This is a genomic window from Paralcaligenes ureilyticus, assembly GCF_004346225.1.
Taxonomy (GTDB): Bacteria; Pseudomonadota; Gammaproteobacteria; order Burkholderiales; family Burkholderiaceae_B; genus Paralcaligenes; species Paralcaligenes ureilyticus.
Genome location: NZ_SMAJ01000011.1, coordinates 1 through 57,671, shown reverse-complemented (window position 1 = coordinate 57,671; position 57,671 = coordinate 1). Strand labels below are relative to the sequence as shown.

General features: G+C 56.6%; 52 protein-coding genes and 1 riboswitch (1 of these 53 running past the window's edge). Of the genes, 33 read left to right on the top strand and 19 right to left on the bottom strand.

What is annotated here, in order from left to right; all coding sequences use genetic code 11:
* A protein-coding gene (locus EDC26_RS13825; RefSeq protein ID WP_132583604.1) for an NAD-dependent epimerase/dehydratase family protein crosses the window boundary here: on the bottom strand, positions 1-171 show its 5' end (the start). 642 nt of this gene lie to the left of the window's left edge; only the first 171 of its 813 coding nucleotides appear in the window; it begins with the start codon at positions 169-171; its stop codon lies beyond the left edge, outside the window.
* A 303-nt stretch (positions 172-474) separates the two neighbouring features.
* Here EDC26_RS13825 and EDC26_RS13820 point away from each other — a divergent pair, with 303 nt between their 5' ends.
* Both EDC26_RS13820 and EDC26_RS13815 read left to right on the top strand, forming a co-directional pair.
* The gene (locus tag EDC26_RS13820; protein WP_132583602.1) at positions 475-750 is read left to right on the top strand and encodes a type II toxin-antitoxin system Phd/YefM family antitoxin; all 276 of its coding nucleotides are present in this window, start codon (positions 475-477) and stop codon (positions 748-750) included.
* Positions 750-1,091, top strand: a complete 342-nt coding sequence (locus EDC26_RS13815; RefSeq protein WP_132583600.1) for a type II toxin-antitoxin system RelE/ParE family toxin — start codon at positions 750-752, stop codon at positions 1,089-1,091. The genes EDC26_RS13820 and EDC26_RS13815 overlap by 1 nt, the downstream gene beginning before the upstream one ends.
* 26 nt (positions 1,092-1,117) lie before the next feature.
* On the opposite strand, the gene EDC26_RS13810 is transcribed toward EDC26_RS13815, so the two are convergent.
* On the bottom strand, positions 1,118-1,741 hold the full coding sequence (locus EDC26_RS13810; protein ID WP_243700919.1) for a trimeric intracellular cation channel family protein: 624 nt from the start codon (positions 1,739-1,741) through the stop codon (positions 1,118-1,120).
* On the bottom strand, positions 1,738-3,006 hold the full coding sequence (locus tag EDC26_RS13805) for a M20 family metallopeptidase (protein WP_132583596.1): 1,269 nt from the start codon (positions 3,004-3,006) through the stop codon (positions 1,738-1,740). Before EDC26_RS13805 ends, EDC26_RS13810 begins: the two co-directional genes overlap by 4 nt.
* 259 nt (positions 3,007-3,265) lie before the next feature.
* Here EDC26_RS13805 and EDC26_RS13800 point away from each other — a divergent pair, with 259 nt between their 5' ends.
* Positions 3,266-3,982, top strand: coding sequence for a haloacid dehalogenase type II (locus EDC26_RS13800; RefSeq protein ID WP_132583594.1), 717 nt, complete (start codon positions 3,266-3,268; stop codon positions 3,980-3,982).
* Between the two features lie 88 nt (positions 3,983-4,070).
* Here EDC26_RS13800 and EDC26_RS13795 read toward each other — a convergent pair whose 3' ends face one another.
* Entirely contained in the window at positions 4,071-4,760 is a 690-nt protein-coding gene (locus EDC26_RS13795; RefSeq protein ID WP_132583592.1) for a haloacid dehalogenase type II, read from the bottom strand.
* A gap of 223 nt (positions 4,761-4,983) precedes the next feature.
* Here EDC26_RS13795 and EDC26_RS13790 point away from each other — a divergent pair, with 223 nt between their 5' ends.
* Complete coding sequence (locus EDC26_RS13790; protein ID WP_132583590.1) at positions 4,984-5,391, top strand: RcnB family protein; 408 nt, start codon at positions 4,984-4,986, stop codon at positions 5,389-5,391.
* A gap of 107 nt (positions 5,392-5,498) precedes the next feature.
* Here EDC26_RS13790 and EDC26_RS13785 read toward each other — a convergent pair whose 3' ends face one another.
* The 3 genes from EDC26_RS13785 to EDC26_RS13775 all read right to left on the bottom strand — a co-directional run bounded on the left by EDC26_RS13785 (position 5,499) and on the right by EDC26_RS13775 (position 8,893).
* Complete coding sequence (locus tag EDC26_RS13785) at positions 5,499-5,783, bottom strand: hypothetical protein (protein ID WP_132583588.1); 285 nt, start codon at positions 5,781-5,783, stop codon at positions 5,499-5,501.
* 790 nt (positions 5,784-6,573) lie between these two features.
* Positions 6,574-8,130, bottom strand: coding sequence for an AMP-binding protein (locus EDC26_RS13780; protein ID WP_132583586.1), 1,557 nt, complete (start codon positions 8,128-8,130; stop codon positions 6,574-6,576).
* Between the two features lie 61 nt (positions 8,131-8,191).
* A complete protein-coding gene (locus EDC26_RS13775; RefSeq protein WP_132583584.1) occupies positions 8,192-8,893 on the bottom strand; it encodes a GntR family transcriptional regulator in 702 nt (233 codons plus the stop codon).
* Between the two features lie 142 nt (positions 8,894-9,035).
* On the opposite strand from EDC26_RS13775, the gene EDC26_RS13770 reads away from it, so the two are divergent.
* The 14 genes from EDC26_RS13770 (at position 9,036) to EDC26_RS13705 (ending at position 20,958) form a co-directional block, all read left to right on the top strand.
* Entirely contained in the window at positions 9,036-10,196 is a 1,161-nt protein-coding gene (locus EDC26_RS13770; RefSeq protein WP_243700918.1) for an acyl-CoA dehydrogenase family protein, read from the top strand.
* Between the two features lie 10 nt (positions 10,197-10,206).
* Positions 10,207-11,088, top strand: coding sequence for a branched-chain amino acid ABC transporter permease (locus EDC26_RS13765; RefSeq protein WP_132583582.1), 882 nt, complete (start codon positions 10,207-10,209; stop codon positions 11,086-11,088).
* Positions 11,085-12,020 (top strand): branched-chain amino acid ABC transporter permease, encoded by a 936-nt coding sequence (locus EDC26_RS13760; protein WP_132583580.1) that lies wholly within the window; start codon positions 11,085-11,087, stop codon positions 12,018-12,020. Before EDC26_RS13765 ends, EDC26_RS13760 begins: the two co-directional genes overlap by 4 nt.
* Positions 12,017-12,748 (top strand): ABC transporter ATP-binding protein, encoded by a 732-nt coding sequence (locus tag EDC26_RS13755; protein ID WP_132583578.1) that lies wholly within the window; start codon positions 12,017-12,019, stop codon positions 12,746-12,748. Before EDC26_RS13760 ends, EDC26_RS13755 begins: the two co-directional genes overlap by 4 nt.
* Positions 12,745-13,467 carry an ABC transporter ATP-binding protein gene (locus EDC26_RS13750; RefSeq protein WP_132583576.1) on the top strand — a complete coding sequence of 241 codons (723 nt, stop codon included), beginning with the start codon at positions 12,745-12,747 and terminating at the stop codon, positions 13,465-13,467. The genes EDC26_RS13755 and EDC26_RS13750 overlap by 4 nt, the downstream gene beginning before the upstream one ends.
* A 10-nt stretch (positions 13,468-13,477) precedes the next feature.
* Entirely contained in the window at positions 13,478-14,641 is a 1,164-nt protein-coding gene (locus EDC26_RS13745; protein WP_132583574.1) for a thiolase family protein, read from the top strand.
* On the top strand, positions 14,638-15,048 hold the full coding sequence (locus EDC26_RS13740; RefSeq protein ID WP_132583572.1) for a Zn-ribbon domain-containing OB-fold protein: 411 nt from the start codon (positions 14,638-14,640) through the stop codon (positions 15,046-15,048). Before EDC26_RS13745 ends, EDC26_RS13740 begins: the two co-directional genes overlap by 4 nt.
* A 29-nt stretch (positions 15,049-15,077) precedes the next feature.
* Complete coding sequence (locus tag EDC26_RS13735; RefSeq protein WP_132583570.1) at positions 15,078-16,280, top strand: ABC transporter substrate-binding protein; 1,203 nt, start codon at positions 15,078-15,080, stop codon at positions 16,278-16,280.
* Positions 16,281-16,322: 42 nt separating this feature from the next.
* Positions 16,323-17,084: an enoyl-CoA hydratase/isomerase family protein gene (locus tag EDC26_RS13730; RefSeq protein ID WP_132583568.1), complete on the top strand. Its 762-nt coding sequence runs from the start codon at positions 16,323-16,325 to the stop codon at positions 17,082-17,084.
* Positions 17,085-17,092: 8 nt separating this feature from the next.
* Positions 17,093-17,908 carry an amidohydrolase family protein gene (locus EDC26_RS13725; RefSeq protein WP_207915158.1) on the top strand — a complete coding sequence of 272 codons (816 nt, stop codon included), beginning with the start codon at positions 17,093-17,095 and terminating at the stop codon, positions 17,906-17,908.
* A 36-nt stretch (positions 17,909-17,944) separates the two neighbouring features.
* Positions 17,945-19,141, top strand: a complete 1,197-nt coding sequence (locus EDC26_RS13720; RefSeq protein WP_132583564.1) for a CaiB/BaiF CoA transferase family protein — start codon at positions 17,945-17,947, stop codon at positions 19,139-19,141.
* Between the two features lie 18 nt (positions 19,142-19,159).
* Positions 19,160-20,071: a hydroxymethylglutaryl-CoA lyase gene (locus EDC26_RS13715; RefSeq protein ID WP_132583562.1), complete on the top strand. Its 912-nt coding sequence runs from the start codon at positions 19,160-19,162 to the stop codon at positions 20,069-20,071.
* Between the two features lie 243 nt (positions 20,072-20,314).
* Positions 20,315-20,554, top strand: a complete 240-nt coding sequence (locus EDC26_RS13710; protein ID WP_132583560.1) for an AbrB/MazE/SpoVT family DNA-binding domain-containing protein — start codon at positions 20,315-20,317, stop codon at positions 20,552-20,554.
* Entirely contained in the window at positions 20,554-20,958 is a 405-nt protein-coding gene (locus EDC26_RS13705) for a type II toxin-antitoxin system VapC family toxin (protein ID WP_132583558.1), read from the top strand. The genes EDC26_RS13710 and EDC26_RS13705 overlap by 1 nt, the downstream gene beginning before the upstream one ends.
* An 89-nt stretch (positions 20,959-21,047) precedes the next feature.
* Here EDC26_RS13705 and EDC26_RS13700 read toward each other — a convergent pair whose 3' ends face one another.
* Positions 21,048-22,517, bottom strand: coding sequence for a M20 family metallopeptidase (locus EDC26_RS13700; RefSeq protein ID WP_132583556.1), 1,470 nt, complete (start codon positions 22,515-22,517; stop codon positions 21,048-21,050).
* A gap of 146 nt (positions 22,518-22,663) precedes the next feature.
* Between EDC26_RS13700 and EDC26_RS13695 the strand changes: the two genes are divergently transcribed.
* Positions 22,664-24,334, top strand: a complete 1,671-nt coding sequence (locus tag EDC26_RS13695) for an ABC-F family ATP-binding cassette domain-containing protein (protein WP_132583741.1) — start codon at positions 22,664-22,666, stop codon at positions 24,332-24,334.
* Between the two features lie 23 nt (positions 24,335-24,357).
* On the opposite strand, the gene EDC26_RS13690 is transcribed toward EDC26_RS13695, so the two are convergent.
* The 4 genes from EDC26_RS13690 to EDC26_RS13675 form a co-directional block, all read right to left on the bottom strand.
* The gene (locus EDC26_RS13690) at positions 24,358-24,795 is read right to left on the bottom strand and encodes a nucleoside deaminase (RefSeq protein WP_132583554.1); all 438 of its coding nucleotides are present in this window, start codon (positions 24,793-24,795) and stop codon (positions 24,358-24,360) included.
* A gap of 75 nt (positions 24,796-24,870) precedes the next feature.
* The gene (locus EDC26_RS13685) at positions 24,871-25,362 is read right to left on the bottom strand and encodes a 6,7-dimethyl-8-ribityllumazine synthase (RefSeq protein WP_132583552.1); all 492 of its coding nucleotides are present in this window, start codon (positions 25,360-25,362) and stop codon (positions 24,871-24,873) included.
* Between the two features lie 74 nt (positions 25,363-25,436).
* Positions 25,437-25,587: riboswitch (FMN riboswitch) on the bottom strand.
* A gap of 56 nt (positions 25,588-25,643) precedes the next feature.
* Positions 25,644-26,579, bottom strand: a complete 936-nt coding sequence (locus tag EDC26_RS13680) for a pirin family protein (RefSeq protein ID WP_132583550.1) — start codon at positions 26,577-26,579, stop codon at positions 25,644-25,646.
* A 28-nt stretch (positions 26,580-26,607) separates the two neighbouring features.
* The gene (locus tag EDC26_RS13675; RefSeq protein ID WP_132583548.1) at positions 26,608-27,480 is read right to left on the bottom strand and encodes a pirin family protein; all 873 of its coding nucleotides are present in this window, start codon (positions 27,478-27,480) and stop codon (positions 26,608-26,610) included.
* Between the two features lie 99 nt (positions 27,481-27,579).
* On the opposite strand from EDC26_RS13675, the gene EDC26_RS13670 reads away from it, so the two are divergent.
* From EDC26_RS13670 to EDC26_RS13660, 3 genes are all read left to right on the top strand, one after another.
* Complete coding sequence (locus EDC26_RS13670; protein ID WP_132583546.1) at positions 27,580-28,473, top strand: LysR family transcriptional regulator; 894 nt, start codon at positions 27,580-27,582, stop codon at positions 28,471-28,473.
* Between the two features lie 40 nt (positions 28,474-28,513).
* On the top strand, positions 28,514-29,269 hold the full coding sequence (locus EDC26_RS13665) for a FadR/GntR family transcriptional regulator (RefSeq protein ID WP_132583544.1): 756 nt from the start codon (positions 28,514-28,516) through the stop codon (positions 29,267-29,269).
* A gap of 436 nt (positions 29,270-29,705) precedes the next feature.
* Positions 29,706-34,553: an autotransporter outer membrane beta-barrel domain-containing protein gene (locus EDC26_RS13660; protein WP_132583542.1), complete on the top strand. Its 4,848-nt coding sequence runs from the start codon at positions 29,706-29,708 to the stop codon at positions 34,551-34,553.
* A 29-nt stretch (positions 34,554-34,582) separates the two neighbouring features.
* Here the strand turns inward: EDC26_RS13660 and EDC26_RS13655 are convergent, their stop codons facing one another.
* From EDC26_RS13655 to polA, 3 genes are all read right to left on the bottom strand, one after another.
* On the bottom strand, positions 34,583-35,542 hold the full coding sequence (locus EDC26_RS13655) for a threo-3-hydroxy-L-aspartate ammonia-lyase (protein ID WP_132583540.1): 960 nt from the start codon (positions 35,540-35,542) through the stop codon (positions 34,583-34,585).
* 22 nt (positions 35,543-35,564) lie between these two features.
* A complete protein-coding gene (locus EDC26_RS13650) occupies positions 35,565-36,353 on the bottom strand; it encodes a dienelactone hydrolase family protein (protein ID WP_132583538.1) in 789 nt (262 codons plus the stop codon).
* A 65-nt stretch (positions 36,354-36,418) separates the two neighbouring features.
* The gene (gene polA / locus EDC26_RS13645) at positions 36,419-39,136 is read right to left on the bottom strand and encodes a DNA polymerase I (RefSeq protein WP_132583536.1); all 2,718 of its coding nucleotides are present in this window, start codon (positions 39,134-39,136) and stop codon (positions 36,419-36,421) included.
* Here polA and EDC26_RS13640 point away from each other — a divergent pair.
* The 6 genes from EDC26_RS13640 to pdxR all read left to right on the top strand — a co-directional run bounded on the left by EDC26_RS13640 (position 39,135) and on the right by pdxR (position 46,186).
* Entirely contained in the window at positions 39,135-39,833 is a 699-nt protein-coding gene (locus EDC26_RS13640) for an LOG family protein (RefSeq protein WP_481859726.1), read from the top strand. The two genes, polA and EDC26_RS13640, sit on opposite strands and share 2 nt — an antisense overlap.
* A gap of 73 nt (positions 39,834-39,906) precedes the next feature.
* Positions 39,907-41,391: an NAD-dependent succinate-semialdehyde dehydrogenase gene (locus tag EDC26_RS13635; protein ID WP_132583534.1), complete on the top strand. Its 1,485-nt coding sequence runs from the start codon at positions 39,907-39,909 to the stop codon at positions 41,389-41,391.
* Between the two features lie 322 nt (positions 41,392-41,713).
* Positions 41,714-42,751, top strand: a complete 1,038-nt coding sequence (gene tauA, locus EDC26_RS13630; protein WP_132583532.1) for a taurine ABC transporter substrate-binding protein — start codon at positions 41,714-41,716, stop codon at positions 42,749-42,751.
* An 89-nt stretch (positions 42,752-42,840) separates the two neighbouring features.
* Entirely contained in the window at positions 42,841-43,653 is an 813-nt protein-coding gene (locus EDC26_RS13625; protein ID WP_132583737.1) for a taurine ABC transporter ATP-binding protein, read from the top strand.
* Positions 43,646-44,473, top strand: coding sequence for an ABC transporter permease subunit (locus tag EDC26_RS13620; protein WP_132583530.1), 828 nt, complete (start codon positions 43,646-43,648; stop codon positions 44,471-44,473). Before EDC26_RS13625 ends, EDC26_RS13620 begins: the two co-directional genes overlap by 8 nt.
* 201 nt (positions 44,474-44,674) lie before the next feature.
* The gene (gene pdxR, locus EDC26_RS13615; RefSeq protein WP_132583528.1) at positions 44,675-46,186 is read left to right on the top strand and encodes a MocR-like pyridoxine biosynthesis transcription factor PdxR; all 1,512 of its coding nucleotides are present in this window, start codon (positions 44,675-44,677) and stop codon (positions 46,184-46,186) included.
* Positions 46,187-46,493: 307 nt separating this feature from the next.
* Here pdxR and EDC26_RS13610 read toward each other — a convergent pair whose 3' ends face one another.
* Both EDC26_RS13610 and EDC26_RS13605 read right to left on the bottom strand, forming a co-directional pair.
* Complete coding sequence (locus tag EDC26_RS13610) at positions 46,494-47,903, bottom strand: NAD(P)/FAD-dependent oxidoreductase (protein WP_132583526.1); 1,410 nt, start codon at positions 47,901-47,903, stop codon at positions 46,494-46,496.
* Positions 47,904-47,970: 67 nt separating this feature from the next.
* On the bottom strand, positions 47,971-48,363 hold the full coding sequence (locus tag EDC26_RS13605; protein ID WP_132583524.1) for a nuclear transport factor 2 family protein: 393 nt from the start codon (positions 48,361-48,363) through the stop codon (positions 47,971-47,973).
* Between the two features lie 350 nt (positions 48,364-48,713).
* Between EDC26_RS13605 and xsc the strand changes: the two genes are divergently transcribed.
* The 4 genes from xsc (at position 48,714) to EDC26_RS13585 (ending at position 53,876) form a co-directional block, all read left to right on the top strand.
* A complete protein-coding gene (gene xsc, locus EDC26_RS13600; RefSeq protein ID WP_207915156.1) occupies positions 48,714-50,516 on the top strand; it encodes a sulfoacetaldehyde acetyltransferase in 1,803 nt (600 codons plus the stop codon).
* Between the two features lie 104 nt (positions 50,517-50,620).
* The gene (gene pta / locus EDC26_RS13595; RefSeq protein WP_132583522.1) at positions 50,621-51,619 is read left to right on the top strand and encodes a phosphate acetyltransferase; all 999 of its coding nucleotides are present in this window, start codon (positions 50,621-50,623) and stop codon (positions 51,617-51,619) included.
* A 700-nt stretch (positions 51,620-52,319) separates the two neighbouring features.
* Complete coding sequence (locus EDC26_RS13590) at positions 52,320-52,736, top strand: PaaI family thioesterase (protein ID WP_132583520.1); 417 nt, start codon at positions 52,320-52,322, stop codon at positions 52,734-52,736.
* 96 nt (positions 52,737-52,832) lie between these two features.
* Entirely contained in the window at positions 52,833-53,876 is a 1,044-nt protein-coding gene (locus EDC26_RS13585) for a metal-dependent hydrolase (RefSeq protein ID WP_132583518.1), read from the top strand.
* 165 nt (positions 53,877-54,041) lie between these two features.
* Here the strand turns inward: EDC26_RS13585 and EDC26_RS13580 are convergent, their stop codons facing one another.
* Complete coding sequence (locus EDC26_RS13580) at positions 54,042-54,998, bottom strand: tripartite tricarboxylate transporter substrate binding protein (protein WP_132583516.1); 957 nt, start codon at positions 54,996-54,998, stop codon at positions 54,042-54,044.
* A 52-nt stretch (positions 54,999-55,050) separates the two neighbouring features.
* The gene (locus EDC26_RS13575) at positions 55,051-56,211 is read right to left on the bottom strand and encodes a mandelate racemase/muconate lactonizing enzyme family protein (RefSeq protein WP_165931032.1); all 1,161 of its coding nucleotides are present in this window, start codon (positions 56,209-56,211) and stop codon (positions 55,051-55,053) included.
* 139 nt (positions 56,212-56,350) lie between these two features.
* On the opposite strand from EDC26_RS13575, the gene EDC26_RS13570 reads away from it, so the two are divergent.
* On the top strand, positions 56,351-57,307 hold the full coding sequence (locus EDC26_RS13570) for a LysR substrate-binding domain-containing protein (protein WP_132583512.1): 957 nt from the start codon (positions 56,351-56,353) through the stop codon (positions 57,305-57,307).
* Positions 57,308-57,671 lie beyond the last annotated feature (364 nt).

The following is a 57,671-nucleotide window of genomic DNA, read 5'->3' as shown; positions in this document are numbered from 1 at the left end:
GTCGGCCAAGTCCGCCAGCACGACTTCTTCGGCGGCGGCAGCTTCGCCGAAAGGCTGCACATCCGACAGACGCAGCACGGAGCAGTTAGCCTTGAGGCGTTCGCGCAAGGCCCGGCCCAAGCCGCCGGCAGCGCCGGTCAGCAATAGTTTCTCGTGGACTTTGATGGTCATTATGGATACTTCCAGTCGGAATTTCGCTGAAAACACAGTATGGAGGCCTGGTTGCTAAGGCTAGCTGCACTTTTCAATGCGACGTTTGTGTTATCAGTTATCTGATGACTGATAATTATCCAGTGTTCTGTTTTGGGTTGTCAATGTTTTTTGATAGGCCCAAGGGAAACCCCTAGGAGGCTGTCGGGCATTAGAGGAAATCCGACCATCACTGATGTTGAGTGTTATTAGTGATTGAGCTGCTTGAAAGAAGACCATAAAAAGACTACATTTAGCCTCAGCCCGGCATTAAGGATACCTACCATGCGCTACTCATCCCAAGTCAGACCCATCAGCTATCTCAAGGCTAATGCAGCCAAGGTACTGACTCAGCTAGGCGAGCTACGCGAACCATTGGTCATTACTCAGAATGGCGAGGCCAAGGCCGTGTTGCAAGATGTGGCTTCATTCGAGAAAACTCAGGAGACATTGGCACTGCTGAAAATCCTGGCTTTGGGCAGTCAGGAAGTTACGGCTGGCAAGGTCAAGCCCGTAGGGGATGTCGTTGCGCGTCTGCGTGCCAAGCGAGCGCCGGCCTGATGCCAGCAGCCAAGGCCCCCTTCGAGATCCTGCTCACGAAGGGGGCCGAGCACGATCTTGAATCAATATATGACTACATCGCTGAGTTCGATTGCGTAGCCAACGCCAATTACGTGCTCGACCGATTGTTGGAAGCAGTAGAAAGCTTGTCGCGATTTCCTGAACGTAACGGTTATCCCGCGGAACTGAGTACGCTTGGCATTCGGGAGTATCGACAGACGTTTTTCAAACCATACCGGGTGATTTACCGCGTGGTGGAAGCCAAAGTCATTATTTATGTCATTGCGGATGGCCGACGGGATATGCAATCGCTATTGGCTCAACGTCTTCTCGAAGCGTAGCGCTTCATCCTTCTTCGTGTCAGATCCTACTCTTTGTCGTTGGCAAACCGGGGAAGGTTCCAGTGAAAGCATAGCGATAGGTAGCGAATCGCAAAACACAAGGCTATTGCCACCCAGGGAACCCAGCGCAAAGACCAGCCGAGGGTTTCGCCGCCAGTCTGAAGCACCGCGGCGACAAGCGCCGCCGAGGCGTAGATTTCTTTCTGCAAAATGACGGGCGTGCGATTGAGCAGCAGGTCGCGCAATGCGCCGCCGCCCACTGCCGATATCATGCCAAGAATAATGGCCGCTTCCATGCTGTGGCCGTAAACCAGCGCCTTATGGGCGCCGAAAACGGCAAAAAAACCCAGCCCCACGGCATCGAACAAAAGTACCGGCTGAGAGAGTTTTTGCACCAGTTGACCAGCACCGATGACTAGGCCCGCCGCAACGATGGACAGTGCAAGATAACGCCAATCCGACAAACCTGCGGGTGGTAGCGCGCCTATGCACACATCCCTGATAATGCCTCCGCCGCAGGCCGTCGTGTAGGCCAGCGTAATGATGCCGAATAAATCCAGCTTTTTCTGATGCGCGGCAACGGCTCCGCTGATGGCGAAAGCGAAGGTGCCTATCAGATCGAGCGATGTGAACAAGGCATGTATAGTCACGCCTTTTTCTCCTTCGCGCATAGCCAGACGGATGCGGCCGTCAGCATGGCTTGCAACCCGGTTTTCAATGTAGGGTCGAGCGTCGGGGCGAATTTGGGCGAATGATTGCTCGGAATTTCGTTGAGTTTCTTTGCTTCCTTGGCCTTGACGTAGGTTTGGGCGTCAGTGCCTCCCACAAACCAGAAAACATAAGGCACTTTCCAGGCGCGCCCGAACGTGCTGAAGTCTTCACTGGCGCCGGCGGGCTTGGTTTCATGTGCGCGCTCGCCGAACTGTGCATTAAATGCCTGCGCGACCTTTTCGGTCGCCTCGACATCGTTGCGGGTCAAGGGGTAAGTACTGAGAGCGGTAAATTCAGGCTCCCGTGGGGCGTTCGACGCGGCGCATTCCGCGCAGCAGATACGCTTGACGGCGGAAAGCATGGTGCTGCGTACGTCTTCGTCATAGGTACGTATGTTCAGCTTGAGCGTGGCCTCGTCCGGGATAATGTTTTCCTTGGTCCCGGCCTGCAGCGATCCAATTGTCAATACCGCGCTATCTATCGGCGCGATTTCGCGTGAAACGATCGTTTGCAGCCGCATCGTAGTCGATGCCGCCATAATGACCGGGTCGATAGACGTTTGTGGTTGCGAGCCATGCGAGCCGCGACCGAAAAGCCTGACCTTCATGCTGTCGCCCGCAGACAGGATGACGCCACTGCGATAGCCTACGGTGCCCGCTTCACCGACCATGACATGCTGGCCCAGAATGATGTCCGGTTTGGGAAAGCGTTCGAGCATCCCATCGTCGATCATGCCTTGTGCCCCGCGCCCGACTTCCTCGCCAGGCTGGAAAACCGCCAACACAGTGCCCTTCCACACATCGCGGTGTCTGGACAGAAGCCGCGCCGCACCCATTAGCCAGGTGACGTGCATATCATGGCCGCAGGCGTGGGCCACACCGACCTCGATGCCGTCTTCGTCCCTGGCCTTAGTGGTACTGGCATACGGCAAGCCAGTGGCTTCGGTGACGGGAAGCGCATCCATATCGGCACGCAGCATGACCGTGGGGCCTTCGCCGTTTTTCAAGACGCCGACGACCCCGGTCAGGCCAATCTGGCGCGATACCTCGAAACCCTGGGCCGCCAGATAGTCGGCCGCAATACCCGCGGTGCGGGCCTCCTGCATGGAAAGCTCGGGGTTGCGGTGCAAGTCTTTATAAATGGCTTCCAATTCAGAAAGCACTTCTTTAGCATCAATGTCCAAAGCCGAGGTCAGCGCATTCATGACATTTTCCTTTCTATCGCCTGAAATGGGTCAAGTGGCCTGTCGTCAGAGTAATGCATCGAAATGGCACCCACAAGGGCGACCACAAGGGTCACCCCTACAAAACATGGCCGTGAGTCATGTAGCGGCACCCCTTGTGGGTGCCAAATCGTCAAGGATCGAGATGGTATCTGCAAAGCATGCCGCAGCGGATCACACCGTTGCCAGGTGCTCGCCCTCTGGCGGTATAGTAATGCCTGAAAAATAAGCGGAATCACTCATGAGTCAGATCAAGGCATTCTGTTTCGATGTATTCGGCACGGTCGTCGACTGGCGCCGCGGCGTAGCCCGCGAAGCGGCCAGGTTTTTCCACGGACACGGGCTGGAACATATTGATGCCCACCAATTCGCCGACACCTGGCGCAGCCTGTACCAACCCGCCATGCAAGCCTGCCGCAACGGCGAACGGCCTTACACGCGCCTCGATGTCCTGCACCGCGAAAACCTCGAGAAAGCACTGCGGTCGTTCGACGTGGACATCACCACCATCACCGAAGCCGAACTCGGAGCGCTGAACCTGGCATGGCATCGGCTCGACCCCTGGCCCGACGTCGCCGCCGGGCTGGCGCGCCTGAAAACGAAATACATCATCGCGCCCGCCTCGAACGGCAACATCGCCATCATGATCGACCTGGCCAGGCGTGGCGGCCTGCCGTGGGACGCCATCCTGGGAGCCGAAGTAACCCAGGCCTACAAGCCCGCCCCCCAGGCCTACACACGCATGGCCGAAATCCTGGGTCTGGCTCCCGGTGAAGTCTGCATGACCGCCGCGCACAACAACGACCTGCACGCCGCAAGGCAATGCGGACTGGCCACGGCTTTCGTCACGCGCCCGACCGAACACGGGCCCGCGCAAAGCACGGACCTGGAGCCCTCGGAATCGTGGGACATCGTCGCCCATGATTTCAACGAGCTGGCCGGCAAGGCTGCCCTGTAGGTAGACGAGCATTTCCTTCCGCGAGTACGGTTTTGCCACCCACAAGGGGTGGCGCTACATACGTCACGAACACACCCATAAAATGCCGCTACAACGGCGCGCCACGCAAGTGATTCAGCAAGCCGGTCAATGAACTACCCATCCCCCGCGGCACCACCCCCAGACGCTCGACCGGGCTGGATTGGCGATTAACCCAGAACGTGCTGAAGCCAAACCACGCGGCGCCGCTGACATCCCACCCATTGGATGAAACAAAATTGATCTGCCGCGCGGGCAGGCTGAAGGCATCGCAAGCCATCTGGTAGACCTGCGGATCGGGCTTGTATTTTTTGATTTGATCGACGCTAAGCACGTAAGTGAACAGGCCTTCCATGCCCGCATTGCGCACCAGATGATCAAGCATTGTCTGATTGCCATTGGACAGGATGGCCAGTTTGCCGCCCAGGTCCTTGATGGAGTTCAACACCGCCAGGCTTTCCGGAAAAGGCGCCAGACTCAGGTAAGCCGCCATCAAGCGGTCTCGACTGTTCGACGCCAGGTTCAACTGTAGTTTTTCGGCCGTGTATTGCAAGGCCGACCTGGTAACTTCCCAGAAGTCCTCGTAGCGCCCGCCCATGGTGCGCAGAAAACAGTATTCAAGCTGTTTCGCACGCCATATTTGGGAAAACTCGCCTCCGCTACCGGGGAAGAGCGTCTCAGCTAGAGCCGTCACCGAATGAACATCGAAAAGAGTGCCGTAGGCGTCAAAAGCCACAGCAAAATTGTCAGCGGATTCCATACCTGATTCTCGTTAATTCATGCGTTGCGCGGAAACCTATCCACACCGAAATAACCACGATAGGTTTTGTAACCTTGGCGGCTAAACCGCCATGGGTCTAAAACATCTTTAATGCTTAAATGGGCATCAGGCAGGCCATCGGAATAGGTAGGCGCCTTGATGCAAGAGAAGGATTACTGACACCAACTCTACCGATTGCGATGCTACAACAGGAGTGTGATATATGAACAGCAAATTGATTGGTTCCACCGTCCTGGCACTATGTGTAACGGCATGCGGTTCCGCTTTCGCTCAAAACGACCATCGCGATAGCGGGCACGACAGGCCGTCGGCGCATGACTTTCGAAATAACGATCACGGGCGCAATGCACACGAAGCGCCGCCTCCACGCAGAATGCCTGCACGCGAACATGAAGATCACCGTGGACGCGGAGCGGGGCCTTCTCACAATTTCTACAGAGGCGGACGGCTCCCTCCGGAATACCGGAACAGGCAGTACGTTATTGAAGATTGGCGCGGCCATCACTTGAGCCCCCCGCCCCGCGGTTATTATTGGGTTCAGACAGGCGGCGATTTTGTGCTTGCGGCCATCACCACGGGCCTCATTGCGCAAATTATCCTTAGCAACTAACCCAGTACGCTTCTTGGTTCCTGACTGGGCGCCGCCTCAAGTGCCCTGGAACATAAAAGCCCCAGTCGTTTCCGGCTGGGGCTTTTGCGTGGGACGTCGCGGATCGATCAGTAGACAACAGTGACCCGGTAAACCTGCGCTTTCTGATCGCGCGTAGCCGCCGCATGTGCCGATGAAGATTCTATTGGGGTTGCGACGACCTGATGCAGCACTTCGTTGCGACAGACATTTTTCACAGACTCGAGGGCCGTAGGCGATAGGTCGCACTGCGCCAGAATGTTGACTCTTACCTGGAACGCCCCTGATGTAACGCCGTCCTGGCCCGCTACCGCAGCCTGCGTGCACAGGAACAGCAGGGCTCCAATCGACAGGCCTAGTCCGTTTTTCATCATTATAAAAATACGTTTTGCCCTCATCACATCCACCTTTGATCGCTTCCAATCACCAGACCTATATAGACAAAAGTCGCCACCATGACGACCTATGCCACCGAGGAATCAATGGCCATTGGCGCAAGCCATTGACATATTTACATTTGATGGCGAAATAAATGTCTGAATTCAAACAAATTTTAAACTTTATTTAATTAACTTCAAGTTTTTTTTGTCGAAATGCAACAAACATTACGTCAATGCCCGATGTAAAAGGCCGTGGTCAAACACGAATATTGAAATGATGGGAGGTATGAAAGCTTTGTATAAGCACTGATATACGGGGCTTGTGGCATAGATGGCAATCGAGCTGACTATGTGAAATGTAGGTTTCGAGTCGACCAATAAAATAGAATTATAAATGGTAGAAAATTTACAATTCTATAAAAAGAGTGACCATTCCAGGAATAGATACCTCACATTTTTAATTTATTCTGAATACCGCCACAGCCTGCGCCAAATGCTGCACCTGATCTTGCAGCGAACCGGCCGTGGCAGACACCTCTTCCACCAGGGCGGCGTTTTGCTGAGTAACCTGATCCATTTGCACCATAACCAGGTTCACCTGGGAGCCAAGCCTAATATCAGCAGTCTAAACTTAACGCGATTTTCATAGGCACCGAGTCTTGGCTTTATTTTTGGCACACCAAAGGGGTGCCACTACCGACATCACCTGCAACCCCAACAAGCACTAAAACACAACAAGCCGATCTAGCAAATACGGGGCCATCAACACAGTATATTTGGCCCTTTAAACACCCGCTTGCTGGTCAAGGTTCCAATAAGGTGCCCGAAGTCTCTTTTTATCTACCTTATTTGTGCTGGCTACACGCGGAAGCGCCTCTACAAACTTGACAACCCTAGGTTTTTTATAGCTAGCGATATGCATCTGACAGTGCTCGATTAATTCGCTCGCTTCCGGCTCTCCGTTACGACATACAACGAAAGCCATTACGGACTCCCCCCATTTTTCATCGGGAATGCCTATTACGGCGGTTTCAAAGACCGATGGATGCGTTAATAACGCCTCTTCAACCTCGCGAGAATATATATTCTCACCGCCGGAGATGATCATGTCCTTTTTGCGATCAACCACAAACAGGTAATGCTCATTGTCAAAGTAGCCCAGGTCGCCGGTGAAGTACCAGCCGTCTCGAATAGCACTAAGGGTCGCCTGCGTATTATTCCAGTAGCCGTGCATAGTGGCAGGGCTATTAATGGTGACTTCGCCCACTTCGCCCACTTCGCAAGCACTCCCATTCGAGCGACGCACAACAATATTGCAGCCAAAATAAGGCTGGCCTGCCGAAGCCAGCCGCTTCACCTCATCAGGAGCGCCATCAAGCCTGTGTTGATGTTTGTACATAAAAGAGCCGACCAAGCATTCAGTCATTCCGTAGGCCTGCGCAAAAATAGAGCCAAATTGTGCAATTGCTCGCTTAAGAAGAGGAACAGGCATCGGGGCCGATGAGTAAACAATTAAACTTAAATAATTCGGCCCGTTTCGTATTTCTTCCGGAGCATCTAGCAACATTTGAATCATGACAGGGGCAAGCAGCGCCGCCGTAACCCGATGACGCGCAAAATTAGCGAAGATAACCTTCACATCAAAAGCGCGGAGCAGCACTATCGAAGCGCCGGCCCATGCATACCCAAGATAAATATTAGGTGCTCCGGCATGATAGAAGGGCATCACCATCAGCACTCGATCTATCGGAGTGGCGGCACAGGCATTTGACGTTATTTTTGCCTGTTCTATCTGAGCCGCATGGGTCTGCATTACTCCTTTGGGGTGCCCCGTCGTACCGCTGGTATAAACCAGAAATACAATATCCTGCTCTATAGCCCTTAAGGCTGGCTTATCGCCAGACGACCGCGCCAGCAATTCATCGTAGTCGCAGCCGTCCTTCGCATTTTTTCTGCCAATACAAATTAGCTGCGGTACGCTTGAGAGTTTTTCACAAATTTCTGCCACACGCTCTGAGTACTGCTCTTCAAATATCCAGATTGCAGGCAAACAATCATTGATAATATGCAGCTGCTCGCTCGCGGCAAGTCGATAATTAAGCCCAACACTAATCAGGCCGGTCAGGCTACACGCGCAATTCAGTTCCAAAAACTCAGGACAATTCTGCGCCAAGATGAGAACTCGATCCTGCTTACGCGCACCCAGGTTCTGTAAAGCGTTACCCAGGCGATAGGCCCTGTTCAAAAACTCAGCGTGGGTAATGACCCTGTCTTCATAATAAATAGCAGGCGACTGACCATAATGAGCTGCATTTCGTTCGAACACCTCACCCAATATCATTTTTTCTCCCTTTGGTAAATTTATGCGGGCTTTTTTGCAGCTCCGTCAACGTTTTTCCCACTTAACGGGACCGTGGCTCCGGCTTTAGCAAAGAACCTGACAAGCGCAAAATCCGCGAACATGACCCGCGTAAATGTTGTTGCATCGCCTGGTCTGCCGCATCCGGATCTGCCGCCTTGATTGCCATCGCAATCGGAACATGCTCCTCGATCGACAGTTCGATATCAGCGGGTGTAAGAGCTCGACTAAGTTGCGGCATTAGCATGGGCAACTGCAGTTTATTGATGAGTTCAGCAAGCTGGGCGTTACCACCGATGGTCACGAGAGTCTGATGGAAAAGACTATTTTTTTCGGCGAACCTAGTAGCCGTTAGAGGAGTGTCATCAGGTCCGGCTCGTTCCCACATGGCTTCAAATACTCTCCGATTTTCTGCAACGTTTATGGCCTCGGCGGCCTGGCGCGCAGCCAGGCCTTCTAGCACTTCACGTATCCGAAACAAATTTATCAGTTCAACACGTGAGAGCCTGCGCACCACCGCCCCTCGGTTTGGAACAAGATCGACTATGCCATCCGCCGCTAATCGACTAAATGCCTCTCGCAATGATCCACGACTTACGCCGATATCGGTCATTAGCTCACTCGTGATAAGCCGTTGTCCGGGTGCGAATCTTCCGTGAAATATGCCGTCCCGCAAATGCTGAACCACAAAATTGACTACCTCGCCGCGCGACACATCGGAGGAAAGAAGCCCTTGATTATTCATAATTAGCCTCGCCTTTGCTCAAAAAATCGGTCTGCGAATATTTTTATTCTCAATAATTGACAGACAAATACTATCATATATACTGTCCTACAATTATAGAGGACAATGGCTAAACAAATTAAAACAAGCTCGGGAGACATGCATGGAAGGCGATATGTTGACGTTCAGCGATGCGGGTGAAAACAAACTACTGGCAGAAACGGTGCGTCGATTCATCAAAGAGAGACTAGCCCCGCTAGAGGCTGAGATCGACGCCACAGGCGAGGTCGATCACGATGTGATACAGGCGTTAAAGAAAGAAGCGATATCAATTGGGTTGTTTGGCTACAACATGCCGCGGGAACTCGGGGGTCCAGGCATCAGTGCCGTCGCGCAAAGCGTCATGGACGAAGAGATTGGGCATACATCCATGCCGCTTAGCGAAGTATTCGGCCACCTTCCCGGCTCATTACGGTTTGCTGATGAAAATCAACGCGAGTGGTTGATAAAGCCACTGATGCAGGCAGAAAAGACCATCGCTTATGCGCTAACTGAACCTACTGCTGGCTCGGATTTATCGGCAATCAACACCCGTGCGATGCGTGTCAGCGGAGGTTGGGAATTAAACGGCACCAAACATTTTATTTCAGGTGCTGAACACGCTGACTACATCATAGTCCTGGCGGCCACTAACAAAGATGCACCTCTCAAAAATCGCTTATCAACGTTTATCGTCGAGCGTGAAAATCCAGGACTCAAGCTATTACGACGCTTTAAAACAATGGGATGGCGCGGCCACCCGCTTTCAGAGCTAGCACTGGATAGTTGCTTCGTGCCCGACAAACATATGCTGGGGCAGCCAGGGCAAGGTTTTCTTACCATGATGGCTACCATCAATAAAGATCGATTAATGGTCGCGTCCAAATGCGCAGGAATTGCGCAGGCGTTGATGGATATTGCGCTGCCGTATACGCGCGAACGGAAAACCTTTGGGAAGCGCCTGGCCGACCATCAAGCAATTCAATTTATGGTTGCAGACTGCGATGTCGAGCTGGACGCCGCGCGTCTCCTGAACCGAAAAGCAGCGCACCTGGCAGATTCTGATAGCACAGAATTTCGAATTGCTGCCTCCCGCGCCAAACTCTATGCAAGTGAAATGGGAGGTCGAGTCGCCGATAGAGTCATGCAAATTATGGGCGGCGCGGGCTATACAACAGACCTTCCGGTCGAACGCTTTTATAGAGATGTGCGTGCATTTCGTATCGGCGAAGGAACCTCCGAAATGCAGCGCCTACAAATCGCCCGCCACGTATTAGACAACTAAAGGTACGCACGTGGAAGCAACATTCATCGTACAGTCACTACTACTCGCGCTGACCACAGCAGGGCTATACGCCGCTGTCGCCTCCGGACTCGCCATTGAGTTTGGAGTCACCCGCATTATCAATTTTGCCCATGGCGAGTTTGTCATGCTCGGCGCATTCGTGACCTACTTTTTATATACGCTATACGGCGTGCCACCAGTCTTTGGCATGCTTATCGCGGGCGTAATAATAGGCCTATTTTCCATCCTGATATATCGCAGCTTTCTAGCCAAAGTCTTACGGCAAGACGAGCACAACCAAATCTTGGCCACTCTTGGGCTTTCAATACTTATTGTCAACCTTGCAGTCATCCTCTGGACACCCGATGCGCGTGTCATGCACGCGCCCGCGGTACTACCAACCATTCAGTTCGCTGGAATAACCATCCCAGGAAACAACGCATTCGTGCTGCTGGTCGGTTGTGTTTTATATGCATTACTTATGATATTTATGCGCTATTCCAAGTATGGAATACAACTGCGTCTGGCTAGCGATGACCCGGACTTGGCAACGCTGGCCGGCGTTAACGTGGATCGGATGTTCGGTCTTTCATTTGTTATCGGCGGAATCACTGCCGGCATCGCCGGTGGTTTAGTTGCATTGGTGCTCTACGTGCAACCAGACGTTGGCGTCGCACTTGTCATCCGGGCATTTGCCATCATAGCGCTAGCAGGCTTTGGCAGCATTCCTGGAGCATTGATCGGAGCCGTTCTGCTTTCAATTGCAGAAGGCGTAGTCGCCAACTTTGTATCGCAAGGTGCAAGCTGGGGGTATGGAGTCGCTTTTCTCATCATTCTGGTCGTTTTGCTCATTCGGCCAACTGGGCTATTCGGTAAGGAGTTGCGTTCATGAAGCTCCCTATCAGAAAGAACCTTTTAGTTTACGCGAGCATCGCGATCGCCGGCGGAGGCATCGCCTCTTTCAATAGCCCGTTTTGGGTACAGCTCGCTATCGGCGTTCTCATCTCGGCAATTCTTGCTCTAGCCTGGGATATCCTGTCTCGAACGGGACAGGTAACGTTAGCCTCGGCTGCATTCTTTGGACTTGGTGCCTATGGGGTCGGGCTGCTCGCACCGGTTATGGGCATCTTCTTAGCGTGGATAGCAACCTTGATCATCTGTGCCTTGGTCGCCATGCTGCTTGGCCTCTTAACGCTACGTCTACGAAAAATGTATTTTGCCATTGCGACACTGGGCCTCTCCTTGTCTCTGCAAGTACTTGTATTGGTATTCAAAGAATGGACAGGTGGCAGTGGCGGCCTATCGCCTCCCGTACTGCTCGATGGTGACCCGCGACTTCAACTACTCGCCATCACCGGTTTTGTGCTGATCGCCGCACTGGTTTCAGATTATTTTTTGTCAGATCGACTCAGGCCAGCACTCTTTCTAGTCCGCACAAATCCGGAGTTGGCCGCTGCCAGCGGAATCCCCGTAGTGCGCACACGCATACTGGTCTTCACAGTATCAGGCGTTCTGGCCGGAATAAGCGGGGCGCTCTATGGCGGCTTATACGGCTATGTAGTACCCACAGATGTTTTCACTATCAACTGGAGCGTTCTGCCGCTCGCCATCGTTATTCTCGGAGGCATGGATACCACGCTTGGGCCAATCCTAGGGGCGCTATTAATCAAAGCCATAGAAGAAATCGCTCGAGCCTACATTGGCGGTGTTGGCTATCAAGTTGTCTATGGTGCCATCATTATTCTGTTCGTACTTTTCTTACCCACTGGGCTAATGGGTCTCTTCAAGAAAATCGTGGCACACCTGCATAAGGACCCCAAATGAAGGCAAATCTTTCGGTAGAGAACGTTACCGTCGCATTCGGCGGACTGAAAGCACTGAACAACGTCTCAATCGCTTTCCCGGGAGGTCAGATTACCGGCCTAATCGGGCCGAATGGTTCTGGTAAAAGCACAATGATCAATACCATTTCAGGGCAGCTCACACCCTCAGCCGGTAGTGTCCGCCTGGGCGCACAAGAGATTAATGGCCTGCGGTCAGACCAAATTGCTGTAATGGGGCTGGCACGCACATATCAAATTCCGCGCGTCCCGCCACAACTGACCGTCCAAGAAGTGATCTCCGTCCCGTTCTCTTATGTCCGCCGCAAAAGCCACCTAGCACCGGGAATAGGTGACGAACGGTCGATAGCAGAGTTCTGTGGCCTCTCGCCGGTGGTAATGCGACGTTGTGGAGATCTCTCGATTACGGACCTGCGACGACTTGAGATTGCACGTGCATTGGCATGCGGCCCCGACGTCTTACTGCTAGACGAGGTAATGGCCGGCCTGTCGCATGAGGACGCACACGCCGTCATAGAAATCGTACGTCGGATCCATGCTGCCGGAGTAACGGTTGTGATCGTCGAACACGTTATGTCGATTATCGCCAACCTGTGCGACAGGGTTGTAGTGCTAAACCAAGGAGAGCTACTGGCCGACGGTAAACCGAAGGATGTACTGTCAGCGCCTTCTGTCCGTGAAGCGTACCTCGGGAAAGGATTCAAGTTATGAACACTTTCACTGCAAAAATCTCCGGATCCCGATACGGCCAACTAACAGTGCTGGGAGATGTGACGATGACTGTCGAGTCTGGCGGAATGCTGGTTCTGCTCGGATCCAATGGGGCCGGCAAAACAACAACGCTGCGAAGCCTCGTAGCCGTAGTTGATACGGCTTATCGTGAGGTACACCTGAATGGAAAAAATCTCAGCGGTCTTCCTTCATGGTGCCTCCCAAGTGAAGGAATTGTATTAGTACCCGATGGCGCGAGATGCTTTCCAAACGTCTCGGTATACGACAATTTGCGCGGTACATTCGCAGCCACTCATCAGCGCGTTGACGGTGCTGAGTTCAAGCGCCTCTACGACGAAGTAATCTCGTTCTTTCCCATATTGGGACAACGTGCACAACAGATATCGGGAACGATGAGCGGCGGACAACGACAAATGCTGGCCGTCGGCCGGGCTCTAATGGCCGAGCCACGCGTACTCCTACTCGATGAGCCCTCCGCCGGCCTGGCGCCAATCATCGTCGAAGAACTGTTCGAGACTCTAGGCAAAATAAAACACGAGCGCGGATGCTCCGTTATTCTGGCTGAACAGAATGCAGGCTATGCAACCCAATTCGCCGGCGACTGCATCGTATTAGCCGAAGGCAAGGTCGTGCTGTCCGGTCCTATGAACACGGTGCTATCCGATGAGCGCTTGCGCACTGCTTACTTAGGTTTATAGGGAAGCAAACATGCCACGCATTTCGGATGAAGTCGTAATTATCGGCGTCGGCGAGACCCAGGTGGGCAAACTACCGGGATATCAGGCCGTGCAAATCCAGGCATGGGCCGTGCAAGAGGCTTTGGCCGACTGCGGGCTTCGCACAAGCGATCTCGATGGGCTGATAAACCTCGACCCATACGCCACACCCAACTCAATGTTTTCCTCAACACTCATGGAGTATCTGGGCTTAAAGCTGAAATTTGTATCAACGGTAGACGTGGGAGGCACCGTAACAGGCATGACCATGCTGCAGCAGGCTATTTGGGCTATTGAATCGGGCCATTGCGAAGTCGCTGCATGTGTATATGGTGAAAATACACTAACTGGCCGGCCCGACAACAGACATGGTCTAGCGATGCGTAACCTGCTGGGCGGCGAAGAATGGGAAGACCCATTCGGTGTGCATGGCCTACTAACACCATACGCCCTCGTTGCTCAACGTTATCTGCACCAATACAACGCGACAACCAATGACCTCGCAGAGGTTGCTGTCGTGACCCGCAGGCACGCTCTCAATAACGACAATGCTCAAATGAAAAAAGCGATGAGCATCGAAGACCACCTGAACAGTCGCATGATCAGCTCGCCCTTGCGCTTGCTTGACTGCTGCCTGATTTCTGATGGTGGCGGCGCCGTTATCCTGACGACACGGTCGCGAGCCAAAAAAGCAGGCTGTAAATACGTAACGGTACGCTCGATGGCGATGCGCGGGACTCATAATTCAATTACACAGATACCCGACATCGAAAACCTGGGTTTCGCCGATGCCGGTCACGATGCATTCGAGAGTGCCGGTTTTGGTGTTAAAGACGTACAGGTCGCACTACTACACGACGCATTCACAATATCGGTACTAATCACATTAGAAGCGTTAGGTTTCTGTGGCCCAGGGGAAGGCGGCGATTACATGCGGGCCGGACATGCCAGCATGGGTGGCCGCTGCCCACTCAATCCGCACGGAGGGCTATTATCTCAAGCCCACATCGGTGGCATGCTGCACATTACCGAAGCGGTCCATCAACTACGCGGAACGGCGGGAAAGCGTCAGGTGCCAAACGCTCGTCGTGCAATCGTGAGCGGAAATGGCGGTGTTTTCTCGGTGTGCGGCGTCATGACTTTGGAGGCGGTATGAGTTCAATCTTATATAAAGCGCTACTCCCCACCCCCACCATCGACTCCGCCCCCTTTTGGGCCGGCTGCAACCAAGAAATACTGCTGCTTCAGCATTGCGCTGATTGCAACACTCGCTTCTATTTCCCCCGCCGCCTATGCCCGGCCTGCGGCGGCCAACGCCTTGACTGGGAGCCTAGCGCTGGGACCGGAACCATTTTTTCATTTTCTGAAGTCCGCGTTTCCTTCTTCGGCCCTGAATGGAACACTGAACTGCCCTACACCGTTGTACTGATCGATCTAGACGAGGGGCCACGCATGCTGAGTCGCCTCGTTGGTGGCGACAGAAGCCAAGTGAAAATAGGAGATCGGGTGAAAGTATTTTTTGTCGAAACTGAAAATCAGAAATTACCGTTTTTTACGTTGTAAAAGCCGACTCGTCCAAGGAGAGACTATTCATGAATATTTTTAAATTTCTTAAAACAACGGGAGTTGCAGCGCTGTTATCGTTTGCAGCACTGCCTTTCGCCTCTGCGCAAAGCGCTTCCGAGCCAATAAAAATCGGGGTTCCGCTGCCTCTGACTGGGCCTCTAGCTGGTGGGGGGCGTATGATTCTTGCCGGCATTCAATACGCTGCTGATGAGGCTAACGGGCAAGGCGGTGTGCTTGGCAGAAAAATTCAGCTGCTCATTGAAGATACCAAAAGTGAACCCAATACCGCTGCGGGAATAGCTGCAAAAATGACGAGCCAGGACAAGGTTTTCGCCATTGTTGGTGGTTATGGCAGCACGCCTGATTTTGCCATGCTGCAGGCAGTAAAACGATACAAGCCTATATTCGTCCATGTCGGATCATCAGCGGTAAAACTGGAAGAAACCTTCGGAGCTGAACCATGGTATTACCACGTCTATATTGTTGATTACATGCGCCAAAAGGGTGTCACGTCTTTCCTGAACAGCATAACGCCTCGCCCAAAAACAGTCGCCATTGCCTATGAAGACGGCCTCTACGGCTCGGATGCGGTCAAATTCAGCGATGAGTATTTAGGGAAAGCCAGCTACAAAATCGTAATGAAGGAGCCGTTTAAAGCAGGCAGCCCTGACCTATCGCCGATCTTGAACCGTGTTAAAGCGTTGAATCCCGATGTGTTCTTCTTTGTTGGCTATTCTGGCGACAACATCCAGATTGCACGTCAAGCCCACGAGCTGAAAATAAACCCAAAGCTGACACTGATCATAGCTGCCGGCGAAAAGCGTGAAGATTTTGGCAACTTTGGCAATGGTATTGCCGTCATCGGCGAATGGGCACCCGAGCAGAAAATTGAAGGGCTTGACGCTTTTCTAAAGCGTATTACGCTTGCCTTGCCAGCCAACACGAAGGTTTTGCCTACCTTGGTCATGGGTTACACCGGCATGTTTACGCTTATTCAGTCGATCAAGAAAGCAAACACTCTGGATCACAATAAAGTGATGACTGCAATGGATGGCTCCACATTTGCAACTCCCTTTGGCCAAGTGTCTTATAAAGATTCCGAACGTGGCGGTAAACATCAGCTTCTATCGGAAAAAAACCTGGTTGTCTGGCAATACCGAAAAACGGGCCAAGAAGTAGTTTGGCCTATAGGCAAAGCCAATGGCAAATTGGTATACCCAAGCAATTGACCTTAGTATCGCAAACGCTCATTCACCGACACAAAGGACGCCATGCCTGTTGAAATTCGTTTCAGTGGATCCATCGCGATCATCACACTGAACAATCCAGAGGACCGCAACAGCCTGTCAATGAGGCTCGTGACGGACACGCTGAACATTCTGAACGAGCCTGTTGTACAAAATGCTCGCGCTATCGTGATCACGGCAATCGGGCCAGCCTTCTGTGCTGGCGCCAATATCGACGATCTTTTGCGCAGCGGATGGATGGAGGGGCTGAGTGCCAACTCAAACCCTAGCGCTCTATTTCGCAGAATCGCCTCATACCCCCGCCCAGTGATAGCTGCCGTCCAGGGCATGGCGCTGGGCGGCGGTTTTGAGCTTATGTTGAGTTGCGATTTAGCGATAGCTTCGGACAGTGCCAGTTTTTCGCTACCGGAAATAGGCCATGGCGTCGTTCCAAACACGGGTCTGGCGTTGCTCGCACCCATGGTCGGCAGAAGGAAAGCGCTCGAGCTGATGCTGACACGTCGCCGTATATCAGCGCAGGAAGCACTCGAGCTTGGCATCGTAAACGTGGTTACCCCCTCACTTGCAGTGACGCACACCGCTATCGCTCTGGCGGAAAGCATCGTATCGGGCGCCTCGCCGGGGGCCATTGCAGAGATAAAGACCAGTTTGGACAAACATGCCGGCATAGACTGGGACGAAATTGACGGGACCCTAAAAAGGCTACCTCCCGCCGAATGGCAAGAAGGGCTGAGTGCGTTCACAGAACATCGCCCTCCGAAGTACGACCAATTTTGGGAGAAATAATGCGGCACTTGAGTGATTTTTCTGCGTTCGACATTCATCACCACGTCGGATCTTTAGACATTGTCGCCGGATCGTCAACAGGACGAGCACCAACACTGGAAGACGATATTGCCCGGCGGCTGACATACATGGACGCAAATAACATCTCTGCGGTCATGCTAATGCCCTCTAACGGATACTCGGCTCCCGATGGAATTCAAGCCACCCGTCGAGTCAATGATTATGTCGCGAAATACCGCGACCAGCGCCCCGACCGATTTCCTGCTGCTGTTGGAACCGTTAGCCCGCTGGACGGAGATGGAGCATTAGATGAAATAGATCGTTGCGTAAACGAGTTGGGCATGAAAGGTATCGTCTGGCATCATCGTTTTCAGGGAACAGCCATTGATCACCCAATGATGGACAAGTTTTTACGACGCCTGCAAGAACATGCTCTTCCTGCATTCATTCATCTTATAGCCGATTCGTCGCTCGAGTCTCCCTGGCGACTCGAAATACTCGCAGATCGATTTCCGGCAGTCCAGTTTGTCGCACTTGATGGTTTTTCGTCACCCGACCACGCACACTGGATGCCCTATTTGGCAGACAAGCATCCCAATATTATCTTTGATACGGGTGTAATGGTTTCTGTAGCGCATTTGATAGAGATATTCGTGCGGCGAATAGGCGCGCATAGACTGTTACTGGGCACTGATTTCTACTCATTCCCAAAATTATTCAATACTGCATTTCCTTTAAATGAGATTCTAGAATCCGACCTTACCGATGATGAGTGTCGTGCCATTCTTAGCGGTAATGCACGCCGTTTGCTGTCTATAAATTGAGACTTCATATTGATTGCTCGTTACTGGAGACAAGATTTGTCACTTGAACATATCGTCGTACTCGACCTTACCCATATGCTGTCCGGCCCCTATGGAACCATGCTGTTGGCAGACCTGGGGGCTCGCACGATAAAAATCGAGCCTCCCATCACCGGCGAAGGCACACGTCGCCTACAAGAACATGATTCCAATTTTTCCCGGGAAGGGATGGGAGCATATTTTTTAACATTAAATCGCAATAAAGAAAGCGTCTGCATCGACTTGAAAAATGAAATCGGCAAAGCAGTGTTTCTTGATCTGGTACGGAAGGCAGACGTCGTGTTCGACAACTTTAGCGTAGGAGTGACCGAACGACTTGGCATTGATTACCAAACCCTATCGAAAGTGAACCCTCGCATCATCACTTGCTCAGTGACAGGCTTTGGTCAAACAGGACCCGACCCTAAACGCCCGGCATTCGATCAAGTAGTACAGGGCATGGGCGGTGGGATGTCTATCACAGGCACTCGTGAGAGCGGCCCGATACGCAGCGGAATTCCTATCGGAGATCTTGGAGGTGGCATTTTTGGAGCCATGGGCGTTCTCGCCGCTATTGCGCAGCGTGATCGGACAGGCGAGGGCCAGCATGTCGACATTTCCATGCTCGACTCACAGATTTCACTGCTCAACTATATGGCAACTATGTATTTGATGTCCGGAATCGTGCCAAGCATGATAGGCAACGGCCATTTCGTGCATGTACCTTACAACTGCTACCCCACGTCCGATGGACATATCATCATTGCCTGCATAGGAGATCAGTTTTTCGCCCAGTTTGCGCAAATATTAGATCTGCCCACGCTGAAAAAACCAGAATACCTGCAACAGCAGGTACGCTTTGCAGCCAAGACCACAATAGATGCAATTATTTCCGACGAGCTAAAGAAACAAACAACAGAACACTGGCTAGAATTGCTGCAAGCTGCACGGATTCCATGCGGGCCGGTAAACAATTTTGAACAGGCGCTTAATGATACGCAAGTTCAAGCTCGCAATATGGTAATTAATGTGTCGCTAAAAACAGGCGAAACGGTTCGCATGCCTGGTAATCCTATCAAGCTTTCGGCCGCAAAAAACATGCAATATGCCGCACCGCCAGACTTGGGAGAGCATACTCGTGATGTCCTGCAAGACCTTTTGGGATATGCGCCACAGAAGGTCGCGCAACTACAGGCCACTGGTGCTATCGCGTGATCAATTTGGACATCCACAATGGACCAACTATACATTACTGATGTCGCCCTACGGGACGGCTTGCAGAACCAACAGATTATGGTCGCTACCTCTGCCAAGCTTGAGCTTATCAAGCTTCTGGTTGCCTCCGGCGTTCAAAGCCTCGAAGCGACCAGTTTCGTTTCGCCAAAGCATGTGCCTCAAATGGCTGATGCAAGCGCCATAATATCCCAGCTAAATATCGACCTGCCCAACTTGCGGGCCTCCGTGCTGGTGCCAAACATGAAAGGACTAGAGCGCGCTTGCGCGGCTGGAGTCAAAGAGATAGCAGTGGTGCTCGCAGCAACAGAAATTATGAACCAGAAAAACATCAACATGAGTCTGGAAACTGCCACAAAAATGAGCGAGCAGACTCTACGCGCAGCTAAAAGCGCAGGTCTGCGCACACGAGCCTATATTGCCGTAGCGTTTGATTGCCCATTTGAAGGGCCAACTTCGCCGGCCACGGTATTGCGTTTGTCGGCGAAGATGCATACCGCTGGCGCCGACGAAATTATAATTGCTGACACTATTGGCTCGGCTTCACCATGCGAAGTGAAGAAGCTTCTTTCAGCCGTTGTGCAAACGGTGCCAATTGCGAGAACGTCAGTGCACTTTCACGACACGCGTGGCATGGGGCTAGCAAATGCGTGGGCGGCGCTAGAAATTGGGATACGCAGATTCGATGCCAGTACCGGTGGTATCGGTGGATGTCCATTTGCCCCCGGCGCCGCCGGAAATTTGGCAACAGAAGATCTTGTATTAATGGCCAGGCAATGCGGACTCCACACCAATATTAATTTACTCGGGCTATTAGCAGCTATTGACTACGCTGAAAAACAACTACAACGAACCTTGGGCGGGCGGTCTATTAAATGGTTGCGGCAACAACAGGAAAAAGGCTCGATATGACCTCCGTGAACTATAGTGCATCCACCCAATTGAACAAATGCAGCGCTTTCTGAAGATTGGTTTTTGGCCCTGGCGCGCACATGTGATCGCACGGCGCCAGGCGTCGGTGGTTTAGTGCGGCAATGGCAGCCACAAGGCCTGTCGCTACAGGCCTATCGCTACGAGCTGAAAAACGTAATCGATTGCCTGCAATCTTCACAAGTATTACAATAAGTCTTTCAGTAATACTCGATGAGCCGAACCATGTCGACGACACTTACCAGCAAGGGCCAGGTCACCATCCCCAAGCAGATTCGCGATGCGCTCGATCTGGCGCCCGGCTGCGCCGTGGATTTTGCCGTTAATCATGAAGGCGATGTGCTCATCCACAAAGTCGGCGCACGGGCAAGCCGCAAACCAGATCGTTTCCAGGCGGCTCGCGGCAAGGCCGATGTCATTTGGCGAACCGACGATCTAATGGCGCTACTGCGTGGCGAGAGCTGATGCTGCTGGTCGATACCAACGTGCTGGTCGACGTGCTGGAAAATGATCCGGCCTGGGTCGACTGGTCGATCGCTCAATTACGCGCCCAGTCGAAAATCCATCGTCTGGCCATTAATCCTATTATTTATTCCGAGCTGTCGCTGACATTTTCCACGGTGGAAGCCTTGGACCAAATCCTTGACGATCTTGGTATGACAATGATCGAGATGCCGCGTCCGGCCCTGTTCCTTGCCGGTAAGGCATTTGTGCGTTACCGCCGGCTCGGCGGGACAAAGAACAATGTTCTCGGCGATTTTTTTATTGGAGCCCACGCAGCCGTGTCAGACTATCCGATATTGACCCGGGATACACGGCGCTACGCCTCGTATTTTTCCAGCGTGAGGCTAATAACGCCCGAAAAATAGAGGGCAGCGATGGCAGCCACAAGAGCTGCCGCTACATGAGCAGCGAATATGTTTTTGTAGCGGCAGCCCTTGTGGCTGCCATGTTTTCGCTAAACCGGCAGCGCCGCAATCGTCTGCGCCACGGCAGCGGTCAGCCGCTTCCCATAGGGAACATGCAGAAACTCGTTAGGGCCATGCGCATTTGATTGTGGCCCCAGCACCCCGCACACCATGAACTGCGACTTCGGAAACCCCTTTTGCAGCAAGCTCATCAGCGGTATGGTCCCGCCTTGCCCAATATAGCCACAAGGCGCACCGTAATATTGCTGGGAGGCCGCGTCCAGGGCTTCGTGCAGCCAGGCGGCCGATTCCGGCGCATTCCATCCGGTGGCCACGCCTTGATCGGGCTTGAACAGCACTTTGGCGTTATAGGGCGCGTCCGATTCCAGCAACGCTTTCAACTCTTGGGCCGCCGTCACCGCATCGACCAGCGGCGGCAAGCGCAGCGAAAGCTTGAACGCGGTGCGCGGACGCAGCACATTGCCGGCGCTGGTCAACGGCGGCAACCCTTCTGCACCGGTCACGGACAAGGTCGGCTTCCACGTGCGGTTCAACAAGGCTTGCTCAGGCTCGGTCGTCATAGGCAGCACAAAACCGCCCTCGGCACCGCAACTCCAGGGGAAACGGCGCCAGACTTCGTCTCCTAGAATACGCGCCGCGGCGTGCACCTGTTCGATGCGATCGGCCGGGATCTCGCAATGAAAGCCATGCGGCAGCAGGCGGCCCGTCGCGCTGTCTTCCAGACGGTCGAGCAAATGCCGCAAAATGCGAAAGCTGGAAGGCACCACACCGCTGGAGTCGCCCGAATGCACGCCCTCTTCCAGCACCTGCACCTCCAGCGTGCCGGCCACCAGGCCGCGCAACGATGTCGTCATCCAAAGCTGGTCGTAATTGCCCGCCCCCGAATCCAGACAAACCACCAGAGCCACATGGCCCATGCGATCGCGCAGCGCCTCGACATACGGCAGCAGATCGTAGCTTCCCGACTCTTCGCAGGTTTCGATCAGCCCCACACAGCGCGGTCGCGGTACATCCTGCTTGTCCAGAGACAAAATCGCCGTAAGCGACGCATAGACGGCATACCCGTCGTCGGCGCCTCCACGGCCGTAGAGTTTGCCATTTTCATACTTGGGCGTCCACGGCCCCAGTCCCGAGCGCCATCCGGAAAACTCCGGCTGCTTGTCAAGATGGCCGTACATCAGCACCGTATCGCCGTTATCTTTGCGAGTGGCCGGTGCTTCAAAGTAGATGACGGGAGTGCGGCCTGGCAGACGGACCACCTCCAATGTCAGGTTCGATACCTTCTGCGCCTGGACCCATTGCGCGGCATCGCGCACGACGCGTTCGAGATACGCATTCTTGGCCCAATCGGCATCGAACGCCGGACTTTTGGCGGGAATGGCAATGTAGTCGGTCAGGGCAGGAATAATCGCGCGATCCCATTTTTCGTCTACAAAAGCTTGCAAGGCTTGTGGATCCAGGGAGGGAGGCAAGGCCTCGTGGGGGATGCGAGCATTCATTGCTTTTCCTCATCGATAGTGAACCCGTTGATTTTAAACCCAAGTCCATGCCTTCGCGCCAGGCGCGAATGCTACAATCCACGCCCTCCTACATGGTTTTCTATCGCCCTGCCCGGACACACACGACGAGCGAAGGGCCTATTTCAATGATTATTCTCAAGAACGTGACCTTGCGTCGCGGCAGCAAAGTACTGCTCGACAGCACTTCCGTTACGCTCAATCCCGGTGAAAAAACAGGCCTGGTTGGCCGCAACGGCGCGGGCAAATCGTCCCTGTTCGCAGTGCTCAACGGCACGCTGCATGAAGACGGCGGCGAATTCTCCATTCCGGCGCAATGGCGCATGTCGCAGGTTGCGCAGGACATGCCTGAAACCGCGCAAAGCGCCACCGACTTCGTGGTCGACGGCGACACGCTTTTGCTCGCCGCCCAAGCCGAGGTGGACGCTGCGCTGGCCGGCGACGATGGCATGCAAATGGCGCACGCCTATATGGCGCTGCACGATGCGGGCGCACACGATGCGCCAGCGCGAGCGCAGGCCCTGATTTTAGGGCTGGGATTCAGTGTCGCCGAGCTCGACAAGCCTGTGAACAGCTTCTCGGGAGGCTGGCGCATGCGCTTGCAACTGGCGCGCGCACTGATGTGCCCGTCTGATTTGCTCTTGCTCGACGAACCCACGAATCACCTGGATCTGGACGCACTGGTGTGGCTGGAAGCCTGGCTGAAAAACTATGCCGGCACGATGGTCGTCATCAGCCACGACCGCGAATTTCTCGATGCCGTCACCGGCGTTACGTTGCATATCGATCATGGCAAGCTGGTGCGCTACAGCGGCAATTACAGCAAGTTCGAAGACATGCGCGCCGAGCAGATGTTGCTGCAACAGGCCGCAGCCGCCAAGCAGCAGGAAAAAGCCGCGCATCTGCAAAAATTCATTGATCGCTTCAAGGCAAAAGCCAGCAAGGCCAAGCAGGCGCAAAGCCGCGTCAAGGCGCTCGAACGCATGGAAAAAATTGCGCCGATCCTGGCCGATGCAGACTTCCAGTTTGAGTTCAAGGAGCCGTCGAACCTGCCCAACCCCATGCTGGCGATGTCCGATGCAAGCTTCGGCTACCCGCCGCCCGCCGATGCGGCGGCCGGCATGGCGCCGACGGTTATCGTGCAAAACATCAATCGTTCGGTGCTCGCCGGACAACGGATCGGTATTTTGGGAGCCAACGGCCAGGGCAAGTCAACCTTCGTAAAAACCATTGCCGGCGCATTGCAGCCCATCGCCGGCGATGTGATCCGTGGCAAGGGCTTGAATATCGGCTATTTCTCGCAACAAGAGCTCGACGTCTTGCGCCCGGGCGATACTCCGCTGGAGCATATGTTTCGCCTGGTGCGCGATACGCCGGCCAACGTGCGGCCCAGCGCCATGGACTGCCGTGAACAAGGGCTGCGCAATTTCCTGGGCACCTTCAATTTCAGTGGTGATATGGTCAAACAGGCCGTGGGCAGCATGAGCGGCGGCGAAAAAGCGCGACTGGTGTTGTGCATGATCGTTTGGCAACGGCCCAATCTGCTGCTGCTCGACGAGCCGACCAATCACCTGGATCTGGCGACCCGTGAAGCCTTGAGCGTTGCCCTAAACGAGTTCGAAGGCTCGGTGATGCTGGTCAGCCACGACCGGGCCCTGTTGCGCGCAGTGTGTGACGAATTCTGGCTGGTATCGCGCGGCGGCATGAAAGACTTTGACGGAGATCTGGACGATTACCAGGTTTATCTGCTGGACGAGGCGCGACGCCGGCGAGAGACGGCGGCCGCCACGGTTTTGTAGCGGCACCCCTTGTGGGTGCCATATCACACCCCAATATCCTCATCCCACAACGCCGGCTTGGCGGCAATGAAATCGCGCATCAATGCAATGCAGGTTTCGTCCTGCAGCGTTTCCACCTGCACGCCGCGATCGCGCAACAAGGCTTCGTCGCCCATGAATGTGCGGTTTTCGCCCACGACCACCTTCGGAATCCCGTAGAGCAAAATAGCGCCGCTGCACATCGGGCAGGGCGAAAGAGTCGTGTACAACACCGACTCGCGGTATACGCTGGCCGGCTGACGGCCGGCGTTTTCGAACGCGTCCATTTCGCCATGCAGGATCGCGCTGCCCTGCTGGACCCGCCGGTTGTGCCCTCGGCCGATGATCCGGCCCTGATGCACGAGCACCGAACCAATCGGGATGCCGCCCTCGGCCAGGCCGCATTGCGCCTCCTCAATAGCCGCTTGCATGAAGCTGCTCATATCGACTCACCTTTATTAATCACCCGCCCATCCAGGGCCGCGGCAAAAAATTTTCAACCCATCAGAAAAACCGCCTCAAGCCGCCTTGCCCCACTGCTCGAGCTGTTGCGTTTTCTCGATCGTGTCGGTGCAAGCCTGTGCCGCCTCCATCCCCTTCACACGAAAGTGCTCGCGAAAGAACTTGGTATGTTCATCGTGAGCATTGAAATGGTGGGGCGTCAGAACGGCCGAAATGACCGGCACGCTGGTCTCCAGCTGTACCTGCATCAGCCCTGTAATGACGGCCCCGGCGACGAATTCGTGGCGATAGATCCCGCCATCGACCACGAACCCCGCGGCCACCACCGCCTTGTACCGGCCGCTTTGGGCAAGCCGCTTCGCGTATAACGGTATTTCGAAGGCGCCGGCCACCTCGAAGTAATCGACCGCACTATCCGCAAAGCCGAGATTTTTCATTTCCTCTGCAAATCCGATACGGCATTGATCCACAACGTCGCGATGCCAACATGCTTGCACAAAGGCAATTCTGGCCGCTTTGGAAAAGGCACTGGCTTGATGGGAAGACATTCTTTGAAGCTCCTATTTACGAAAAATAGGGCGCACGGGATAACCACGACGGCACGGAAACAACCAGGCAGAAACCCCATTCTCTTTCATCCGGACTTTAACCGTCGGCCCCGGAATCCAACCAGGTCTGCTGTCCCTGCCGCATAAACCAGCAAGCGCTCGCGGGCTATGCGCTAACGCGCAATTACCGCCGGTGGGGATTTTCGCCCCGCCCTGAGAACGTTGCAACGAATCACGTTGCGTAAAGACTATATCACGAAGGAAGCACGCTAGATGCCTGGTCAGGCAAAACCCGGCCACGGCAAAGCGGGAGCCACCAGGGGCGCGCCATCGTAGCCATCGACGCGCCCAAAGCGGGCGCCGCCCGCTTCCCATTCGTGCTGGGCCTGGGCAATTTCGGATTTGCTGTGGCCCACGAAATTCCACCACAGCAGAATTTCTTCCCGATAGGGTTCGCCGCCAATCAAAATAGCCCGGCTATCAGCCGAAAAATGCAGGTTCGCACGCGTTGATCCCGACCCCAGATAAGCCAGTTCGTTGGCGGCAAAACTTTCCTGATCAATCGAAACATGGCCCGTCAAAGGCAATACACCATATTCGAACGCGGGATCCAGCGTCAGTTCGACAGCGCCGCCCTGCGCGCTGAACACATCGATTCCCACCAGCGGCGAGTACGTTTTGGCCGCGGCGCTACGCCCTTCATAGCGGCCGGCCAACAAGGTAAAACGGCAACCCTGCGCATCCCACACGGGCAGATCCGGATGATGATCGAAGGCCGGCTCGCAGTCCTTGTCCTTGGACGGCAAAGCAATCCACAACTGAGCCGCGTGCAGCTTGTTTTCCCCCGGCAATGATTCCTCGGTGTGAGTGATGCCTCGTCCGGCCGTCATCAGATTGACCTGGCCGGGGCGTATGACCTGAACATTGCCCAGGCTATCGCGGTGCAGAACCTCACCCTCGATCATCCACGTGAACGTCTGCAAGCCCGTATGCGGGTGCGGCCCCACGCGCATGCCCGCGCCGGGGCTGAAAACGGCCGGGCCGGCATGATCCAGGAAACACCAGGCGCCGATCATCCTGCGCTGTCGCGACGGCATCAGGCGATTGACCGAAATGCCGCCGCCAATTTCGGCGCTGCGTGCGATCACGCGCTGTATGGCTGGTTCGCCATCGGCCTGCTGGCCCGATGGCGCAGGCTGGGTTTCATTAGTGCTCATTCGCATTTCTCCTGGATGATGTGCGGATTTACGCCGCCTGCGGCATCTGGCCAAACCGGCCACTGTTGAAGTCTTCGATGGCTTGCTGGATTTCAGCCTGCGTGTTCATCACGAACGGACCATAGCCTACTATCGGTTCTTCTATGGGTTCGCCGCTTAACACCAGCACCGTCGCATCGCTGTTGGCCTCCAGAGACACATCGGTTCCAGCGCGGTCGAGCATGACCATTTGCGCTTCACGCGCGAGCTGTTGCCCATTGACAAGCACAGTACCATGCAGCACGACCAGCGCAAAGGTGCGGCCCTCGGGCGCCATCAATTCGGTCGTGTGGCCAGCCCGCAAACGCAAGTCCCACACATCGATCGGCGTGAACGTCTTGGCCGGCCCCTGATGCCCCTTGTAGTTGCCCGCGATGACTCGCACTTGCCCGGCGTTGCCGGCCAATTCAAGCGAAGGGATGTCGCCGTCGAGTATCGTCTGGTAGCCCGGCGCACTCATTTTGTCCTTGGCGGGAAGGTTTACCCAAAGCTGCACCATTTCCAGAGAGCCACCCGTACGGGTGAACTCAGGCGAATGGAACTCTTCATGCAGGATGCCCGAGGCCGCCGTCATCCATTGCACATCGCCCGGGCCGATAAGGCCGCCGCTACCGGTCGAATCGCGGTGCGCCACTTCGCCCTTGTAGACAATCGTGACTGTCTCGAAGCCGCGATGCGGATGCTCGCCTACGCCGCGCGGGCGTTGGGCGGGGGCAAAATCCATCGGGCCCGCATAGTCCAGCAGCAAAAAAGGGCTAACGTGCTTGCCCAAAGTGTCATACGAAAATAGCGAGCGAACCGGGAAGCCATCACCCACCCAATGCTGTCTGGGGCTGCTATAGGTGCCGAGAATTTTTTTCATAGTGTTTCTCCTGATGTTCATGAATACCATCATAGGGGCTCAACATTTTTCGCGGTAGACCGGTTAAATTGCCATCAGAGTTCTATTTAAGGAACAATAATGGAAGATCTCAACGATCTCTACTACTTCGCGCAGGTCGTCGAGCACCGCGGCTTTGCGCCGGCGGGCCGGGCCTTGAACATGCCAAAGTCCAAACTTAGCAGACGCATATCCCAGCTTGAGGAACGCCTCGGTGTTCGCCTGATACAACGATCGACGCGGCACTTTTTCGTGACCGAGCTGGGCCAGGAATACTACCGCCATTGCGTCGCCATGCTGATTGAAGCCGAAGCGGCCGCAGAGGCCGTCCAGCGCATGCAGTCAGAACCGCAAGGCATTGTGCGCATGAGCTGTCCCACCACCCTGCTGCACTACTGCATAGGCGAACTGGTCGGCCGTTTCATGGTTGAAAACCCGCGTGTTCAGGTGCACCTTGATGCCGCAAACCGGCAGGCAGATGTGTTGGGAGAAGGACTGGACCTGGCTCTACGCGTGCGTTTCCCACCTTTGGAAAGCAGCGATCTCGTGATGCGGGTATTGGCCGACAGCCCACAACGGCTGGTGGCCAGCCCACGTTTATCAGGTGCGCTTAAATCACGGCTGACGCCGGCCGATTTGAGCGGCTTGCCCAGCATGGATTGGCGGGGATCGCAGCATGATCATCTCTGGCGGCTGAACGGCCCCAATGGGGCTATCGCCGAAGTACCGCATCACCCCCGCTATATCACCGAAGACATGACGGCGCTGCGCCAGGCCGCCCTGCTGGGAATCGGTGTCGTGCAACTACCGTGCATGGTGGTGGAAAAGGACCTGCAGGAAGGACGCCTGGTGGACATCATTCCTGACTGGACTCCTCAGGGCGCGATCGTGCACGCGGTATTCCCATCGCGCAGGGGCCTGCTGCCTTCAGTGCGTACGCTCATTGATTTTCTGGCCGATCACATCCAGAAATAATCGCATTGACAGGCATCATATGTGCTTATACTGTGCAGCAATGGCTACGACTTCCAGTGCCTCTTCCAAAAAACGCCCGCGCAGCCTGACCGACAAGGTAGTCGACGCGTTCTCCGAACATATCCGCAATGGCCGTTTCAGCACCGGCGCGAAGCTTCCCACCGAATCGGACATCATGCGCGAACACTCGGTCAGCCGCACCGTCGTGCGCGAAGCCATTTCGCGCCTGCAGGCGGCCGGTCTGGTCGAAACCCGCCACGGCATCGGCACTTTCGTGCTGGAGCCCAACGCCGGCCAGGCGGTCAAGATTGCGACAGATGGCATTTTCACCATGCTCGACACCCTGGCGGTTCTGGAGCTGCGTTTGGGCCTGGAAACCGAAGTCGCGGCGCTCGCCGCCGTGCGCCGCAGCGATCAAGACGTACTGGCGCTCAGCGCCTTGCTCGACGACTTCGAAAAACATATCGATCAAGCCGACGGCAGCGCCATTTCAGCCGACTTGGCCTTTCATTTGAAGATGGCGAGCATCGCCGGAAACCAGTATTTTCAGGACATTCTTCGCCAGTTGGGCAACAACATGATCCCCCGGGCTCGTATCGACACGGCTCAGCTGGCTCTGGATGACCGACGCATCTACTTGCAGCGCGTCAACCGCGAGCACGAAAATATATATGCCGCCATCGAACGGCGCGACCCCGAGGCCGCACGCGCCGCCATGCGCACCCATCTGACCAATAGCCGCGAGCGCCTGCGCAAAGCGTACGAACAGATGACGCACGAATCGGCGAAAGGCTGAACTGCGACAGGTCCAGATTCCGGCCGAAATGCTGGGGGTCGCGGCAGCAATGTAGTGGCAGCCCTTGTGGCTGCCATTTTTGTAGCGCATCGATGGCACCCACAAGGGGTGCCGCTACAGAACGTACCCGCAGCGGGGGTAGCATTTTTATGCTGTGGGACGTTATACATCACATTCTGAAAAAGGTATGTGAACCATCAAAAATTACCCTAATAGAAGATGGATTTGAGCCATCGGCCAAAGCTGCCATCAGGTATATATCAAGTGCAAAAAGTAACCATTTAGCGCTAAAGAAATGTTAAGATACATATAAAGATATGTATTGTTTCTTTTCAGAAACAATTTGGAATGCGATTTCACGCCTGATATCGCCTGACGAGCCTGAAACCGGGACACCCATCCCCTCAAACACCAGCCTTGCCATACGGGACGCCGCATGATTCTTCGCACCCCACGACAACACCCGAATTTTGCCACTCTGTTCGCGGCGCTTGTCGTGGCCTTGTCGATTCCATACTCCCCTGCCCGGGCGCAATCGTGGATGCCCGTAGGCCCTTCTCCCACCATCATGGCCACGCCTGGCGGCGCCTCGACCAACGTCGTAGGCATCGGCAACAATCCGGTAGCGGGAGCCATGCAGGCCGTGCTGCCCAGCCCCACCCATCCCAACATGCTGTTTGCCAGCGCGGTCAACGGCGGCGTCTGGCAGACCGTGGACGGCGGAGCTACCTGGAAACCGCTGGGCGACGATCTCCCGTCCCTGTCGATTGGCGCCATGTCTTTCGACCAGAGCGACCCGTCTTATTTATGGGTGGGCTTTGGCAAGCAAAGCTCGTACAACGTAAGCGGCGCATCGACCGGCATCGTGCGCTTTGACACCACCACGGGGGCCTGGTCGCCTCCTCTGGGCAACGATCTGATGGGCAAGGATATCTCGCGAATTATTGCCAACGGCAATCAGATCGTAGTAGGCATCAAGACGTCGCCAAACGACCCCGGCGTCTGGCGCAGCGCCGACGGCGGCGCGACATTCACCAATGCCAGCACCGGCCTGCCCGCCGGCAATATCACCAGCCTGGTGAACGACCCCAACAACGCCAACCGCTACTACGCCGCGGTCGTGGCGGGCAAGGATAGCGCCGGCATTTACCAGGATCCCAAAGGGGTATACCGCTCTGACGACGGTGGGGCCAGCTGGACCTGGCTGTCGGCCTTGCCCATCCTCAAGCCCGCCAGCGCGAATATGCCTCTGACCCAGGACATCATGCTGTCCATCGCCCGCGACGGAACCGTTGTGGCCAGCGTCATCAGCCCCGTCAGCACCCCCAGCGGGCTATTAAAGGAAAACCCGCCCGTCACGGTATACCGCTCCTCCAATCAGGGCCAGTCCTGGACCAGCATGGGGTCGGTAGGCACCACCGAATATCTGCCCGACGGCACGACGGTTCAGTGGGGCATCTACACCTCGGGGCAATTCGGGCTGCATGGCGCGCTGCTGGTCGACCCCAACGACTCCACCGTGGTGTACCTGAGCGGCGATGCACAGGGCCCCGGCGCGCTGGTCGGCGATGGCCTGCCCACCTCCATCGGCGCGCGCACCTACAGCGGCCGCCTGTTTCGCGGCAAGTTCAACCCCGCCACCGGCCAAACCGTATGGGAAGCCATCACCGATGATTACACGGCCAATGGCTCGGGCCCTCACGCCGATTCGCGCTTCATGATGATCGATGCGGCCGGCAATCTGCTGCAGACCGACGACGGCGGCATTTACCGGCGCACCGACCCGACAAGCCGCTACGGCATCTGGCAGTCTTTGAACGGCAATCTGCAAACGGGGGAAATCCACGACGCGGCCTGGAACGCGCTAAGCCACACCACCGTTGCCGCCATGCAGGACAACGGCTCGACCATCCAGTTGCGCGCAGGCAACCCCACCTATGCCGTCGTGGCCGGCGGCGACGGCGGCATTGCCGCGGTCAATTCCAACTGGCAGTTAAACGGCCAGCGCTATGCGGCAAACTACATCAGTTCGCAGCACCTGGGAGGCCCCACGCGCATTCGAACCGATGCCGCAAACGAAGGAATAGCCGCCACAACGCTGGATCTGGGCATAGAACAAAACGGGCAGTTCCTGCGCTTTGGCGACGGCACGGGTCAAATCGATCCCCCGCGACCCAAAAAGCCCGTCACCAAGGGCCAGGCCGCGGCGGCTCAAACCCAGACAGGCATTGAGGTCATACCGTTCTACCCCAGCTTTGTCTTGAATAGAGTCGACCCAACCCGCTTTGCGATAGGCGGCTACGATCTGTATGCCGGCCAGGACCCGATGGTGGAAGACAGTCAGAATCCGGTCCGGATCGTCACGCAAAAACTCACCAACACCGGCCCGACCAACCTGGGCTTCATTTCACTTGCCTACGGCGCCCACAACAATGCCGACGCCCTGCTTGGCGGCACGGGCTATCGCAACGACCTTGCCGTCAACGGCGACCTGTACTACACCCCGGACGTCAATACCACGGTGCCAACGTCCATATACAGCAGCACGGGCATTCAGGCGGCGCTCTTTGACCGGAGCCTGGGGACCGGGCGGGTTTACGCCAGCGACGGCACCCATATTTTGCGCGGGGCACCCACCAGCAATACCGCCTATGCCTTTACCGACATCAGCGGCAATCTGCCTGCAGGCTTCAACGAGCGGCGCGGCCTGGATCACATCGATTACAACGGCGTATCGGCCCTGGTCGCCGCAGGCACCCATAACGTGGCCGGCGGCAACTGGCTATATACCTTGCGCGGCCCGGCCGACGCCACCAGTTTCATCTGGGACACCCGGCTGGGGAAAATTCCCAACAGCCAGGTATTCGGCCTGGACTACTCCACCGAAGATGATGTGTTGCTGGCCTACACCATGGGCCGCGGCGCTTTCGCGCTGGCTGACGTGACCACTTATTTTCCCGAAGCTACGCAACTGATTTTTGGCCAGGCCGGCTTTGACAGCCTGCCTGTCAACGCCCAGTTGACCGATGGCCAGACACTTGACGGTCACGCGTTTGGCCGCCCCCTGATCAAACGGGGCGCCGGCACGCTCAGCCTGGCAGGTGCCACGGCTACCTACAGCGGCGGTACGTCCTTGAATGGCGGCCTGACGCTGGTCGATTCAGACGCCAACCTGGGCGTTGGCGGCAGCGGCCTGAGCTTTGACAGCGGCACCCTGCGCTTTCTGGCCCCGTTCAGCCTGAACCGCCCAATCAATCTCATGGCAGGCGGGGGCGCGCTCGACACCGGCCGCCTGGCCGTCGCACAAGGCAGCCAGCCTATCGGCGGCACCGGCCAGCTCACCATCACGGGTGGCGGCCTATACACACTGACTACAGACAATTCGTATACCGGGGGGACGTTCATTTCCGGCGCCACACTGGCCGCATCCAAAGATAGTCAGCTGGGCGCAGCCGGCGGCGGCATCGGCTTTGATGCAGGGCGTCTGAATCTGCAAGACAACTTTGCCCTGAACCCATCCGGAACATTCAATCGCCCGCTTACCGTATATCTGGGCGGAGGCACGCTGGACACCGGCAACAACGACATTCCCTTTGCAGGAAGCATCAACGGCAGCGGCGCGCTTACCTTTCTGGGACACCCACTGCAAATTGCCGGCGACCTGCACATGAACGCAATCTGGAACGGCCCCATGAATGTACCCGCGAGCATCACGCTGCGCGGCACGGGCCTCATCAACGGTCCGCTCACCGTGCGGGGCAGACTTTATCCCGGCAACTCACCCGGCACCATGACCGTCAACGGCCCCGTCACGCAGATGCCGGGCAGCTCTTTTGCCGTCGATATAGACGGCACGGGAACGGCCAACGGCCCAGGCAATTATTCGCGCCTCGTAGTCAACGGCCTGGCCAATACCTACACCGCCAACGGCCAGATCACGCCAATTCTGCGCGGCATCACCGGCGCGGCCAGCAATATCTACACCCCCGCGCTAGGCCAGGGCTTCACGGTCGTCCAGGCAGCAGGCGGGGTGTCAGGCAGCTATAGCGGGCTCACCCAGCCGGCCAGCGGGCTGTTGCCGGGCTCGCGCTTCGATACGGTATATGGCAGCCAGGCAGTGCAGCTTTACGTGACTCCGGCTTCCTATACCGGCCTGGACGTGCTGGGGATTCCCACCAACGCCAATCGGCAACGGGTAGGCGGCGCGCTGGAGCGCATCCGGCCAGCGGCGGGCGTGCGCGCGCCTGGCGGCAGCCAGGCTTTATTCGATGCGCTCTCACCCGTTGGCGCCACGCAACTGGCTCCCACCCTGGATCAATTAAGCGGTGTCAGCCATGCCCAATTGCTCTGGTCGGATATGAACAACAGCAAGATGCTGACGCGACAACTCATGGATCTGGTCGGAACCAGCCGGCGCGATGAACGCGGCGTCCAAACCCGCGCGATCGACGGCAAAAGCGACAGTTCGGCATGGGCCTATGTCCTGCAACGCAATAGCCACCAGAAAGACGATAGCCTGGGCTACGGTTACGACGATACGGCCAATGGCATTATGGTCGGCTTCGAGCGGCGCCTGGCGCCCGGCGCGGTGGCCGGCATCTCTCTGGGCTACGCCGACAGCAGGCCCACAGTCACTCAGGGCATGGGCAGCGGCAGTCTGCAAAACTGGCAACTGATGGCCTACGGCAGCCGCGAACGAGACGGCTGGTTCGTGGAAGGCGCCGCCGGCTTTGGCATCGGCCAGATATCTGCCCGGCGCAACGTGAACCTGCCAGGCATCGGCGGCGTCTATCGCGCCGATCTGCGCAGCCGCAATCTAACGCTGGAAGGCCAGACGGGCTGGAGACTGGAAGGCGACGGCCCGCGACTTGAAGCGTCGCTGGGTTTGCAATACCTTGCCAGCCGCCATCTCGCGGCCTCTGAAAACGGCGCCGCATCGGCCGCCGTACTGGGCATCTCAGCGGGCACCCTGCAATCGCTCGCTCCTTCCGCGGGGCTGGCGGGCAGCATCCCCTTCAAGACGGCCGCCATGGACTGGCGCGCATCGTTGCGAGCGCGCGTCAGCCATGAACTGCTCGACAAGCGTCCCACCCTGAATACAACCCTGCTCGGCACCTCCATGGACATCAAAGGCGCAGCGGTCGGCCGCACAACCGTCACCGTGGGCTTGGGGCTAAGCGGCCAGATCAATCAACGCGTCAGTGTGTATGCCGACGTGGCGCAAGAAACGGCCGGCCACTGGCGCGCCACGACGGCGAGCATGGGACTGCGAATCATGTGGTGAGGGGCGGATGGCACCCACAAGGGGTGCCGCTACGGCGTGAGCAATTCGCACAGGCGCGTCAGGTCGACATTGCCGCCGCTCAGCACCACGCCGACACGCTGGCCCTTGATCTGGTCCTTGATCCGGCGCGCCGCCGCAAACCCCAGGCAGCCGGTGGGCTCGACCAGCATTTTCATGCGCGCGGCAAAAAACCGCATGCACTCGATCAGCTCGGAGTCGCTTGCCGTGAGGATGTCGTCGACATCGCGACGGATAATGGCAAAGGTCAGCGGGCTTAAATGCTGGGTTTGCGCGCCGTCGGCAATGGTACGCGGCGTGTCGATATGCACGATGGAGCCAGTGCGAAAGGACTGCTGGCCGTCGTTGCCGGCTTCGGGCTCCACGCCGTATACCTTGCACGCGGGCGACAGCGCACGCGCGGCGAGCGCCGATCCGGACAACAGGCCGCCGCCGCCCAGGGGCGCGAACAACGAATCGAGCTCGCCAACTTCGTTGAACAATTCGCGGGCGGCCGTGCCCTGGCCGGCCAAGACATCCGGATGATCGTAAGGAGGAATCAGGGTCATGCCCTTTTCATCGGCCAGCTTGCGACAAATGGCTTCGCGATCTTCGGTATAGCGATCGTAGAGCACCACCTGGCCGCCATAGCCTTTGGTGGCCGCCATCTTGGCGGCCGGTGCATCCTGGGGCATGACGATGGTGGCGGCAATACCCAGAATTCGCGCGGCGAGCGAAATGGCCTGCGCATGATTGCCCGATGAAAATGCCAGCACCCCGCCCTTGCGCTGGCTCGGGTCGAAACGCGACAAGGCGTTGAACGCGCCGCGAAACTTGAAGGCGCCCATGCGCTGAAAATTTTCGCACTTGAAAAATACTTCGGCGCCCAGCTCTTCGTTAACCGTGCGCGAGGTGAAAACAGGGGTTTGGTGCGCCTGGTTTTCAAGGCGATCGGCGGCGGCAATAACATCGTCATAGGTAGGAAGGTTCATACAGATTCCGTTTTTCAATTACTTACGCTAAATAACGCCCAAACCACTCCAGCGCACGCGCCCACGCATCCTCGGCGTCGGCCTTGCGATAGCTGGGGCGATAATCGCTATAAAAAGCATGGCCGGCATCCGGATACACCACAAAACGCGAAGCCTTGGAGGCCACGCCGCCATGGGCCAGCGCCGCTTCAACCTGATGCAGGCCGGCCAGCGGGATGCTGGCGTCGTGCGCGCCGTACAAACCCAGTACAGGCGCATGCACACTGGCCGCCACGTCGATGGGGTTGCGCACCTGCAAGGGGCCATGGCCATTGACCAGCCGCCCATACCAGGCGACGGCCGCCTTGCACGCCGGATTATGCGCCGCATACATCCAGGCCAGCCGGCCGCCCCAGCAAAAACCAGTCACGCCCAGACGCGCCACATCGCCGCCCTGCGCGGCCGCCCACTGCACACTGGCATCCAGATCGGCCATCACTTGCTCATCGGGCACTTTGGCGACAATCTCGCGAATCAACCCGGGTATATCGGTATAAGACCCGGCATCGCCCTGCCGCTGGTAGAGCTCGACGGCCACGGCAAAATAGCCCTCATGCGCAAAACGGCGGCAAACGTCTTGAATATGTTCATGCAAGCCGAAGATTTCCTGTATTACCAGAATAACGGGCCGCTGAGCCTGCTTGGCAGGCGCGGCGTAATACGCCTTGATCGCGCCGTCGTAGGTCGGCATATCGAACAGGCCGTGCCTGAGGCCGTCGGACGAGGTATGGATGGTGGTGCCGGCAGCGCCGGTAATGGGAGAAAAAGACATGTCAGCCCTCGGTACAAATAAAACATAGCCTTAAAAAGGCGACGCAAGCATTGGCGCAACCGCTTTCAATGTGCCTGCTCCCAGTTTGGCCCCATGCCTACCTCGGCCACGAGCGGGACGCTTAATTGCGCGACATCGCACATCAGGCCGGGCAGGTGCTGAACCAGCACTTCCACCTCGGCTTCGGGTACATCGAAGACCAGCTCGTCATGCACCTGCATGATCATTATCGTCTTGAGCTGTTCGGCATCGAGCCAATCCTGTACCGCGACCATGGCCATTTTTATAAGATCGGCCGCGGTGCCCTGCATGGGCGCATTGATGGCGGCCCGCAAGGCGGCAGCCTGGCGCGGCCCTTTGGCGCCGCGCAACTCCGGAAACCACAAGCGCCGCCCGAAAACGGTTTCAACATAACCCTGCTCGCGCGCTTTCGCACGCGTTCGCTCCATATACGCCGCGACCCCCGGGTAACGCACGAAATAACGGTCGATATAGGCACGCGCGGCGTCGCGGGTAATGCCCAGGTTGGCGGCCAGGCCAAATTCGCCCATGCCGTATATCAAGCCGAAATTAATGGCCTTGGCCGCGCGGCGCTGTTCGGACGAAACCTGATCGAGCGCCACCCCGAGCACTTCAGCGGCGGTCGCACGGTGAATATCTTCGCCTTGCGCAAAAGCGCGTTGCAGATTTTCGTCGCCCGACACATGCGCCATGACGCGCAGCTCGATTTGCGAGTAGTCGGCCGAAACGATCTGCCCTTCGGTCGCCACGAATGCCGTACGCACCCGGCGACCCTCGGGGGTACGAACCGGGATATTTTGCAAATTGGGATCCGACGAAGCCAGGCGCCCGGTAATCACCGCCGCTTGGGCATAGCGCGTGTGTACGCGCTGCGTATCGCGGTTAATCATTTTGGGCAGCTTGTCGGTATAGGTGGACTTAAGCTTGGCCAGGCCCCGATAGTCGAGCAATACGCGCGGCAAGGGATAATCGTGCGCCAACTTGGTCAGTACATCTTCATCGGTCGACGGCGCCCCCCCTGCGGTCTTGCGTACGACCGGCAAATGCATGCGATCGAACAGGATTTCGCCCAGTTGCTTGGGCGAATTCAGGTTAAAGGGCTGTTCGGCCAGCTCGTACGCCTTCTGCTCCAGCTGCACCAGTTGCTGGCCGATTTCGTGGCTTTGCATGGCCAACGCATGCGCGTCTATGCGCACCCCGTTGCGTTCTATGGTGGTCAACACGGCCGAAGCCTTGATTTCGAGCCGGTAAATGGCCTCAAGGCCCGCCTCGCGAGCAATCTGGGGGCGCAAAACCCTATGCAGCTGCAGCGTAAAGTCGGAATCTTCGCTCGAGTAATACGCCGCCCGGTCGATTTCGACTTCGTCAAAGCCGATTTGCTTGGCTCCCTTGCCGCATAATTCTTCATACGTGACGCCGGTGCGTCCCAGCCAGCGTTCGGCCAATTCCTGCAAACCGACGCGCCGATGCGATTCCAGCACATACGCCTGCAACATCGTATCCTCGGTGATGCCAGCCAGGCGCACACCTTCGTTCATGAACACATGGGCATCGTATTTGGCGTTATGCAAGAGCTTGGCCACCGACGCGTCTTCGAGCCAGCGGCGCAAACGATCAAGCACCTCTTTCTTGGGTAATTGAACCACTCGGTCGGGGCCACGATGATCCACCGGAATGTAGCAGGCAACGCCAGGCGCAACCGACAGGGAAATACCCACCAGGCGCGCCTGCATCGGGTCGAGCGACGTTGTTTCGGTATCAATGGCCACCAGATCGGCGCCTTCGATCTTGCCCAGCCAGGCGTCAAAGGCGTGCCAGTCGAGCACGGTGTCGTAGTGCACCTGGGCAGGCGCTTCGGGCGGCTGGGACGCCACGCGGCTATCTTGCGCCGGCACGCGCTCGGGCTCGCCGCTTAACTCGCGCAGCCAGGTACGGAACCCGTAATAATCGTAGTACTTCAGCAAGGCCTCGCGATCCGCCGGCCTGGCAACCAATTCGGTCAGATCGTCAGAAACGCCGGGAATCTCGCAATCCAGCTTCAAGGCCAGTAAACGCCGCGTCATCTCGAAATGGGGAATCGCCTCGCGCAGATTGTTACCGACAGCCCCCTTGATGGCATCGGCGTGAGCCACCAGGCCCTCGACGGACTGATACTCGGTCAGCCATTTGGCCGCCGTTTTGGGGCCGACCTTGGCCACTCCGGGAACATTATCGACGCTATCGCCGATCAACATCAGGTAATCCACAATCTGGGCCGGAGCAACGCCAAATTTCTTTATGACGCCGGCGATATCCTGCCGCTCGCCGCTCATGGTGTTGACCAGTTCCACATGTTCGTCGACCAATTGGGCCAAGTCTTTGTCGCCCGTGGAAATAACCGTATGCAAACCGGCCCGGGTGGCGCGCTTGGCGAGCGAGCCGATCACGTCGTCGGCTTCGACACCGGGCACGGCCAGCACCGGCCAGCCGAGCGCCGCGACTACCTTATGGATAGGCTCGATCTGCGCCACCATGTCTTCAGGCATGGACGGCCGTTGCGCTTTGTACTGAGGATAAATGTCGTCGCGAAACGTACCCCCCTTTGCGTCAAACACGCAAGCCAAGTAATCTGCCTTGTAATCTAACAGCAGTCTACGTAACATGGCTACGACACCATAGAGAGCCCCCGTGGGCTCTTCTTTAGCGTTTCGCAGATCGGGCATGGCATGATAGGCCCGATACAGATAGCTGGATCCATCAACAAGCAACAAGGTTTTTTTCATGACAATAAGTAAAATGGCCCGTACGAGTAAAATAGCCCGTACGTCTGTAGATCAGCAGATTCCCCGAATTATGTCAGAGATGCAGGCCGCTGCGGACCGCCTCAGGGAAGTCGGCTGGGGTGTCAGCGTTTTTGGCAGCGCCCGCGTCACGCCACAATCCCCCTATTATGCACTGGCGCAGGCCGTCGGCGCCCGATTGGCCAAAGCGGGCCTGACGCTGATCGCCGGCGGCGGGCCGGGCATTATGGAGGCCGCCAACAAGGGTGCCTACGAGGCAGGCGGCAAAAGCATAGGGTTGAACATCACGCTGCCACACGAAACCACCCACAATCCATACCAGACGCACAGCCTGTATTTCGATTTTTTCACCTCGCGCAAAGCCACCTTTTTTATGCATAGCGCCGCCTATATTGCCCTGCCGGGCGGGTTTGGCACACTGGACGAAATCTTCGAAATCGCTACCCTGGTTCAAACAGGCAAACTGCCGCCTGCGCCTATCGTTTTGATGGGCGCCTCGTTCTGGTCGGGCCTGATCGAGTGGATAAATGCTCAACAGCTCAGCAATAAGTTGATCGGCCCGCACGACCTGGAACTGTTTACCGTTTCCGACGATATCGATCTGGTCATGGATCAGATCGAAGCGTTCTGCACCAACTACGCCGAACACCTGGAGTGCGCGCCCGCCATACCTGAATGAGCAGCGTACAATAATTCCGACAGCTCAAACCTTTCCAACTACGCCCTTATCCTGCCTCTTATCTCTTACTATTATGACGACCACAAAACTTCCCATCCATTTGCAAGACTCAACGCTTTACCGCACCCAATCCTATATCAACGGCCAATGGGTGGCCGCCGACGATGCCAGCACCTTTACGGTTGACAACCCATCGACCGGCGCGATCATCGCCAAAGTTTGCAATCTGGGCGCGGCCGAAACCGAGCGCGCCATCGACGCGGCCAACAAGGCGCAAAAGGCCTGGCGGGCTCGCACCGGCAAGGACCGCGCCGCGATATTACGCCGCTGGTTCGACCTGATTCTTGCCAATGCCGAAGATCTGGCCCAGATCATGACCCTGGAGCAGGGCAAGCCTATCGCCGAATCGCGCGGTGAAATCGTTTACGGCGCCTCATTCGTCGAATGGTTTGCCGAGCAGGCCAAACGGGTCACCGGCGACATCATGGCTTCGCCCAACGCCTCAAACCGCATGCTGGTCATGCGCGAGCCCATTGGAGTTTGCGCCGCCATTACGCCGTGGAACTTCCCCAATGCGATGATCACCCGCAAGGTTGCTCCCGCCCTGGCCGCGGGCTGCACCGTGGTTCTCAAGCCGGCGGAGCAAACGCCGCTGTCGGCACTGGCCCTGGCCGAACTGGCCGAACGCGCCGGCATCCCCGCCGGGGTAATGAATATCATCGCCGCCGACAGCGAACGGTCGATTGCCGTGGGCAAGGTGCTTTGCGCCAGCCCCATCGTGAAAAAGGTTACGTTTACGGGCTCAACCCCTGTGGGCCGCATCCTGCTGCAGCAAAGCGCCCCGACCGTTAAAAAACTGTCGCTGGAACTGGGCGGCCTGGCGCCATTCATTGTCTTTGACGATGCCGATATCGACGCCGCCGTCGACGGCGCCATCGTATCGAAATACCGCAATGCGGGGCAGACTTGCGTTTGCGCCAACCGCCTTTATGTACACGCCGCCGTGTACGATCAATTCATCGAAAAATTGGCCGTCAAAGTTCGCAGCGTCCTTAAAGTCGGCGACGGCTTTGCCCAGGCCGTGACCCAAGGCCCGCTGATCGACGACGCGGCTGTCGCCAAAGTGCAGGAACATGTCAAGGACGCTGTCGACAAAGGCGCAAAAGTGGTTATGGGCGGCAAGGCCCACGCACTGGGCGGACGTTTTTACGAGCCCACCATCCTGTCCAATGTGGGCGAAGATATGCTGTGCATGCGCGAAGAAACCTTCGGCCCCGTGGCGCCGGTGGTCAAATTCACCGATGAAGCCCATGTCATTGAACTGGCGAACAACACCGAATACGGCCTCGCTTCGTACTTTTACAGCCGCGACGTCGGCCGCATTTTCCGTGTAGCCGAAGCGCTGGAATACGGCATGGTGGGCGTCAATACCGGCCTGATTTCCAACGAAGTTGCACCTTTTGGCGGAGTCAAGCAGTCCGGACTGGGGCGCGAAGGCTCGATCTACGGCATGGACGATTTCATGGAGCTCAAATACGTATGTTTGGGCGGGATTTAGCGCTGTAGGCGGTTATTTCAGACGAGACGTAGTGGCAGCCCTTGTGGCTGCCATTTTTCCTACCCCTCCCCCTCCTGCCTTCAATCCCCCTAGGCAATTACCCTTAATCCATCCGGCCGCATACCCTGCGTTTACTGGATTTCCCAGTAGAAACACAGGCGAAATTGATTCGCCGCAGCAATCCGCCAAAACTGGCTCTATCTAATAAAATCAACTGGACCTAGCCTGCCCCGGGTAGTATAGGCACTATTTAGTCACGCAGCGAAACACACGAATATGTAGCGCTCAAAGAAGTGCTCGACTACCTGGATGGAGACTCACCATGCAATCGTTATTCCGACGTGCACGCAAATTAAGCCTGTTGGGCCTGGCGTGTGGCACCCTGGCGCTAAGCGCCGCCACTGCCCAAGCAGAAACCACTCTCGTAGTGGGATATCAACAAATTGTAGGGCCGTTTGTCAGCGCCATCGCCGATGGCAGTTTCGATCGCGCAGCCAAAGAGGCCGGATACAAAATCGACTGGCGGCAATTCAGCTCGGCCGGCGACATCTCCACCGCATTGGCCTCGGGGGATGTACCTGTAGGTGTGCTTGGCTCGACCGGCATTACAGCCGCCGCCACGCGTGGTGTCGACATAGAGTTGTTCTGGATTCTGGACAACATCGGCAAATCCGAGGCGCTGGTGGCCCGTAACGGTTCGGGCATTACCAAACCCCAGGATCTGATCGGCAAAAAAGTCGCCGTACCCTTCGTCTCGACCTCGCACTTTCACCTTCTGGTCGGCCTGACCAAACTTTGGAAGATGGACCCATCCAAGGTCAACATCCTGAACATGCAGCCGCCTCAAATCGTTGCCGCCTGGCAGCGCGGCGACATCGACGCCGCTTATGTCTGGCCCCCAGCATTGACCGAAATCCAGAAAACCGGCACCACCATTACCGATTCGGCCCAGATCGGCGCGCAAAGCGTTCCCACCTTCGACGGCATTGTCGCCAGCAAGGCATGGGCCGCCAAAAATCCCAAGTTCATGGCGGCATTCACCAAGGTGCTGGCAAAGTCGTACAGCGACTACAACGCCAATAGCGCAAAAATGGCCTCCAGCTCGCAGGATATCAAAGGCATCATCAAAATGATCGGCGGCAAGCCCGACGACATTCTCTCGGCGCTCAAACTCCTGATCTTCCCCGACGCCAAGGAACAAGCGTCCAAGACCTGGCTGGGTGGGGGCAAAGATAGCGGCGCCGTACGCGCCCTCACCGCCAGTGCCGACTTCCTGAAGTCGCAACGCCAGATCGACCGCGTGCTAGGCGACTATGCCCCGTTCGTAAACAGCTCGTACGCCGAAGCGGCCAGCAAATAGTCTCCTTCCACACCCAGCCCGAACCTGCGTCCCATGCAGGCCAGGGCCGGGCCTCACCTCAGCCCAAGGAGTTCAGCATGACAGCGCCTATGGAAGCTTTGCATGTCACCGGCGTCAACGTTACCTACCCCAGTTTGCAGCACGGCGGCTCGGTAGTGGCGCTCAAAGACGTCAATCTACAAATCAATTCCGGCGATTTTGTCGTGGCGCTCGGTGCGTCGGGCTGCGGCAAAACAACGCTGCTGAACTTGCTGGCGGGTTTTTTATCGCCCACGCAAGGGGAGTTGCTGTTGGGCAACAAGCCCATCGTAGGGCCAGGCTCGGATCGAGGCGTAGTATTCCAGAAACACGCCCTGCTGCCCTGGCTTAACGTAATGGAAAACACCGAATTCGGTTTGAAGCTGCAAGGCGTCCCCAAAAACCAGCGTCGCGCCACCGCAGCGAAGAACCTGGAACTGGTGGGCCTGCAGGATTTCCACCAGCACATGATCTACCAATTGTCGGGCGGCATGCAGCAACGCGTAGGGATCGCCCGTGCGCTCACCTGCAATCCCGCCATGCTGCTCATGGACGAGCCAATGGCCGCTCTTGACGCGCTTACCCGTGAAACCATACAAGAGCTATTGCTCGACGTCTGGCGGCACACGAACAAGATGTTTTTCTTTATTACCCACAGCGTCGAAGAAGCACTGTTTCTAGGATCGCGCCTGGTAGTCATGTCGCCCCGGCCGGGGCGGATCACCCACACCTACGAGCTGGACTTCAACAAACGATTCCTGGAGTCCAGAGACGCACGCGCCATCAAATCCAGTAAAGACTTTATCGCCATGCGCGAAATCATCCTGAGCATTATTTACGGCGATGAACGTGCCGCTGAACAATCGGAGCCGATTCATGTTTAGGAAATTCTTTTTGGTTAAACCTGCCGCGCCAGGCAAGGTTTACGGGGCCCCGGGCGCGGGCAACAGCGTCTTCATCAGTGTCATGACGGCAGTCGTCCTGATCGCCCTATGGTTTCTGATCACACGGGTCGGGCTCATCAAGCCCATTTTCCTGCCTTCGCCCGGCGCCGTCTACGATAAGTTCATCCAAGCCATGACCGAGGGCGTGGCCAACTCCACGCTCGCGCAGCATACCGCGGCCAGCTTGAGCCGAGTCATGGGCGCCTTCTTCCTGGCGCTGGTCACGGCCGTGCCTGTCGGCATATTAATGGGCGTCAATCGTATCGCCCGGGGCCTGTTCGATCCTATCATCGAGTTTTACCGCCCCCTGCCGCCGCTGGCCTACTTGCCCTTGGTCATCATCTGGTTCGGCATCGGCGAATTCCCCAAGGTTTTCCTGATCTACCTGGCCATTTTTGCGCCCATGGCGATCGCAGCCCGGGCCGGAGTCAAATCGGTATCCATGGAGCAAATCCACGCGGCCTACGCCATGGGCGCGACCAGCACCCAGATTATCTGGCACGTCATTCTCAAAGCGGCCATGCCCGAAATCTTTACCGGCATGCGCATAGGCATAGGCGTGGGCTGGACCACCCTGGTGGCGGCCGAAATGATTGCCGCCTCGCGCGGCCTGGGCTTCATGGTGCTCAATGCGGCCCAGTACCTGGCCAGCGACACCGTCATCATGGGGATCATCGTCATTGGCTTTTTCGCCTTTATTTTCGATCTGCTGGTGCGTTATCTGGAAAAGATACTGATCCCATGGAAAGGCAAGGCCTGATCCCAGGTTAGGAAATTTGTAGCGGCACCCCTTGTGGGTGCCTTTTTTTGTCATTGCATAGATGGCAGCCACAAGGGCTGCCACTACATAACGGCAGCAACCACCATTTCCGAGATACGTCTTCCAGACTCTGGTATCGTATAAGGCAACTCCCCGCTGGCTTGGGCGGGGGTTATATTCGCCTACAGGGTCGATACCGCCATGCAGCAACCCACCGCACCCGCTCAGTCTGTTTTATGGGCCACGCTGTTCGAACGCGTCAGCGATTCGAACCTCAGCCTGCAGGGTCGTATTCGACAAACATTGGTGTCCGCCATTCTGTCCGGGCACCTGCCACCGGGCTCATCCGTGCCTTCGAGCCGTCTGCTCTCCGACAGCCTGGGCGTCGCGCGCAACACGGTGGTGTTTGCCTACCAGCAATTGGTGTCCGAAGGCTATCTGGTGTCGCGGGAGCGCAGTGGCCACGTCGTTGCCAACGACGTCCTCCAGGGGCGAGTGGCCGCGGTGTCCGAACCCGCCACCGGCCAGATGGCGCAACCCCGGGCATCCTGGGATCAGCGCCTGAGCTTTCATCCTTCGACTCAACGCAATATCGTCAAGCCCGCCGACTGGCAGACGCTTCCGTTTCCGTTCGTTTATGCCCAATTCGACGCGTCCCAATTCCCCACGGCGGAATGGCGCGAATGCTGCACCAAAGCCTTATCGGTGCTTGATATCCGCAGTTGGGCTCCCGACCTGATCACTCACGACGACTCCGTGCTGATCGAAGAAATCCGCACCCAGGTTCTGCCCCGGCGGGGTGTCTGGGCGGAAAAAGAAGAAATAGTCATTACCGTAGGCGCTCAGCATGCGCTCTATCTGCTGGGCGATATGCTGATTCAGAGCCACACCGTGGTGGGCATGGAAGATCCGGGCTACCCCGATGCACGCAATACCTTCGCCCACCGGACCGCGCATCTGTTGCCGCTGCCTATCGATCGCGACGGCCTGTGCATTACGCCCCAGTTGCTCGATTGCGACTACCTGTTCGTGACCCCCAGCCATCAATGCCCCACCACGGTAACGCTACCGCTTGCAAGACGCGAAGCGCTACTGGCCATGGCCGAGGAAGCCGACAGCATCATTATCGAAGATGACTACGAAACAGAAAATCGCTACGACAACACCCCCACCCCTGCGCTCAAAAGCCTGGACAAGAACGGGCGTGTCATTTATGTAGGCAGTTTGTCCAAAAGCTTTGCGCCGGGCTTGCGCATTGGCTATATCGTTGCCCCCAAAGAGCTGATCCATGAATTACGCGCCCTGCGCCGCCTGATGCTGCGCCATCCCTCAGCCTATATACAACGGGCATTTGCCCTATTCATCTCGTTGGGCCATCACCATGCACTGCTGCGCCGATTGTCCGTCATCTACCAGGAGCGCGCCCGAGTCCTGACCGAAGAACTGGGCAAGCATCTGCCGGAATTCGAGCTTATTCCATTAAGCGGCGGGTCATCGTGCTGGGTCAAGGCCCCCGAGGGCGTCAATACACAAGAACTGGCCGATCTGGCCGTCAAACAAGGGGTATGTATAGAGCCGGGCCATGTTTTTTTTCATAACGCCCTGCACGATCGGAACAACTACATACGCATGGGTTTTAGCGCCATTGACAGCAGCCGCATTGGCCCTGGAATCGAGCGTCTGAGCAAGGTTTACCGCGAGATGCGTGGTTAATGACGCCACGTTTTTGTAGCGGCACCCCTTGTGGGTGCCATTAGGGCATTTTCGATTCAAATGTTTACGGAACTGAACGCGTTTCGCGTCGCTGTTTTTTTGCGCCGTTTTGGGTGGGGTATTTTCTTAAGACGCCGCAGGGCGAGGGGTGGGTAGGGGCGGCGGGCAACGTGATAGAGGCAGGCCGCCGGCCGGCCCCGCCCCGGCCCCCATAGACGGCGTCTTCAAATACCCAAACATCCCATGCCGTATACAGATTGACCAAAAATGCCCTAGCGATATCGACAACCGAAACAGCATCCGCCAATCAAAGATGCTCGTCGCGCAGATAATAATATTTATACAGCATGGCTTGGCCCAGGCGGCGGAACGGCGCGAACAAATGGCCCGGCAGCGGCGAGTTGTAAATCGGCAGATTCCATTGTTCACCCGGACGGCCCATGATCCGCTCCGCGAGCCTGCGGCCGGCATGAGATGAAAACGAAACTCCGTTGCCACCGTAGCCAAACGCGTAATAAATTTGCTCGCGAGGATCGGGCTGAGTAATGCGCGGCATCATGTCATGGCTGACATCCACCCATCCCCACCACGAATACGCAATAGGGATATTGCGCAGACTGGGAAATTTCCGGTACAAGCCTTCCTTCAACAACTCGAAATGACGCGGATTCTTGGCATCGGCGCCGGTCACCGAGCTACGGCTGCCAATCTGCATGGAGCCGTCGGGCAACAAGCGATAATAAAAACGCAGGGTGCGCGTATCCGTAATAAATGTGGTGGTCTTTAGGCCCGCCTCGGCCCTTTCGGCCTCGGTCAACGGGCGTGTCACCATCGAATTGGACAAGATGGGCATGATCTTGCTGGTCAGGCTTTTGTGCAGCCCTTGCGGGGTGTACCCACCGGTGGCCACCGCCACGCGGCGAGCGCGCACAATGCCGCCTGGCGTGCGCAGATGATGCACGCCGTTGACCGTTTCCCAGCCCAGCACCGGACTGGCCGGATGAATCTTCACCCCCAGGGCGCGCGCCTTGCGTATATAGCCGAACGCCAGCTTCAGCGGATGGACGCCCACGCCATCGGGCTCATGCAAGGCTCCGTGGGCTTCCTGGTCGCAGACATACTGCTCATGCAGCTCGGCCCTGCTGAGCATCCGTGTGTTGTAGCCGAACACGTCTTTCATGATGCGCGCTTCGTTCTCGAGAAAGGCCATTTTTTTTGCACGATGGGCCGTATACAAATGACCGCCGGGCTGCGCATCGCAATCAATCGTGGCCACCATGCTTTTCCAGTATTCGAATCCGCCGCGGATTTCAGCATCCAGACGCTTGGCGGTGTCCAGGCCCCAACGCTGGATCCACTGCGACCGATAGAGTCTGCCCGAGGCGTTCTGACCCTGACCGCCGTTGCGGCTGGTGCAACCCCAAACAGTACGGTTGGCTTCCAGCACAATCGCCTTGACCCCATGCTCTTGCGCCAGATTCAAGGCGGTGGCCAGCCCCGTAAAACCGGAGCCGATAATCACGATGTCGGCGTCGATATCCGAGTTGATGGGGCCATCGTCCTCGGGAGGAGTACCTGCCGTTCCTACCCAGTAGGTCGGCGCATAAGCCTGGCCGCGTCCGGTTGGGGTGACTAAAGGATCGAACAAGGGATCGTAAGGACTTTCCTTGAACGACGCCGGATGCGCGCCATTAACAACTTCGGGACTGGCTGCCATGATGACTCCGTGGATAAGTACTGGGTAAAGCGGCGCGCCATTGCGCCGTCAAAATGAAAGCGGGAAATCAGGCCTTGGCCTGGATGGGCGGGCGGTTTTTTCGGAAAGCGTTCTTGCGCAGGATTTTTCCATCGCGAAACACAATCAGGTCAACCATATTGGCTTCAATATGAGCGCCGTCGGCGGCCGTGCCGGTAAAGGTAGACTCCATGACGCCCTGGTCGCCCTTGACCCAGATTTTTGGGTTGCGCCACTGTGCATCGGGAATGGTCAGCCATGCCGACTCAAAGGCCTTGCGCACAGCATCCATCCCTTCATACCGGGTGCCATACACTTCCGATCCCCCTACGCCCTCAAACACGCAGCGATCATGCATGCACGCCATCAGGCCATCAATGTCGTGGCGGTTCCAGGCCGCACCGAACGTTTCGAGTACTCGGGTCAATGTTTCATCAGACATGTTTGGATCTCCTGTAAGTTTGGCAGCGCGAAGCGCACGCTCGCCTTGCAATATTGCTAAGTTAGGAGATCGCCGATGACGGGTCTAGAGCCAGAGCAGACGTTTCGCATAAGCCAGTTGGGAAGTCGTTCAAGCCGGCACAGAGGAGCAGTAGCCGTAAATCTACATATCAAATACAATTAATCGGTACAATTGGTTCCATCTTCAATAATTTTTAATTGACTTTTTTTCATAAGACACATAAAGTATTTGTGAATATTAAATATCGGAATAAAATATACCGATATCTAATTTTACTCCCCACTGTTTGTGATGATCAGACCGCAATAACCACCAAAGGAAGAGATGAAATGAGCTCCAGCAAACCTACTCCTGCTCCCGCCCCCGGCCCGCAAAAGATGACGCCGTCCGAGGCCTTTGTTGAAACCATGGCCGCCAATGGCGTCACAGAAATGTTCGGCATCATGGGCTCGGCGTTCATGGATGCCATGGATATTTTCGCGCCGGCAGGCATCCGCCTGATTCCCGTCGTGCACGAACAAGGCGCCGGCCACATGGCCGACGGCTACGCCCGCGTGAGCGGCCGCCACGGTGTGGTCATTGGCCAAAACGGCCCAGGCATCAGCAATTGCGTCACCGCCATTGCAGCCGCCTATTGGGCCCATTCACCGGTCGTGATCGTCACCCCTGAAGCCGGCACCATGGGCATCGGCCTGGGCGGCTTCCAGGAGGCCAATCAGCTACCCATGTTCCAGGAATTCACCAAATACCAGGGCCACGTTACCCATCCGGCCCGCATGGCCGAATACACCGGGCGCTGCTTCGATCGCGCCCTGTCGGAAATGGGTCCTACTCAACTGAACATTCCGCGCGACTATTTCTACGGCGAAATCAAAGCCGAAATCCCCAAACCCCAACGCCTGGATCGCGGCGCGGGCGGCGAAAACAGCCTGAACGAAGCCGCTGAAATTCTGGCGCACGCCAAGTTCCCGGTCATTATCTCGGGCGGCGGAGTGGTGATGGCCGACGCGGTCGAAGAGTGCAAAGCGCTCGCCGAGCGCCTGGGCGCGCCGGTCGTCAACAGCTACCTGCATAACGACTCCTTCCCCGCCAGCCACCCTCTGTGGTGCGGCCCCCTGGGCTATCAAGGCTCCAAGGCCGCCATGAAACTCATTGCCCGCGCCGACGTCGTGCTGGCCCTGGGCACACGCCTCGGACCTTTCGGCACGCTGCCCCAGCACGGCCTGGACTACTGGCCCAAAGACGCCAAGATCATCCAGATCGACGCCGACAACAAAATGCTGGGCCTGGTCAAGAAAATTTCGGTCGGTATCTGCGGCGACGCCAAGGCAAGCGCCATTGCGCTGACGCAACGCTTGGCCGGCAAGAAGCTGGTTTGCGATGCCAGCAAAGAAGCCCGCGCCAAAGAAATCAAGGCTGAAAAGGCTTCGTGGGAAAAAGAACTGGACGAATGGACCCATGAGAAAGATCCCTTCAGCCTGGACATGATCGCCGAGCAAAGCAAAGAGCCGGGCCGCTATCTGCACCCGCGCCAGGTTCTGCGCGAGCTTGAAAAAGCCATGCCCCCTGACGTGATGGTCTCGACCGACATCGGCAACATCAATTCAGTTGCCAACAGCTATCTGCGCTTCGAGAAGCCGCGCAGCTTCTTTGCCGCCATGAGCTTTGGAAACTGCGGCTATGCCTTCCCGACGATCATTGGCGCCAAGGTGGCCGCGCCCGAACGCCCCGCCGTATCGTATGCCGGCGACGGAGCCTGGGGGATGAGTCTGATGGAAACCATGACCTGCGTGCGCCACAATATTCCGGTCACCGCGGTGGTCTTCCACAACCGCCAATGGGGCGCCGAGAAGAAAAACCAGGTTGATTTCTACAACCGCCGCTTCGTGGCCGGTGAGCTCGACAACCAGAGCTTTGCGGGTATCGCCAAGGCCATGGGAGCCGAAGGCATCACGGTCGACAGGCTCGAAGATGTGGGCCCCGCGCTTAAAAAGGCGATCGATCTGCAAATGAATCACGGCAAGACAACGATAGTCGAAATCATGTGCACGCGCGAGCTGGGCGATCCGTTCCGGCGCGACGCTTTGTCCAAACCGGTTCGTTTCCTTCCGAAGTACAAAGACTACGTATAAACTGCTTTACATGGGGCTCTCTCTTTAACGTCGATCTCATATTCGCTGCGTTGATCGATGAGGGGGCTCCATTTTTTATACACCCACCAACGGAGCGCACGGCCATGAATGCACTAGATCGATTATTAGCGCAGGCACGCCGATCGCCGCAGCGCATCGTGCTGTGCGAGGGCGAAGATCTGCGAGTGCTGCAGGCTGCGGCCCGCGCCGCAAAAGAACAGATTGCAAAGATATACATGGTGGGCCGGTGCGAAGCCATCACGGCGCTCGCCGCCAAGCACGGTCTCGATCTGAGCGCGATGCGGTTGATCGAGCCGGGCACGTCTGCACTATTGCCGGAAATCACTCAGACCCTCCTCGATTTACGCCATAAGCGCGGCATGACACCCGAACAGGCGGCCGAAGCGGCGCTGGCGCCGCTGACCTTTGCCGCCCTTATGGTGCGGCTGGGTCACGCTGACGGGTCGGTGTCCGGCGCGGCGCACACTACGGCCGACGTGGTGCGCAGCGCGATTCAATTGATAGGCGCCAAGCCCGGTACGCGGCTGGTGTCGAGCTTTTTCATCATGCTGCGCGAAGAGCCGTTTCATGGGGATACGTCGGCCATGATTTTTTCGGACTGCGCCTTGGTGGTGAACCCTAACGAAGAAGAGCTGGCCGATATTGCTTTGGCGGCTGCCAACAGTGCACGGCAGTTGTTGGGGGTAGAACCGAAGGTGGCAATGCTGTCGTTTTCCACGAGCGGCAGCGCGCACCATCACGATGTACGCAAGGTGGCTCATGCAACGGCTTTGCTGCGGGAGAAGGATCCGGCGCTGGCGGTCGATGGCGAGGTGCAGCTCGATGCAGCGATTGTGCCTTCGATTGCGGCACGAAAGGTGGTCGATTCTCAGGTCAAGGGCGAAGCCAATGTGCTGATTTTCCCTAATCTGGATGCCGGCAATATTGGCTACAAGCTGACTGAAAGGCTGGGACACGCATGGGCAATAGGGCCTGTGCTGCAGGGGCTGAACAGGCCTGCGAATGATTTGTCGCGGGGATGTAGCGCGGAGGACGTTTTCAACGTGATTGCGGTGACGGCGGTGCAGGCGCAGGGGTTGTAGGCACTGGTTTCTGTGGCGGCACTGGTTTTGCAACGGTACTGGTTTTTGTAGCGGCACCCCTTGTGGGTGCCATTGTTTTTATTGACATACATAGGTTCTTAACCCGCGGCGACGGCGGCCCAGGCGGGCGTGCTCACTTCGTCCGGTCCTGGCGTTGCCAGGACTGCCTGCGTCAAGCGCCTGGATTGGGGCGGTGCGCAAACTCGCAGGGCGAACAGCCCCCCGGGCTGTTCGCAAGCTTCCTGCTCAAACAGTGCGCCCCTTGCCTCCCCAATCCAGGCGCTTGACGCAGCGGACTCAAGTTCGCCGCCCGCCTGGGCCGCCGTCGCCGCTTCGAACTTGTATATTGAGGAAAATCCGGCCCAATCGATCCATGCCGTAAGTGTTGGGCGTCATGTATGCCTCGTCACGACGCCTATTTTCTCTCAATGGCACCCACAAGGGGTGCCGCTACAAAACATACCTGCGGAGTATGTAGTGGCAGCCCTTGTGGCTGCCAACAGTAGCTGCCAAAATCATTGTGCAAAAATCACTGGCAGCCAAGACGCTTCAGTTAGACTATCGGGGGCAACCACTCTGCGCACCCGTCCGATAAAATCGGGAGAACACCGAATTCGAAGATTCATCAGCTCGTATCCAATCGGCCCGTATCGCAACGGTCGGGCGTCATGCACTCCCAATCAAAAGGTCTATTTTTCCTATGAATGACATTCAGGAACGAATTACAGCCAGCTTTGCAGCGCAGGGCCTGATGGCAACGCTTGGAGCGCACCTTGTGTCGGTCGCAGACGGTGAAGTGCAAATAGAGCTGCCATTCTCCGAGCGGCTTTCTCAGCAGCATGGCTATGTTCATGCCGGCGCAATAACAAGTGTCGTTGACAGCGCATGCGGATATGCCGCGTTGACCAAAGCGCCGCCCGAGTGCGAAGTTGTCACGGCCGAGTTCAAAATTAATTTTTTACGCCCAGCGATCGGCGAACAATTCCTGGCCATCGGAAAGGTACAGAATTCGGGCAAGCTTCTCACGGTCTGCACAGGAGAGGTCCGGGCCATCTCGGGGACCACCCACAAGGTGATTGCCATCATGCAGGCAACGATCGTTAATGTTCGTTCGTGACGCCGAACCACGGCCTTTTATGTCCGTGAAGCCAACAGCGCCTTCTTCACTGTAAAACCGGATAAATACCACGATGGTTCGCCCCGAAAGTTTTTCATGGATTCGATAACCCACGCAGTGATGGGCGCGTGCATTTCCGGCACCCTGCTGGGACGCGCTCACGGCCGGAAAGCTTATGTGGCAGGCGCCGTCCTGGCTACCCTGCCTGACCTGGATGTGCTGATCCGTCACGCCAATCCTGTTGCGGCCATGATCAGCCATCGCAGCTTTTCTCATTCTCTGTTTGTGCTGACGGCGCTTGCGGCGGTATTGGCCTGGGGTCTGCGGCGCTGGCGGCCCGCGCAAGGCTATGGCGCGAGCCGCCTGTTTCTGGCTGTGTGGCTAGTGCTGGTCACGCACCCGCTGCTCGATGCCTTTACCAGTTATGGCACGCAGTTGTTCTGGCCATTCAAGCCTGTGCCCACCAGTTGGTCCAGCCTATTCATCATCGATCCGTTCTACACCCTCCCCTTGCTGCTTGCCGGCCTGGCGGGCCTGATTGCCGGAGCCACGCCGCGCACTCTGCGTGCCGCGCATTGGGCGCTGGGGATCAGTGTTGCTTACGTGGCCTTATCCATAGGCTTGAAGGCCACTATCGAGGCGCGTGTACATGCACAGCTGGCACATAAAGGCGTTGCGGTCCAGGCTATGTTCTCCACGCCCGAACCTTTCAGTATTTTGCTGTGGCGCGTTGTGGCGCGCACAGGCGATGATCACTATATCGAAGCGATAGCCGGCGTGTTCGACAACCAGCCAGCGGAACTCATCGAGCAGCCGCTGCATACCTCGATACTTCCTGCAACGCCCATACTGCCTTGGCTGACCCGCCTGCAGTGGTTCACCGGCAACTGGCTGCGGTACGACGAGATTCAGGGCCAACTGATCGCCACCGACCTGCGCATGGGTCTGGGCGTGGGCTATTACTCGTTCCGCTTTCGCCTGGCGGAACGAAATCCGGACGGCACATGGCGAGCGGTCGTGCCCACACGCTGGCCCTCGCCGCCGGCGCTGGATGCGCTGTGGACCACGTTGCACCGTATCTGGCGGGAAGCACCGCCATTGCCGCTAAACGCATGGGCCCGCCCCATGGAAGCCCAATAGCGGAAGCCCGAGGTTGGGCCGGAGAGCCATGCGAGCAAACAGCAATGGCACCCACTAGGGGTGCCGCTACAAGTATTAATACGTCGCTACAAAATTAGGCCTGAGCGCCGTCGCCGCTCTGCCCACAAACGATTCAAAAAACGAACGCTTTTAAGATCACGAAAACTACTTCGCGCCTATAGTCTGTAAAAACTTACGCCGTTCCGCCACTTCCCCGATCACATAATTCTGCATTTCTTCACCCGTTATATTCAATGGAGACTGCACGTTCTGCGTCATAAATTTCTTCCAGGCCGGATTTGCTTCCACACGGTCCATGGCGGAGGAAAGGACGGCAATGACATCGGGCGGCGTTCCCGTCTTGACCATGACGCCGCGCCAAAGGGCTTCCACTACGTCATAGCCCTGTTCTTTAAAGGTAGGCACATCGGGAAAATAATGATCGCGCTCTGGAGTACTAATCGCCAGCAAGCGAAGGTCACCGTGTCGCAGCTGTGGCAAGGCCGAACTTGGCGTAATGACGGCAGCATCCAGAAACCCGCCCATCAAGGCCATGACGGCTTGATTGCCTCCCTGAAATGGAACCCATACTCCCTCGAAACGAGCCGCCTGCTGCAGGCGGTAGTAAACGAACTGATGAAAACCGGCGGCGGCGTAACCTCCAATATTGATTTTATCGGGATCCTTGCGTAACGCTTCGACAAGCTGCGGCAGCGTGTGAAACTTGCTGTCCTTTCGTACCGCAATTGCCGATGGCTCGGCCTGCAGGCCTCTTAGAAAGATAAAATCATTCGTCGTATAAGACGATTTTCCCTCCGCCATGAAAAATGACGTTGAGCCAGTCGCGGAGACGACGGTATAGCCATCCGCGGGCGCATTGGTCGCTACGCCCATCCCAACGGCCCCAGTGCCTCCAGGTCTGTTTTCTACGATGACTGTCTGTTTTAATTCGCCCCCCAAAAATTTGGCCAAAGTCCGCATCATCAGGTCTAGCGAAGACCCCGCAGCCGAAGTGCAAATGAAATGTATTGGTTTGTCGGGATAGCTCGCCAGGCTAGGGGAACTCCATAGCAACAGGCTCACGCCGACCAATAACAATCGAGCAATCCATGTATTTTTCATTTTTCCGTCTCCTCCTCCGGCTCAGACCGGCGGCATTAACCTGCGTGTGGAGTCAAAGCCCCATTGGGACATCATCCTCGCTCGCACGAAATGTCCTTGCGGGATAACCTTGATACGGCCGGGCACGCACAGCATCTTCGATAACGTCCAATCCTAGTCCGGGCCCCTCCGGCAAAGTGATATAGCCATTTACAGGCACAAGCGGGTTGCGTGCCACCACGCGGCCGAACTCCTCGTAGGGCAGAAAATATTCGGTAATAATGAAATTCGGCATGCAGGCTGCCGCGTGCACGGTCGCCGACAGCGACAAAGTGGTTGAGTTGTAGTTATGGGGGGACACCGCGATCATTTCGGATTCTGCCGCAGCGGCTATGAACATCAACTCTAGAATGCCTCCACAGTTGGAAACATCCGGATTGATGATGTCCACGGCACGCTCCCGGAACAATCGACGGAAATCGGCCCGGCCATACATTGCCTCCCCGCTAACCACCGGAATAGGGCTCGCCGCGCGAACCTCTGCCAATGCATCCAGATTTTCGACCTGGCAAGGCTCTTCAAACCAATAAGGTTCAAACTCCGCCAGAGCATTCGCCAAGCTGATGGCGTGCATAGGCGCCAAACGCCTGTGGATATCCAAGAGCAGGTCAACATCCGGGCCAACCGCATCCCGAACAGCGCGAAGAACCTCAACCGAGTGGCGTATATGCTCCTTTGGCACATAGGTGCGCCAAGGCCTGGGCAAAGGGTCGAATTTCATCGCGGTAAACCCTGTCCGGGCGACGCTTTCGGCGGCTCGTGCGAAATCGTCCGGTTTCTGCATCTTGTAGCTCCAGCCATTGGCGTACACGCGTATCTTCTGGCGGCATGGCCCTCCCAGCAGGTTGTACACCGGTTGCCCCACGGCCTTCCCGGCTATGTCCCAAAGGGCTTGTTCGATTCCCGATAGCGCGCACCAGTACTCCAGCGACGATCGGCGTTGCGCGTAATCATCGAATGCGATCTGGACGAAATGCCGAATGTGGAAAGCATCACGCCCCACCAGATACTGCCCAAGCTCTTCCACCTGCGCAGCGATTGCACGATCGCGGTCGTACTGGCTGTAGGCCTCACCCCAGCCGACAATACCGTCATCCGTTTCAACACGGACAAAAACCAGGTTCTTTCTCCAACTGGGATGGACAATAAGGCATTCGACTTTCTTGATTTTCATGAATTGGCTTCCAGGCGCATGGATACGATGACACTTACGATCTCCGGCCAATATAGCTGTCATCAAAAATGATGTAAATGATATATTATTGCTATAGCGTGATGCTAAAAAATACATCATATTGCCAGGCCAAACAGTCATGACAGTCCCCGCAAAAAAACCTCTGCAGCGTCGCCATATTGAAGCCCTGGTATCGATCGCCGACCACAGTTCAGTGCATCGTGCCGCTATCAGCCTTGGCATGCCTCAACCAGCGCTATCCCGACTGTTGTCCGAGGCGGAAGATCGGCTAGGAGCTCGCGTCTTCGAACGCTCTGTGCACGGCAGCAAGCCAACTATTCGAGGAAAAGCCGTTATCACCCAAGCTCGCTTCGTATTGCGCGGCATAGAGCGGCTGGACAAAATTACCGATGCCTCCGGCTCGACCGTAAAGCTGGGTTGCATACCGCGAGCCATGCATTCCGTGATGCCCTATCTGCTAAGTCGAGTACATTCGCAGTCATCTGGAGACCACGCGTCAAGTGGCCTTCCCGTTTTTCGAATGAACGTTATCGAAGACAGTTCCATTCTGCTCTTTGACGCGCTCTGCAAGGAAAAACTGGACTTCGCCATCATGCGGCACGTAGCAGGAGCGGCTGGAATCAGCAGCGACTTCATGGCTGAACGGCTCTACGAAGAGCGTCCTCTTATCGTTTGCAGTGCCGGGAACCGGACATTCGGGAAACGCACTATCGATCTGGCAGTACTGGCTGATCAGGAATGGATTTTGCCGTCGCTTGAAACAACTTCCAGAGCCGTGCTGGATCGATTCTGGAACGACCAAGGACTACCACCGATCAGGTCGGTAATTGAAACGCGCACATTCGAATCCAATCTTGCACTAGTGGCCGACACCCCTTTTATTTCAATCGTTCCCGAATCCATAGCCCGTCGTTACGCTGGCCTGGGTCTGGTAAAAATACTCAATGTACGCCCAGCCTTACCGGCGAGTACCGTCATGCTGGTTTATAACCATGCGATAAAAGCCGACACCGTGCTAGAGCCCTTTCGCCAGATCATTCATGCCGCGGCACACGACGCGCTCAAGAAATTCTGAACGCAATGTAATGGCTTAACAATTTTCTCCTGACACTCAATGTTGAGCCCAAGAGCCGCGCAAGCAAACAGCAATGGCACCCACTAGGGGTGCCGCTACAAAAGCATCGCTACGAAATGGCAACTACAAGGGCTGCCAATATCGGCAACGACAAGACAGCACCTACAAAATCAGTCCCGCAAACCCACGCAAGGCGACGGCGGCCCAGGCGGGCGGGCGAGCTTGAGTCCGCTGCGTCAAGCGCCTGGATTGGGGAGGCAAGGGGCGCACTGTTTGCTGTGGTCTAATTTTGGAGGACACTTTTGAAGTGAATCATTATTAATTTATAAGGTGATTCCATGACAAAGAAACAAGAACCGGGCCA

Coding starts and splice junctions, on each gene's coding strand:
- EDC26_RS13820 (WP_132583602.1), top strand. CDS start 475: ATGCGCTACTCATCCCAAGTCAGACCCATCAGCTATCTCAAGGCTAAT.
- EDC26_RS13815 (WP_132583600.1), top strand. CDS start 750: ATGCCAGCAGCCAAGGCCCCCTTCGAGATCCTGCTCACGAAGGGGGCC.
- EDC26_RS13805 (WP_132583596.1), bottom strand. CDS start 3,006: ATGAATGCGCTGACCTCGGCTTTGGACATTGATGCTAAAGAAGTGCTT.
- EDC26_RS13800 (WP_132583594.1), top strand. CDS start 3,266: ATGAGTCAGATCAAGGCATTCTGTTTCGATGTATTCGGCACGGTCGTC.
- EDC26_RS13795 (WP_132583592.1), bottom strand. CDS start 4,760: ATGGAATCCGCTGACAATTTTGCTGTGGCTTTTGACGCCTACGGCACT.
- EDC26_RS13790 (WP_132583590.1), top strand. CDS start 4,984: ATGAACAGCAAATTGATTGGTTCCACCGTCCTGGCACTATGTGTAACG.
- EDC26_RS13785 (WP_132583588.1), bottom strand. CDS start 5,783: ATGATGAAAAACGGACTAGGCCTGTCGATTGGAGCCCTGCTGTTCCTG.
- EDC26_RS13780 (WP_132583586.1), bottom strand. CDS start 8,130: ATGATATTGGGTGAGGTGTTCGAACGAAATGCAGCTCATTATGGTCAG.
- EDC26_RS13775 (WP_132583584.1), bottom strand. CDS start 8,893: ATGAATAATCAAGGGCTTCTTTCCTCCGATGTGTCGCGCGGCGAGGTA.
- EDC26_RS13770 (WP_243700918.1), top strand. CDS start 9,036: ATGGAAGGCGATATGTTGACGTTCAGCGATGCGGGTGAAAACAAACTA.
- EDC26_RS13760 (WP_132583580.1), top strand. CDS start 11,085: ATGAAGCTCCCTATCAGAAAGAACCTTTTAGTTTACGCGAGCATCGCG.
- EDC26_RS13755 (WP_132583578.1), top strand. CDS start 12,017: ATGAAGGCAAATCTTTCGGTAGAGAACGTTACCGTCGCATTCGGCGGA.
- EDC26_RS13750 (WP_132583576.1), top strand. CDS start 12,745: ATGAACACTTTCACTGCAAAAATCTCCGGATCCCGATACGGCCAACTA.
- EDC26_RS13745 (WP_132583574.1), top strand. CDS start 13,478: ATGCCACGCATTTCGGATGAAGTCGTAATTATCGGCGTCGGCGAGACC.
- EDC26_RS13740 (WP_132583572.1), top strand. CDS start 14,638: ATGAGTTCAATCTTATATAAAGCGCTACTCCCCACCCCCACCATCGAC.
- EDC26_RS13735 (WP_132583570.1), top strand. CDS start 15,078: ATGAATATTTTTAAATTTCTTAAAACAACGGGAGTTGCAGCGCTGTTA.
- EDC26_RS13730 (WP_132583568.1), top strand. CDS start 16,323: ATGCCTGTTGAAATTCGTTTCAGTGGATCCATCGCGATCATCACACTG.
- EDC26_RS13715 (WP_132583562.1), top strand. CDS start 19,160: ATGGACCAACTATACATTACTGATGTCGCCCTACGGGACGGCTTGCAG.
- EDC26_RS13710 (WP_132583560.1), top strand. CDS start 20,315: ATGTCGACGACACTTACCAGCAAGGGCCAGGTCACCATCCCCAAGCAG.
- EDC26_RS13705 (WP_132583558.1), top strand. CDS start 20,554: ATGCTGCTGGTCGATACCAACGTGCTGGTCGACGTGCTGGAAAATGAT.
- EDC26_RS13700 (WP_132583556.1), bottom strand. CDS start 22,517: ATGAATGCTCGCATCCCCCACGAGGCCTTGCCTCCCTCCCTGGATCCA.
- EDC26_RS13695 (WP_132583741.1), top strand. CDS start 22,664: ATGATTATTCTCAAGAACGTGACCTTGCGTCGCGGCAGCAAAGTACTG.
- EDC26_RS13690 (WP_132583554.1), bottom strand. CDS start 24,795: ATGAGCAGCTTCATGCAAGCGGCTATTGAGGAGGCGCAATGCGGCCTG.
- EDC26_RS13685 (WP_132583552.1), bottom strand. CDS start 25,362: ATGTCTTCCCATCAAGCCAGTGCCTTTTCCAAAGCGGCCAGAATTGCC.
- EDC26_RS13680 (WP_132583550.1), bottom strand. CDS start 26,579: ATGAGCACTAATGAAACCCAGCCTGCGCCATCGGGCCAGCAGGCCGAT.
- EDC26_RS13675 (WP_132583548.1), bottom strand. CDS start 27,480: ATGAAAAAAATTCTCGGCACCTATAGCAGCCCCAGACAGCATTGGGTG.
- EDC26_RS13670 (WP_132583546.1), top strand. CDS start 27,580: ATGGAAGATCTCAACGATCTCTACTACTTCGCGCAGGTCGTCGAGCAC.
- EDC26_RS13665 (WP_132583544.1), top strand. CDS start 28,514: ATGGCTACGACTTCCAGTGCCTCTTCCAAAAAACGCCCGCGCAGCCTG.
- EDC26_RS13660 (WP_132583542.1), top strand. CDS start 29,706: ATGATTCTTCGCACCCCACGACAACACCCGAATTTTGCCACTCTGTTC.
- EDC26_RS13655 (WP_132583540.1), bottom strand. CDS start 35,542: ATGAACCTTCCTACCTATGACGATGTTATTGCCGCCGCCGATCGCCTT.
- EDC26_RS13650 (WP_132583538.1), bottom strand. CDS start 36,353: ATGTCTTTTTCTCCCATTACCGGCGCTGCCGGCACCACCATCCATACC.
- EDC26_RS13640 (WP_481859726.1), top strand. CDS start 39,135: ATGACAATAAGTAAAATGGCCCGTACGAGTAAAATAGCCCGTACGTCT.
- polA (WP_132583536.1), bottom strand. CDS start 39,136: ATGAAAAAAACCTTGTTGCTTGTTGATGGATCCAGCTATCTGTATCGG.
- EDC26_RS13635 (WP_132583534.1), top strand. CDS start 39,907: ATGACGACCACAAAACTTCCCATCCATTTGCAAGACTCAACGCTTTAC.
- tauA (WP_132583532.1), top strand. CDS start 41,714: ATGCAATCGTTATTCCGACGTGCACGCAAATTAAGCCTGTTGGGCCTG.
- EDC26_RS13625 (WP_132583737.1), top strand. CDS start 42,841: ATGGAAGCTTTGCATGTCACCGGCGTCAACGTTACCTACCCCAGTTTG.
- EDC26_RS13620 (WP_132583530.1), top strand. CDS start 43,646: ATGTTTAGGAAATTCTTTTTGGTTAAACCTGCCGCGCCAGGCAAGGTT.
- pdxR (WP_132583528.1), top strand. CDS start 44,675: ATGCAGCAACCCACCGCACCCGCTCAGTCTGTTTTATGGGCCACGCTG.
- EDC26_RS13610 (WP_132583526.1), bottom strand. CDS start 47,903: ATGGCAGCCAGTCCCGAAGTTGTTAATGGCGCGCATCCGGCGTCGTTC.
- EDC26_RS13605 (WP_132583524.1), bottom strand. CDS start 48,363: ATGTCTGATGAAACATTGACCCGAGTACTCGAAACGTTCGGTGCGGCC.
- xsc (WP_207915156.1), top strand. CDS start 48,714: ATGAGCTCCAGCAAACCTACTCCTGCTCCCGCCCCCGGCCCGCAAAAG.
- pta (WP_132583522.1), top strand. CDS start 50,621: ATGAATGCACTAGATCGATTATTAGCGCAGGCACGCCGATCGCCGCAG.
- EDC26_RS13590 (WP_132583520.1), top strand. CDS start 52,320: ATGAATGACATTCAGGAACGAATTACAGCCAGCTTTGCAGCGCAGGGC.
- EDC26_RS13585 (WP_132583518.1), top strand. CDS start 52,833: ATGGATTCGATAACCCACGCAGTGATGGGCGCGTGCATTTCCGGCACC.
- EDC26_RS13580 (WP_132583516.1), bottom strand. CDS start 54,998: ATGAAAAATACATGGATTGCTCGATTGTTATTGGTCGGCGTGAGCCTG.
- EDC26_RS13575 (WP_165931032.1), bottom strand. CDS start 56,211: ATGAAAATCAAGAAAGTCGAATGCCTTATTGTCCATCCCAGTTGGAGA.
- EDC26_RS13570 (WP_132583512.1), top strand. CDS start 56,351: ATGACAGTCCCCGCAAAAAAACCTCTGCAGCGTCGCCATATTGAAGCC.